This is a genomic window from Mucilaginibacter sp. 14171R-50 (assembly GCF_010093045.1).
Taxonomy (GTDB): Bacteria; Bacteroidota; Bacteroidia; order Sphingobacteriales; family Sphingobacteriaceae; genus Mucilaginibacter.
In genome coordinates this window covers 3,742,728-3,800,398 of record NZ_CP048115.1, presented here as the reverse complement: position 1 = coordinate 3,800,398, position 57,671 = coordinate 3,742,728, and the positions used below count along the sequence as shown (strand labels likewise).

Here is a 57,671-nt window from a genome sequence, read left to right as displayed (position 1 = left end):
CGCAGATATTAATTGATATTGTAAACACCCGCATGCCCTTCGGCAAGTATAAAAATACCCTGCTTTGTGATATGCCTATCAGTTACCTGGAGTGGCTGTACAAAAAGGGCTTCCCGACGGGTAAGCTGGGCATGATGCTGAGCACTGTTTTTGAGATAAAAACCAACGGTGTAGACCAGATACTGCGGCAGATAAAACAGCGGTACGGTGGCAGGACATAGAGATGGTTTACAGCATTTATTCAATTTAGGCCTGTTAAGGCGTCTGGTGAAGGCACGGCTTAAGAAGTGAGGGTTGGAGCATAATTATCTCCATTTAACCATTACTCAATTCCCAAGAGAAGCAACCAAACATTTACTGCTGGTAAACCTCTTTATTAGCCGAAGCTAGCGTGTTTTTTAGTAAACCAATAATGGTCATCAAGCCCACGCCGCCAGGCACAGGGGTTATCCATGAGGCTTTTGGGGCAACGCCTTCAAAATCCACATCTCCGTACAGTTTAAAGCCCGATTTGGTTAGGGTCGAGGTTTCCCGGTTCATGCCCACGTCAACCACTACAACGCCATCCTTAACCATATCAGCGGTAATAAAGTTCTTCTTGCCAATGGCTACAATAAGAATATCCGCGTCAAGCGTGAATTTTTTTATATCCGGTGTGCGGCTGTGGCAAATGGTAACTGTGCAGTTACCCGGGGTTGTGTTACGTGCCATCAGTATACTCATGGGCGAACCCACAATATTGCTGCGACCCACCACTACACAATGCTTTCCTACAGTATCAATACCGTATTCCTTAAACATCAGCGTAATTCCGTAAGGCGTTGCAGGTATAAACGACGGCAGGTTGCGCTGCATACGGCCCAGGTTTACCGGGTGAAAACCATCCACATCCTTTTTGGGATCGATGCGTTCGGTAACTTTCTCAGGATCGATATGTTTGGGCAGTGGTAATTGTACAATAATGCCGTCAATATCCTGGTCTGCATTTAATTCGGCTACTTTAGCAAGTAATTCTTCCTCGGTAACATCATCCTCATAACGCGCCAGCGTTGATTTAAAGCCCACCTTTTCGCAATTCTTCATCTTGCTGGCAACGTAAGTTTCGCTGCCGCCATCGTGGCCAACCAATACGGCGACAAGGTGCGGTTTACGGCCCGTGCGCTCCAGTATTTTAGCTGCTTCATCAGCTATTTCTACCTTTAATTTTTCTGATACGTATTTTCCGTCGAGTAACTGCATATAACCCCCTAACCCCCTGAAAGGGGAACAATAGTTTGTATGTTTATATAATACCCAATCCCGAATGCTTTTCAAAAGCTCCCCTTCAGGGGGCTGGGGGGCTTAATCTAACTTCAATACCGCCATAAACGCCGATTGTGGTATCTCTACATTACCCACCTGGCGCATGCGTTTTTTACCGGCCTTTTGTTTTTCTAACAATTTACGCTTACGCGATATATCGCCACCGTAACATTTTGCGGTAACATCCTTACGCATTGCCTTAACCGTTTCGCGGGCGATGATCTTGGCGCCGATAGATGCTTGTATGATGATCTCGAATTGCTGACGTGGTAAAAGCTCTTTCAATTTTTCGCAGATCTTTTTGCCAAAATCGTAAGAATTACTGCGGTGGATAAGGGATGAAAGTGCATCCACAGGTTCGGCATTTAAGCGTATATCCAGCTTTACCAGGTCGCTCTGGCGATAGCCTATCTGGTGATAATCGAACGAGGCATAACCTTTTGAAATGGTTTTTAGCTTATCATAAAAATCGAATACGATCTCGCCCATCGGCATTTCAAAAACCAGTTCCACGCGGTCGGAGGTAAGGTACGATTGATTGACGATCATACCCCGCTTTTGTATACAAAGTGACATTACCGGGCCTACGAAGTCGGACTTTGTAATAATAGTAGCTTTAATAAAGGGCTCCTCTACAAAATCGATCTTGCTTGGATCGGGCAGGTCCGACGGGTTGTTCACCAGCAGTTCCTTGCCTTTGGTATCGTGTGCTATGTATGATACGTTCGGCACGGTGGTGATCACCGTCATGTTAAACTCGCGCTCCAAACGCTCCTGAATGATCTCCATGTGCAGCATCCCCAGGAAACCGCAACGGAAACCAAAGCCTAACGCTGCAGACGATTCTGGTTCAAATACCAGCGATGCATCGTTCAATTGCAATTTGGCCATGGATTCGCGCAGCTCTTCGTAATCCTCGGTATCAACCGGGTAGATTCCTGCAAACACCATCGGCTTTACCTCTTCAAAACCTTGTATGCCCTGCTCGCAAGGGCGGTCGATAGTGGTAATAGTGTCGCCAACCTTTACTTCACGCGCTTCTTTTATACCAGAAATGATGTAACCCACATCGCCGGTCTTTATAACATCTTTTGGTAGTTGTTTAAGCTTTAGCGTGCCCACTTCATCGGCGATGTATTCCTTTTCGGTAGCTACAAATTTTACCTTGTCGCCTTTTTTGATCTCGCCGTTAACCACTTTAAAATAAGCGATGATGCCGCGGAAAGAATTAAATACCGAGTCGAATATTAATGCCTGCAGCGGTGCGGCGGGATCGCCGACAGGGGCGGGTACACGCTCTACAATGGCGCGCAAAATATCATGCACGCCCATGCCCGTTTTGCCCGATGCAGCTAAAATCTCTTCGCGTTTGCAGCCTATCAGGTCAACAATCTGGTCTTTAACTTCTTCGGGCATGGCCCCGGGCAGGTCCATTTTGTTGAGTACCGGGATAATTTCCAGGTCGTTCTCTAAGGCTAAGTACAGGTTAGATATAGTTTGCGCCTGTATGCCCTGTGCGGCATCCACAATCAGCAATGCGCCCTCGCAGGCTGCTATTGAGCGCGATACCTCGTATGAAAAGTCGACGTGACCGGGGGTGTCTATCAGGTTCAGGATATACTTTTGCCCATCCAACTCATAATCCATTTGTATAGCGTGGCTTTTAATGGTAATGCCGCGCTCGCGCTCCAGGTCCATATCGTCAAGCAATTGCGCCTGACTTTCGCGCTGGGTAATGGTATTGGTATATTCTAATAACCTATCGGCAAGGGTGCTTTTGCCGTGGTCAATGTGTGCTATGATACAAAAATTACGTATGTGCTTCATTCAAGCGCAAAAATAACTTTTTAAGCGGATAAATTGGTATCTACTTATCAATTAGGTATAAGGATACTAAACAAGTTTACTTACGGGGCCGCCTGCACAAAAATCGGCGTTTCGGTAGCTTTAACAGTTACCTTGCCGTTTACTGTGTTCACGTAATTACTGTGCATGGTATCGGCGCCGGGTTTAAGGGTATAAATTGTGGCGTGTTTAGCATTGCCCAGGTCTAAAATATAATCAGCGGTACGCCCTTTCTGGTCGGGCACGGTAAGCACATATATTATATTATTACCCTGTTGATATTTATCTACCAGCGGGTCGGCATTAATGGTGCCTTTATAAATATAATTCCCCATCAACGTTGTTGTTTGCACTATATAATCGGCAGCGGGGCGGCGTTTTGTACCTTCGGCCAGGCCGGATGTGGCATATTGCTCAGGATCATTGGGTGTGGCATCAAACAACTGGTAAAAGAACAATTGTTTGATACCATGGCGGGCATACATTAACGATGAACGCAGAACCCAGTCGGCCTGGGTTACCAATGGGCTTTTATTACCTATTGGTGGCGCGTGCTGATAACTTTGCTGGTTTATATCGTAGCCTGTTTCGGTTACCCAAACCTCTGGTTTGTTCTTTAGTCCGTTTGCCAATCTTACAAAATCATCTGCCACCTTTCCCGAAATGGTAAGCTCGGGCGCAACACCAGTGGATGCGCGCTGATGGGTAAAAATATTGCCGTCGTTTGCATAAAGGTGGTAATTGATAACATCAAAACATAGGTTTATGCTACCGTCTGTTTTAAGGCCGCGGTTAACTTTGCACCATTTTATCATCCGCTGCACGTAGCTAACATCAGCGGTAGCCAGCCCGCCCATTACTACGATCATATTCGGGTCAGCTGTTTTTACCCCGGCGTTATTGCCCAGCGTACCTTTATGCCCATCGTAAAAGGCCGACATATTGGCCGCATACTCCTCGGGCGTTTGGGTTGCTTTATCGCCTTTCCACCAGCGGTCAGGCTCGTTGCCGCACTCTATATATTTTATAAGTCCCAGGCCAATTTTAACATTGTTTACAGCGTCGTTGGTCCAACGGGGCCGATTGTCAACCTTTACCAGTGAAGGGTTTATATTGGCATTGGAACCGTACCGTGCAGCAAACTGAAAAGCGGTACGCGCTTGTACACCATACGATGCAGGCAGCAAACGGTTAGCCCTATAATTTATAGGTACATTCTCGTCGTCGCGTTCATCGGCAGGGTAGGTGTTCATCATCCAAACAGGCAGGTTTTTGATGTCAGCCAAAACCATTATGCCCTCCTGCTTGCAGCGACTGTAAATTACATCGTAGTACCAGCTGCCGTTATTGGTGGGGTTATAGGTATAATTACCCGGGGTGTTTTCCAGTTTGTTCCAGTTAAGATAGTGCCTTACAGCGCTGAAACTTTTAATGAGCGCCATGTTGGCCTCATAAATATGGCTTCGGTCGTTGGGAGCGGCCGGGTTTTCCAAAAAATTCCATTCATAGCCGTTCACCCCGAACATGTTTTTAAGGGGAGTTTTGTTGCTATCTATACCGTTGGGCTTTTGCGAATTGATAATTGCGACAGTATCTTTAACCGTTTGTTTATTACTTTGTACATCGCAACGCGAAAATACAAGCATTGCCGCCAATACGGTGCCGAACAATATACGTGTCTTCATTTCACTATCAGCAGTTAAGCTGTTGTTCAAATATATCTGCTTTGTAACTGTAATTATAATAATAGTTTTAAAGGGGATTATTTAAAGCAAACCACTACCTTTAGTACTCTTTTAAATAACCTTATTATGAAAAAATTATCATTTGTAATTGCCTTATTGATCATGGCCGGGAGTTCGGTTTTTGCACAGATCACCAAAGATCAAACCGTTGCCGAGTGGACGCGCGCTAAAGCTTATACCAAAGCCTATCTTGATGCTATGCCTGCCGACGGCTTCAGTTTTAAAGCAACACCCGAAGTGCGCACATTTGCCCAGCAATTTTTGCACTTAGCGGATGCCAACTACTTTTTTATTGCCACCGCGAGCGGAAAAGAGAGCCCAATGGGTAAAGGGGTATCGGTTGAAAAAACGGTAGCGCAAACCAAGGAGGCGACCACAAAAGCTGTAATGGACAGCTATGATTTTGCCATCAGCACCTTACAGGGTATGACTGATGCACAGTTTCAGGAAGAAATTGCCATGGGTACCAGAAAAGCAACCCGCGGGGTATTATTGGCTAAGGCGTTTGAGCACCAAACGCACCACCGCGGGCAGGCAACCATTTACCTGCGCTTAAAAGGCGTAACCCCACCGCCCGAGATGCTTTTCTAAAAAAGAACTTTAAATTGAAAATGCCATCCTGCTTACGTGGATGGCATTTTTTTTAACCGTATTGTTTACCATCCTTCAGCTATTTACTCAAACGATCCTAAGGGGCTTCCTATCTCGAAATATCTATCTTGATCTTGCGGCCTTTTATCTTTTCGTTCTTTACTAACGCGACAGTTCGTTCTATCAGATTTCGCTTTACAGCCGCGTACGATGAATGATCCAGCACTTCGATCAAGCCGAGGTCATCCTTAACCAGCTCACCTTTTTTTAGCAGCAGGCCTACAATATCTACTTTGTTGATCTTATCCTTTTTACCTGCGGCGATGTAAACCGTGGCCCAGGGCGAAAGCGGGGGAAGTGTTGTTTTAACCGGTAAAGCCTCCTCTTCGGGCATTTCATCCAAATAAGCGGGTTTTTCGCCGGGGGCAAGCAATAAATACGAAGTACCGGTAGCATGCATCCGCGCCGTGCGGCCATTACGATGCGTAAATGCCTCGTGGTTATGAGGCAATTGGTAATGTACCACATGCTCAATTTCGGGGATATCCAGCCCGCGTGATGCCAGGTCGGTGGTGATTAACACACGGTGACTGCCATTCCTGAATTTTAACAGCGCCCGCTCGCGGTCGTCCTGCTCCATGCCGCCGTGAAAAATATCGTGCGGCAGGCCCATATCGTAAAGCAAGTCGCTGATGCGGTCAACCGCCTCGCGGTGGTTGCAAAATATCAAAGTTGGTTTATCAGCTATTTTGCATATAAGAGCAAAGAGCGCGTCGAGCCTGTCGGCAGGTTCGCATATCACTACCTTTTGTTTAAGGGTTGAGGTAGTTACTGTATTGCCCAGGTAATTCAGCCTGGACGGGTTATTAACACCGGCGAACGATGGTATCTCGTCCATTGCTGTGGCCGATGTAAGTATGCGTTTTTTTACCATAGGTAACTCGCCGATGATGTATGCCATGTCTGCCTGAAAACCAAACTCTAACGCCTTGTCAAATTCGTCCAGTATCAACGTTGTAATGGCGCCGGTCTCAAAGGTTTGGCGACGGATGTGATGTGCGATCCGGCCCGGTGTACCAACAATCACAGAAGGTGGCTGCGTAAGACTGTTCAACTCTATCTTCAGCGGGTGCCCACCGTAAAAACAACTTATCTTAAAGCCGCTGCCCATTCCGCGAAAAACCTGTTCTATCTGCAAGGCAAGTTCACGCGAAGGAACCATTATCATTACCTGTACAGCTGGAATATCAGCAGTTAGCCGGTTTAGCAACGGCAGTAAAAAGCCCAGCGTTTTACCCGAACCGGTAGGCGCCAGCAACACCACATCGCCTTTTTCGGCAGCCTTAATGGCGGCCTCCTGCATTGGGTTAAGATTATTTATTTTAAGGTTGCGGAGGGCTTGCTGTATCATGCGGTATGGATGAAGAAGAGACAAAGATAGGCTAAAAGGTGGTACTTAATTATCAATAGGACGGGCGGTGTCCCGTTTATGGTATTTACGTGCAAAATACCACGCAGAAAACAAGGTGAGCAATAAGCCGGCTGCCGATAGTGCTACTACACTGTTGCTGAAAAAGGTAACCCAGTTAAGTTTTACGCTAAACACTTCTTTTGAGAACAATACGCCTACACTACCTATATAGCCAAATGAATCGGCAAGGTAAATCAGGAAACCTACATTGCCCGCGTACCTGAATGTAGCGATAAGCCTTTCAAAAAAAACGGCGTTAAAAGGGATATAAACCATGTAAAGGCCCAGGCCTACGGTGGTCATCCACCAGATGGGTGCAAGGCCGCCGTTTATAAATATAAGGGTGGAGGTGCCCGCTATTAAAAAACCCAAGGCTATAAATATATGCGCGGTAATCAACGCCCGGTAGCTGTTCCTGATCATTACCATACTGCCAATAAGCGCCAGTATCACCAGTGTAATAGGTGTTTCTGTTTTAGAAAATATGGCCGGCTGATTAAAAAATCCCATTTCTTTCCACATTTCCGCACCGAAATTATCGCGGATATCTCTAAAAATGGTGGCAAATGTATAGATGACTATGCAAGCCGTTAAACCGGGTAAAAAGGCACGGACGAAGTTTTTCCGTTGTGCCTTGCTCATGGGGGTTCGTTCCATTCGGTGGGCGATGTCGCTCGCGTCCGGATCAGGGATCTTTTCCATCAGGTAAATAAACAACAGGAGGGGCGTCGCAAACACAAGGCCCGTGAAAAAAGGCACCCAAAATTCAGTGATATTAAACGCCAGCATTAGCCAGCCACCAACCGACCGCACAAACCCCGAAGCGAAAATAAAACTTACAGCCAGGGCAGCCCCAATAAAATCAGTACCGCGCCTGCCCTCTATATAAGAAAAAACCACTCCCCAAAGCATTCCAAGCGGAAAGCCATTGATGAATAAAAACACAATATTATAAGGTACCGGCACCCATGCAAAAAATAACCAGCTAAACCAGGCAATGCCCGTAAGCAGCATAATAACTGCGCCACGCCCGCTGCGCTTTAGTTCGGCAATGTACTTTACACCAAAAAATTTGGCCAGCATATAACCCAGCAGCTGGCTGATCACCAACAGGGTTTTGTAACTATAACCGGCCACCGTTATACCATCAAATGTGGCCACTGTAAATGATTTACGAAACCCGAATATCATGGTATAGGCCAAGAATACCGTTATTGCTGCGTATATGCTTACCTGCAATGGCGTGCCGTTGATTTTGGCGGGTTTTAAAAGCATGATTAAGTTTATCGGTTAAAATAAATCATTTTTACTTACCTGAAAACCCTTGGGCATAATTATTTGCTTAATATTTGAATTGTGCGCAGTTTTGCTAAATAATTTTATAAAACAGCATTTTACCCAATTGATGAAAAATATTGTTTATTTAAGTACAGCCGTTAAATTACTGCACGAAAACCAACTGTTTGATATTTTACATAATTCCAGGCAGCATAATGCGGCAGTGGGTATTTCGGGTGTTTTACTGTACGCTGATGGAAATTTCATACAGGTTATTGAGGGGAAGGATAGCGTGATTGACGCGCTGTACGCCAGGATACAGGCCGACCAACGCCATACCAATATTATTAAGCTGATTGATGAGCCCATTGCCGAAAAGAACTTTTCTGAATGGCTTATGGGCTTTGCGGTAACGGATATTACTAAAGCTGAAAAGTTACTCGGATACTTAAAATCCGTTGCCGATCTTGATTTAAACAAGCGTAACAGCAGCGTGGTGGCCGCTATCAAAAACTTTATTGAAAATAACCGGCTTAATGTAGAATAAAGTTGCTTTAACGGTGTGGTTTTTACCTGAGCGCTTATCATATAAAAATGCCTCCCTGACATTCAGGAAGGCATCATACCTATCTTGGTAAAAAAAGACACGATCAACTGTATCTGCACAGTTATTTATTCGCCTCTTTTTAAACCGAACTTCTCTATCTTACTGTATAAGTGGCTTCGCTGGATGTCAATATCGTCGGCGGTTTTAGAAACGTTCCAGTTGTTTTTTTCCAGCTTGAATTTGATGTATTCGCGCTCGGCATAATCTTTATATTCCTGGAAATTGGTAAACTGGTCAAAATCTGTTTGCGGCGCCGCTGCGGTGGCAGTGGCAACTGCAGGTGCAGATGGGTTTGCAAAGGCTTTAACATCGTTATCGGTAATGATCTTATCGCTCAGTATTATTAACCGCTCAACCATATTACGCAGCTCGCGGATATTACCCGTCCACGGCAGTGCCTTAAGCGCCTCAACAGCGGCATCCGATATCTTTTTAGGCGGCATGCCGTATTCGCTGCATATCTCTTCTAAAAAACTTTGCGTCAGCAAGCCAATATCATCGCGGCGCTCTATAAGCGGCGGTACATGTATCAGGATAACGCTCAGACGATGGTATAAGTCCATACGGAAATTACCCGCCTCAATCTCTTTTAGCAAATCTTTATTGGTTGCAGCCACTACCCGTACATCCACGTCAATTTCCTTTTCGCCGCCTACACGGGTGATTTTGCTTTCCTGCAGGGCGCGCAAAACTTTAGCCTGTGCAGACTGGCTCATGTCGCCGATCTCGTCCAGGAAAAGTGTGCCGCCATTGGCACTTTCAAACTTACCGATACGTTGTTTTATGGCAGAGGTGAACGATCCCTTCTCGTGTCCAAAAAGTTCGCTCTCGATCAACTCTGATGGAATCGCCGCGCAGTTAACCTCGATGATTGGGCCGTTTGACCGGTTTGACTTTTCGTGCAGCCAGCGTGCAACAAGCTCTTTACCACTGCCATTGGCCCCGGTTATCAATACCCGGGCATCGGTTGGGCCCACGCGATCGATAGTTTCCTTTATCTTAACAATAGCCTGCGATTCCCCTAATATAGGGCGCACTTTTGAAACTTTGCGCTTCAGTACCTTGGCTTCAACAACCAGGCTTCCCCTGTCAAGGGCGTTACGAACGGTTATCAGCAGGCGGTTTAGATCAGGCGGTTTGGATATAAAATCGAACGCGCCTTTTTTGCTGGCTTCTACAGCGGTTTCAACCGTACCGTGTCCGGAGATCATGATGAACGGCAGGTCGGGTCTTAGGGCAAGGCCTTCGGTAAGCACCTCCATACCATCCATGCGGTTCATTTTAATATCGCATAGTACCAGGTCGTAGTCGTTTTTACCTATAAGTTCAAGGCCATCTACGCCGTTGTCAACATCTTCAACAATGTAATCTTCATACTCTAATATCTCACGCAGGGTATTGCGTATTGCCCGCTCGTCATCAATTATTAAAATTTTTGCCATGTGTTTCTTAAACTGAAAAAAGGGTAGAATGTTTGAGCGGCTAATATATAAAATTGTATAGTATTACGCACACTTTTTTCATTACCACGTCGTAGCGGCGGTAAGAATTAAATATCAAGACCAATAAATAACCGGGCATGCATTATTATCCCTCGCAGATCCCTTCGCACTTTTTCGCGTCTTTGTATTAACAAAAAACCCCCTTTACGGGGGTTTTTACAGCAGCAAATCTGTAAGCCGGGTTCTGTACTCTTGTAAGAGTTTCTATCATTAATCTGGTCCTGCCGTTGCCGGCAGGATCTATCAACCTACCCATTCTGACGATCCCTAAGGACACGGGTGCGAGCAGCACCGCTTTCAGAACCTATTTGGTTTTTCAACTCCTAAGGTTTACCGCAATTCCGGTCGCCCGGAAAAGCCGTGAGCTCTTACCTCACGTTTTCACCCTTACCCATATCCCGATAGCTATCGGGATATGGGCGGTATATTCTCTGTGGCACTGGCTGTCGCCCGCTGCGGGCGCCTTCCTGTTAGGAAGCAGGATGCTCTGCGTTGCCCGGACTTTCCTCTTCAGTTCAAGCCTGAAGCGATAGAACGTTTTGCAGGCATAAAGGTACGTATTTCCCAGCAGTTGACAGATAATAGTTGTAGTAGCTTTGACTATAAATTATCAACTATTTGCATGCTGACAAACCGGCATCGACATCCTCGCCGGTAATAGTACCCATTTTGTTGCCGAACGAGTTACCCATAAAAGTGAGCACTTTGGCGATGTCTATAGATGGCATATCAATATTGGCGGGCATAGCACCTTCATAAGCCCTGCCGTTTACGGTTACAATGGTTTCTTTTATGCCATATTTTACAAAACAACCCAGTTTAGATTTGTTCTTTTTCAGGTAAGCGGTATCAGTAAGGGGCGGTATCAGGTTTGACAGCCCTTCGCCGTTTGCACCATGGCAATTCTGGCATTTTTCTTTATAAATTAAAGCGCCGCCGGTATAGTACCGCTTAAAATCCAGTTCGGCCTCGCTTTGGCACGACGCGGTTATTACTCCAATTATAAGGGATATAAATACAATTACCTTTAATTTCATTATTGGGCTATCTCGGTGTTAACCTCTGCGCGCAACGTCTTGATGTCGGCTATCATCGCGCTTACTTCCTTTTCGCTGGTACCATCGTACATGCCGCGGATACGCTTTTGCTTATCTACAAGTACAAAGTAGCCATCGTGCACAAAAACTTGTTTAGCGTCGGGGCCGGGGCGTTTAACCAGGTAATCCTGCGATATATTGTAGGTTTTATCTTTATCGCCCTGAAGCAGCCACCAGTTGTTGCCGCTGATACCCAATTTATCGGCATATTTTTTCAGAACGGCCACGGTGTCGTGTTTAGGGTCGATGGTGTGCGATATGATCTTAAAGTCAGGCACGTTCTTAAACTCGCTATATACCTTTAGCATGTTGCGATGCATAATAGGGCATATAGAAGGGCAGGTAGTGAAAAAAAAGTCGGCCACGTAAATGTCCCCTTTAAGACTGTTTTGGGTTATGGTATCCCCGTACTGGTTCACAAACTTAAAGTCGGGAATGGTGTGGTATATGGTATCGGTAACCTGTTTGCCATTAACGGTTTTGCTTACTGCATCGCGGTTGCCCAATATTGGCAACTTAGGTTTACCCGCATCGTTAAATTTACAACCGGCTAAGGCAATGGCTACCAATAGCGTCGCAGCTATCTTTTTCATTTGGTTTTATTTTGTTTGATAAACTTACTTGCATTTGCCACAACAATGTTGAAATTACTGTCAATAGCATCAATTTTTTTCTTTTCGGCGGTAAGGTAGGTCATTATCTCGTCATGGCTTTTACCTTTATTTTCCGCGTCGAAACCGTGCATCCAGTTTTCCATACGTGAATCGGCACTATCCAGTTCGGTGATGTGGAGTTTTGCGCTATCGGTTACGTGTGCCGATATATTCGCCTTTATCAAAGTATCAAGCTGCATTTTGTTGATCATGATCAGGTTTTCCTTTTCCATCACCCGGTCGTGCACTTTTATGACTTCGTTAAGCATGTCTGTTTCCTGTTTCTTTTTATCTGTGCAGCTAAACAGCACAAAGCTTACACATAAAGCGACAATAATTTTTTTCATTTTATGATGATGGTGTTTGATTTAAATCACGCGCGTAAAAAATATAATCGGTTACCGGTAATTCGGTGCCGGCCAATTTAAGATATACACCGGCCTGCGCTCTGTGGTGGGTGCCATGGTTTATTAAATGTGCCAATATATCACTCAATTTATCATGGTAGGTTATACCTTTTAAATTTTGATAGGTAACAACGGCATCAAAATCCGGTGGTTGCAATGTTTCCAGATAGCTTATCCACTCCGTATGGTTTTCATCGATGATAACCCCGAGCTCGCTGGCAGTCCAAGCAGGCCACAAGGGCCCTCCGGGAGCAGGCAACCCTTTGCAACGCTTAAGCCAAATTTGCTGCGCCGCAAGCATGTGGGCCATCAGTTGTATGGGCTTGCCGGTTTGGCCGCTTTGCAATATCAGGTGGCTTATTTTGCTGCTGGCAATATGGTCGTAGTTAAGCAGGCGGATAAAATAGCTTTTCATCGACAGTAAAAATACGCATACTGCATTTATTTCATAATACATTTGGCGCTATATAGTACAAATGTGCAGGCGATTGGAAAAATTTACATTGTAAAGGCACAAACTTAAAAACCCGGGCAATGTTAACAATTACATAACCTCGCAATTATTATAACTAAACACACCCGCGCTATATTTGAATAAACATTAACCAAACTCCCATGAATATCATCAAAAAACTGGCCGCCATAATAAGCGACCTGCGCGAATGGATGTTTTTAAAAAGCATGCGTTCGTCTTTTATGCATTAAGTTTTTTATTGTAATGCTTTCTTTATACAATAATAATGCACATTTTGGGCGTTGTATCAGCTCAAAATAATGGACGTAGTTAATCCGGATATAGTACTCAGTAAACAACTTTTTGGCGATGATTTTGCCTGGGGGGTATCCACAGCTGCTTTGCAGATAGAAGGATCGTGCGATGCCGATGGAAAAGGCCCTTCGATATGGGACACTTTTACCCGCAAAAGGGGCCGCGTTTTAAATGGCCATAACCCAACTATCGCCTGCGATTTTTATAATCGATATACCGAGGATATCGACCTGGTTAAAACGCTTAACATCCCTAATTTTCGTTTTTCTATCAGTTGGAGCCGTATTTTGCCAAATGGTACCGGAGAGGTTAACCAGGCAGGGATAGATTATTACAACAACGTAATTAATTATTGCCTTAAGCAGGGTGTTGAACCCTGGATAACCATTTACCATTGGGACCTGCCGCAGGCCCTTGAAGACAAAGGCGGCTGGACAAACCGAGATATTGTAGGGTGGTTTAGCAACTTCGCCGAAATATGCGCAAAAAACTTTGGCGACCGTGTAAAAAACTGGATGGTTATGAACGAACCCGCCGTATTTACCGGCGCCGGTTATTTTTTAGGTATACACGCCCCCGGCAGGCGCGGGTTGCGTAATTTTTTGCCGGCAGTTCATCACGTGGTTTTAAGTATAGCTGCGGGGGCAAGGGTTTTGCGAAAGATATGCCCGGGCGCGCACATTGGTAACACGTTTTCCTGCTCGCATATCGAGCCTTATGCCGATAAACCCCGGCATATCGATGCGGCCAAACGTGCTGATGTTTTAATAAACCGCCTTTTTATAGAGCCAATTTTGGGCCTGGGTTATCCGACAGAAGAAATTTCCGCGTTGAAAGGCATTGATAAATATATACAACCTGGCGATGCCGCCGATATGAGCTTTGATTTTGATTTTATTGGTATACAGAATTACACCCGCGAAATTGTTAAGTATTCCTTTTTTACGCCCTACATAGGCGCCAGCCTGGTAAAGGCCGAAAAGCGCAACGTTGAGCTAACCGATATGAAATGGGAGGTGCACCCGCCCGCAATTTACCACATGCTTAAAAAGTTTGACGCTTATCCGCAGATAAAAAAAATCATTGTAACCGAAAATGGCGCTGCTTTCCCGGATGCTGTTGTGGATGGCAGGGTAGACGACCCTAAGCGGACAAAGTATTTGCAAACTCACTTACAGCAGGTTTTAAAAGCAAAGCAGGAAGGATGTAAGGTATATGGATACTTTGTGTGGACATTGACCGACAACTTTGAGTGGGCCGAAGGCTACCATCCCCGTTTCGGACTTGTACATGTTGATTTTGAAACGCAACGGCGTATTATCAAAGCATCAGGCCGTTGGTTCGCTCAATTGCTGGGGTAGGTTTGCGGGTGCGTTAATTGGCGTAACCCGCAGGCTGATAAAAAAGGTTGTGCCTACATTGGCATCACTCTCAAACCATATTTTCCCGTTGTGTTTTTCCATGATCTGCCGACATATCGAGAGGCCCAGGCCAAATGACTTTTCGCCCGAGGTGCCAGGCCTTTGCGCACTGGTGAACATGTTAAAAACCTGATCTTTAAGTTTATCGGGTATGCCAATACCATTATCTTTAACCGCTATTATAATTTTACCGCTATGCTCTGCAACCTTTACATGGATGGTGCCGCCGGTTGGGCTAAATTTAATGGCATTGCTGATAAGGTTGCTGATAACCCGCCATATTTTCTCCCTGCTTATGTAAAGGTCTTGCTGCTTTTCCATGGTTTCCAGCAAAATGGTTTGTCCTTTTTCTGCAGCTTTAAACCTCAGTAACTCTACACTGTTGCTAACCAGCGAGTTAATCTCTACGTTTTGCAGGTTTAACTCCACCGAGGCCATATTGGTAGCTTCCAGTATCTCGTTTATTAGTTCAAGCGAGTTGATCGATGTTTCTTTGACCAGGTTTATCAATTCTTTTTGTTCTTCGGTGTATTCATCATCGGCCATCATTGATGTTAATGACGCTATGCCTCCGATAGGGTTGCGCAGGTCATGCGCTACCGTGCGTAAAATACGGTCTTTTTCCTGGCTGCTTTTTTCCAGTTCGGCGAGCGCTTTTTCTAAAATAGCATTTTGCTGGTTTATCTGGCCATTAAGTATATGTACAGTTTGAACATCTTTTTTAGAGCGTTTCCAGTTGCGGTACACAAGTAAGATGATCACCAGCGCCATCGCCGCAAAAAATATGGTTACATACAAATAAATAACCTGTAGTTTATTATCGTTACTTAACGCTTCAATTTCGTGCTGTTTTTCATAATTGGCTAATTGCTGGTTCACATCGGTTTCCATCAACAAACTGGCCCTTTGGGCGATCGAGTCTTTTAGCACATTGTACCGCTGGATATGCTGAATAGCATCTTTAAGATTGTTCTTTTTAACGTAGTAATTGCCTAATAAACGATGATAATCGGCCCGGGCATCGGGGTTCTTAACCGAATCTAACTGGTTGTGCAAGTTTTGCAGCAAGTTATAAAGCAGATCGGTTTGGTTGGTGTTAAGGTATAATTGGCCCAGCTTTACCTCTGACAGTTGGGCATCGCGGTTATCATAGCCTTTTTGAAGGTTTATAGCTATGCTTTTTTTAAGCAGGTCAATAGCTTCGTTGTTCAGGCCCTTTTGTACATAAGTTTCGGCTTTGTTACCAAACACTACACCCCGTGCCATATCCAGGTGAAGCTTGCGGTCGGGGAAATATTTAGCGTTGTCGTTGATCAGTTTAAGGGCCTTGTTAAAATAAATAATAGCGCTGTCGTTTTCGTTATTATGTTTATAGCTTAATCCTATATTATCTAAAAGTTCCTGCCTGCGGTAAAAGCTTACAAAATCAGGCTTGCTGCCCGCTTCGGCCCCGGCGGTTTTATAGCTATCTTTAAAGTAATTGGCAGCAAGCTTATAATGGCCTTTTTTGTACATGATCATACCCATACGATAGGTGTAATCGGCAAGGGCGCGCAGGTTTACATAATTTTTACCCGTAAGGTACCCCTGATAATATGACTGATAGGCATCAGTGTATTGCTTTAACTCAAAAAACGCATCGCCGCGGGCAAAGTTGGCTTCAGCATAATTCATCGAGTACTGTTTGGGGTTAACACTCCTGTTAGCCATTGCCAGCATGCTATCGGCATATACCAGACCTTTATTGTAATCGTTTTTTAGTTTTTGGTAATGGATGTAATTAAATGCGTAATATCTAAATCTATCGTTAATGGTGGGGTTTGGTAAACGATGGAATGCCGAATCCATAAAATGCAGGCTGCGGTCCGCGTCATTTTGTGCCCATATTTTATCGGCTTGGGCTTGTATAGCTAAATATTCGTCGGAGTAGTTGCCGTTATCGGTATTCTTTTTTTCGCACGAAAAAAGAATGAACAGAAAAGCATAAAGCCAAAGGTGCCTTGTCAAAGTTTGGGCAAAATGGTCTTTAAAACAAATCAACGCGGTAAGTATTAACAGGTACAACAAATATAATAAGCACGAAGTACTTCTTTGCTACTTACCGTATATTTTTTTTCTGTAAGTGTTACTTAAAAGCATTTTCGCCGGTTACATCCATCCCGGTGATTAACAGGTGAATGTCATGTGTACCCTCATACGTAATTACCGACTCAAGGTTCATCATATGTCGCATTATAGGATATTCGCCGGTGATACCCATTCCGCCCAGCATCTGGCGGGCCTCGCGCGCTATGGTTATGGCTACTTCAACACTGTTGCGTTTTGCCATAGATATTTGCGCCGCTGTAGCCCGGCCTTCATTTTTAAGGGTAGCCAGGCGCCAAACCAACAGCTGTCCCTTTGTTATTTCGGTTATCATTTCAGCAAGTTTTTTTTGTTGAAGCTGAAACCCGCCTATAGGGCGGCCAAACTGCACACGCTCTTTTGAATAACGCAGAGCAGTATCATAGCAATCCATCGCAGCGCCTAACGCCCCCCAGGCTATGCCATAACGCGCCTGGTTAAGGCAACCCAGCGGGCCCTTTAATCCCGATACGTTCGGCAATATATTCTCTTTGGGCACCTTTACGTTATCAAAAACCAATTCGCCGGTTGCCGACGCTCGTAACGACCATTTGTTATGGGTTTCGGGGGTCGAAAAACCTTCCATGCCGCGCTCAACTATCAGCCCGCGTATCTTGCCGCTTGCGTCCTTAGCCCAAACAATGGCAATATCTGCAAAGGGCGAGTTAGAGATCCACATTTTAGCGCCGTTAAGCACGTAGTGGTCGCCGGCATCCTTTATATTGGTAACCATTCCGCCCGGGTTCGAGCCATGATCGGGCTCGGTCAACCCAAAGCAGCCCATTAACTCGCCGACAGCAAGTTTGGGCAGGTATTTATGTTTTTGTTCTTCGCTGCCATAAGCAAAAATAGGGTACATTACCAGCGATCCCTGAACCGAGGCGGTTGAGCGTATACCCGAGTCGCCACGCTCAATTTCCTGCATAATAATGCCATAGGCCATATAATCAAGCCCCGCGCCGCCATACTCCACCGGGATGGTTGGACCAAAAGCGCCTATTTCGGCCAGGCCTTTTAAAAGATGCCTGGGGAACTCGGCCCTTTGGGCATAATCCTCAATAACCGGACTTACTTCTTTCTTTACCCAATCGCGCACGCTGGCACGTATCAGTTTATGTTCTTCGCTTAAAAGTTCGTCTAAAAGGTAGTAATCGGGCGCTTCGTAAAGGTCGGTCTTAGCCATAGCGTTATAAATTGGTTGGCCAAATATAGAGCATTAAATGCCAGTTAAACAAAGCTCAAATCGTTGTTTTTGAATACCGCAAGGCACTTTATGTCAAAAAATAGGTTTAAACGGTTTAAAGCTGATTTTTGTGGTGAAACTTTTTTTAATAAACTTGATTGAGAAAGTAAATAATCCGCTGGTTGATAAAACTCACCCTCAGGAAACATAGTGCGCGACCATCTCTGCTGTAAAGAAGGTGAAAAAATAAAATGGCAGCTTTACCCTCTTTGCGCAGCAGAGAGAGTAGACCAGCGAAGCGTAGTCGGGGTGAGTAAAATAGCCCGTGGTCAATTTTAAACCTTCAAATATTCCCTTACTTTTGAAACATGATAAAAGTAGCGTTAGAGGGTGCCGAATTTTACGCTTACCATGGTTTTTACCGCGAAGAGCAACTGACAGGCACGCGTTTTTTGGTAGATGTGCAGGTTGGCTTTATGGCCGATATTGATGTAGAGCAAGACAACCTGAGCAATACGGTGAATTACGAGGTATTATATGCGATAATTGACCAGGAAATGAAGCAAACCCGCAAAGTTATAGAAACTGTTGCCCAGGCTATACTTAACCGGGTTAAAACGGAGTTTACTTTTATAACAATGGCCGAGGTGACCATAAAAAAGCAGAACCCGCCTTTTAGCGGCCCTATCAAACAATCAGTTATTACGCTCAGCTACCAAAAATAAAGTCATTATGACCTATAATAAAATTACCGGGGATATACTTATACAACTTAAAAACATAGTTGGCGTAGATGCTGTCCTGACATCGCCCGCCGAAATTGAAAATTATAGCCACGACGAAACAGAAGATCTGGTTTACTACCCCGAAGTGGTGGTGAAGCCGCAAACAACGGCGCAGGTTTCGGCACTGATGAAGCTTTGTAACACAAACCTGATCCCGGTTACACCGCGCGGCGCCGGAACGGGTTTGGCCGGGGGCGCTTTACCTATAAATGGAGGCGTGCTGATTTCTACTGAGCGCTTTAACCATATACTGGATATAGACGAGCAAAACCTGCAGGCCACTGTAGAACCGGGCGTGATTACCGAACTATTTATGAACGCCGTTGCTGAAAAAGGCTTGCTTTACCCGGTTGACCCGGCCAGCAAAGGCAGCTGTTATATTGGCGGCAATGTGGCTAATTGCAGCGGCGGGCCGCGCGTTGTAAAATATGGCACGATACGCGAGTATGTGCTGAACCTGGAAGTAGTATTGCCCACGGGCGAGGTGATATGGACAGGAGCCAATACCCTGAAATATGCGTCGGGGTATAATCTAACACAATTGCTGATAGGCAGCGAAGGTACTTTGGGTATCGTTACTAAAATTGTAACCAAGCTGATACCCCGGCCCACTATGGACGCGCTGATGCTGGCGTCATTTCCTACCAACGAGGACGCATGCGCGGCGGTATCGGCCATATTCAGGGCAGGGGTGGTACCATCGGGCCTGGAATTTATGGAGCGTAAGGGTATTGAATGGGTAATAGAGCATGATGGTATTGCTTTCGACCTGAAGGATGGGATAGGAGCGTTTCTACTAATTGAGGCGGATGGCAGCAACCAGGACGTGATATTTGCCGATTGTGAAAAGATAAACCAGGTTTTAGAGCAGCACAATTGCCAGGATGTGCTTTTTGCAGACACATCGGCACAAAAGGAAGAGCTTTGGCGCATCAGGCGCACTATGGCGGTATCGGTAAAGTCGAACTCGATTTACAAGGAGGAAGATACCGTGGTGCCACGCGCTGCATTGCCGCAGCTGATAAAGGGCATCAAAGAAATAGGCAGTAAATACGGTTTTGAATCGGTTTGTTACGGCCATGCTGGCGATGGCAACCTGCATGTAAATATTATTAAAGCCGGCATGAGCGATGATGATTGGAACAATAAGTTAAAAGATGGGATCACCGAAATATTTGAACTTACCGTGGGTTTAGGCGGCACTTTATCCGGCGAGCACGGCATCGGGCTGGTGCAAAAGAATTTTATGCACCTTAAATACACCCCACTGCATTTCGCCATCTGGAGGGGTATTAAACAGGTGTTTGATCCTAACGGGATATTAAACCCGGGAAAGATATTTAATTGAATACATGATCTGCCGGGGCGTGAAGCATCGCTGATAAGTATTTGGCCGACATGACTTTTGCTATTTGATAACAGCGGAGACTAATTCGTATTCAAAATCAATCCCGGCTCGTCATAATTGATCATGTTATTACGGCCTTCCCTGGGAATAGGGATAGATTTGTTATTAGCATAATCATAACTTATGCACACCGTTTTGCAGGTGGTGCAGATCTCGCTGCCTTTATCATTTGTTTTAACTAACAGGTGCATAATATCAAAACTGCTGTTGCCTATGCGGGTTACCCGCACGTAACAAACAAGCGTATCATCAATTGTAACCGGCTTTAAGTAATTTATTTCCGACCGGCCGATAACGATGCCGATATCCTTTAAGTCCCACCTGGCAACATCGCGCCAATAATTAAAGCGGCCTATTTCAAAATAAGTTAAATACACCGCGTTGTTGACATGGCCGCGCGCATCGATATCCGAAAAGCGGATAGCGATATCTGTTTTGTATTTATAATCGGATAGTTTTTCAGCCATTAGCGACAATTTGTCTGTAAGAAAATGATATTGCCGACATTTTGTCTTGCAAAATTAGGATTCGATCTGTTGGTACAACAGTTGACCATCTTTATGCAAATTAACAAAAACAAATTTAAAGGAGATATAAAACCATGACATTAGTAAAATTTAACAACGGCCTTAAAAACAACGCTCATCCTTTTTTTAACGATGTTTTCGATTCGTTACTGAATGATTCGTTCATCGGTGATAAATTGGTTGCCCGTATACCCGCAGTAAACATTGCCGAAAACGATAACGAGTTCTATATTGAGTTGGCTGTACCCAGCTTAAAGAAAGAAGACTTTAAAATAAACCTGGACAAAAATATTTTGACAGTTGCTGCCGAAAAGAAAACAGGCGAAACTGCCGATACAAAAAAATACAGCAAACGCGAGTATAGCTACAATTCGTTCGTAAGATCATTTACCTTACCAGATAGTGTAGACCACTCAAAAATTGAAGCGGATTACACCGATGGTATCTTAACGTTAACTGTAGCAAAACGTGAAGAGGCTAAATTTCAATCAAGAGAAATAGCTGTAAAATAAGTTTATAGCTGAAAGAAAAATAAAAGTGTTTTCATAAGTTGGTTTAGTTAAAAAGGCCGCTTCTGTAATGGAGGCGGCCTTTTGTGTTCTGTAACCTCAGAAAAACAACTAATTATCCAGCAGCCGGCGGTGATAATTCACCTGGCCCAAATGGTAACTTAAATGCATGGCAAGGTGAACAAAGAAGTATTCGTTCGTAACATCTGTTGAAAAATTCCCTGCTGTTGAGATTTCGGACAGTTGTTCTTCAGTTATGGCATTTAAAGTCTTTTCGATCATAACGATCGCCTGGTCTATTTTATTTACCAATTCTGCGCGTGGAATATTTTTAAGCGAAAATTCATCAGGACGGTTCCTTATATAGCCTGATTTGCCAAAATCAGCGCCAAAATAGGTATTAAGGTTGCCAACCAAATGCAAACAAAGGTTGCCCGCCGAATTAAGTATGCCTTTTTCGATATACCAAAGCTTTTCTTCGTTTTGGTAAGCTTGTATCTCAAGTTTTAAAGTTTCAAGATCGCGGATGATAAGTTTTCTAAGCGTATCTGTTATCATATGTGGTTTACACTAATTGCGCATATTAATATACTGTAGTGGCTGGCCAAAGTCCTGGGTACGGCAAAGGCTGATAACCGCCTGCAGGTCGTCTATTTTTTTTGCGGTAACACGCACCTGGTCGTTCATTATAGACGCTTCCACCTTCATGCCGCTATCCTTAATTTTTTTTACCACCTTTTTAGCAGCTTCTTTATCAAGGCCCTCTTTTATTTTAATTTCCTTACGTATCATATTGCCTGATGCATATTCCTCCTTGCCAAAATCAAGGGCCTTGGGGTCAAGGCCTTGCTTTACCATGCGGCTGATAATAGCATCGGTAATAGCTTTAAGCCGCATTTCGTTTTCCGTAACAATGGTAACCTCGTTCGTTTTTTTATCAAGATCGATGGAGCTTTTAGACCCGTTAAAATCGTAACGGTTCAAAATTTCTTTTTTTGCAGTGTTGATAGCATTGTCGAGCGTTTGACCGTCTATCTTGCTTACGATATCAAATGAAGGCATAATGTAGTTTTTGTGGTTAATGCAAAGCTAAGGTAACTTTTGTTACCACGTATACAGCGCAATATTAAATTTAATATTTAAAACATCTTAAAATGGCAATAAGTTAATATTAACTTAACAAATAAATAAGCAGTTTTGCCACTATAGCTATATGGATACTAAAAATATTCCTTTAATAAACAGGGAGATAAGCTGGTTGTACTTTAACGACAGGGTTTTACAGGAAGCCGCCGACCCAACCGTGCCCCTTATTGAAAGAATAAAGTTCATGGCCATATTTTCCTCAAATCTCGACGAATTTTACCGCGTACGTGTAGCTACGCTTAGCCGGCTGGCCAACCTGAACGAAAAAGCCAAAGAAATTTTAGGTTACAACCCTAAAAAGATACTTAGCCAGATAAAAACCATTGTTGTAAAACAGGAAAAGAAGTTTCATAACCTGTACGAGAACATCATTGTTAAGCAACTGGCCGAAGAAAAGATATTCATCCTGAATGATAAGCAGCTTAACGTAACACGGGGCGAGTTTGTTAAAAGTTTCTTCAGGGAGCGGCTGCTATCTACCCTGGTGCCCATTATGCTTGATGACGCACTGCCGCTGCCCGAACTGCGCGACCGGGCTATCTATTTTTTTGTAAAACTTACTAAAAATAAAAAATCACGTTACGCGCTTATCGAGTTTCCCGACAATCTTTCGCGATTTTTGGTTTTGCCCGAAACAAATGACCTGAAATTTATCATCCTGCTTGACGATATCATCAGGTACTGTCTGGAAGATATCTTCTTCATTTTCGATCACGATTCGATAGAGGCTTATTCGCTGCAGCTAACGCGCGACGCCGAACTTGATCTGGATAAAGAGGTGAGCGTAAAGTTTGTTGACGCGCTTGCAAAAAGCCTGCAGAAACGCCGCAAAGGCAAGCCAATGCGTTTATTATATGATAGCGAAATGCCGCTCGAAATGATAAGTTACCTGGTGAAAAAAATGAAGGTATCGCGAGGTAGCTTAATTCCCGGCAACAGGTACCATAACTTTAAAAACTTTATATCGTTCCCTAACGTGGGCCGGCCCGATCTGGAATATAAAAAGAACATGCCATTGCCTGTTGCAGGTCTTTCGTTTGGCAAAAGCTTAATGGGGACTATAGCTAAAAAGGATTTTCTGATCAGTACGCCTTACCAGTCGTTCGATTATATCATTCACTTTTTACGCGAGGCCGCGATAGACCCACGGGTTAAAGAAATAAATATCACGCTTTATCGCCTTGCCGAAAACTCCAAGATCATCCACGCTTTAATAAACGCGGCCAAGAACGGCAAAAAAGTAAACTGCCTGATAGAGCTTCGCGCCAGGTTTGATGAACAGAACAACATTTACTGGAGCAACCGGCTGGAAGAAGAAGGTGTGAAGGTGCTGTACGGTATCGACGGTTATAAAGTGCATTCAAAAATTTGCATGGTAACCCGGATGGAAAAGGGCAAGCCTGTTTATTATTCATGCCTGTCTACCGGTAACTTTAACGAAAAAACGGCAGCCATATACGCCGACCATACCATTCTTACTGCGAATAAAAAAATAGCGGTGGATCTGTTAGCCATATTTAAAGCCCTTAACCGAAATACCCTGCCCAAAGGGCTAAAAACGCTCATTGTATCGCCCATTGATTCGCGCCCCGCCATCTATGAACTGATAGATAACGAAATAAAAACGGCCAGGGCAGGCAAAAAAGCTTACATGATACTTAAGATGAACAGCCTTGCCGACGAACAACTGATAGGCAAACTGTATCAGGCCAGCAACGCGGGCGTAAAAATAAAGCTTATTGTAAGGGGTATGTGCTGCCTTATAGCCGGACAAAAAGGTTTCAGCGAAAATATTGAGGTAATAAGCATTGTAGATAAATACCTGGAGCATGCCCGTGTGCATGTTTTTTGCAACGGCGGCAAAGAGCTTATTTACCTAACCAGTGCCGATTTCATGACCCGTAACATTGATAACCGCGTGGAAGTTGGTTTCCCGGTATTTGATGACGACCTGCGCCGCGAGATAAGGGACATTATTGAGATACAACTGGATGATAACACTAAGGCAAGAGACATTACCGGCAACAGTGTTAACCGTTACCATAAAACCAAATCTGAACTGTTGACACGCGCCCAGATAGATATTTACAACTACTTAAAAAATAAAAACACAAATTGAGATACGCCGCCATTGATGTAGGATCGAACGCTGTAAGGCTGCTGATAGCTGGGATCATCGAAAATAACGATTCGGTATCCTTTAAAAAAATTACGCTGATACGTGTGCCCGTGAGGTTGGGCGACGATGCCTTCCTGCAAAAAAAAATATCAGACAATAAAGCAACCGACCTCATTAAATCCATGCAGGCGTTTCGTAACCTGATGGATGTTTATCGTGTTACCGATTATTTGGCCTGCGCAACATCGGCTATGCGCGAAGCCCTGAACGGGCAGGAGGTAGCCGACAGGATACTGGCCGAAGCAGGCATCGATCTGCAGATAGTGCATGGCGAAAGCGAAGCCAAGATCATTTACGCCAGCCATGCCGAGGTTAACATCGATAAAAGTAAAAACTACCTGTATATTGATGTAGGCGGCGGCAGTACCGAACTTTCCTTGTTCAGCAACGGCGAATTGCTGGCTTCGCAATCGTTCAACCTGGGAACCATCCGCATATTGGATAACCAGGACAAGGACGAAACCTGGAACGAGATGAAGGATTTTTTACGCGAGCATACGCGCGGGCTAAAAACCATTTATGGCATTGGCACCGGCGGCAACATCAATAAACTGTACAAGCTATCGCAGGAAAAAGATAATGTACCCATGAGCTATGTTAAGCTGCGGGCGTTGTATAACTACCTTAATTCTTTTTCGCTTAAAGACCGTATAAACGTGCTGGGATTGAATCAGGATAGGGCCGATGTTATTATACCCGCGTGCGAAATTTATTTAACCGTGCTGAAATGTGCCAATATCAAAAGCATTTATGTGCCAACGGTAGGTATGGTTGATGGAATTATCCAAACTTTGATCGAAAAAAACTACAATACAGCCCGTTAAATATATTTTAACAAATTGTTTAATAATTAATAAACTGTTGTTATATTTGTATTGCCCGCTCAAAGGGCATGTTTTTCATAGGTAGATGTAGGGTCGGGTACAAGTTATTCGACCCTTTTTTGTGCCCCTAACTTTTTATCCCTTACTTTGTTCAACTAAGCATAATGAAAAAGAAAATTGTAGTAGCCGTTACAGGGGCAAGCGGTTCTGTTTACGCCAAATTACTGCTGGATAAGCTGCAGGTTTTGCAAACGCAAATAGCAGAAGTTGCCGTGGTAATGAGCGACAACGCCAAACAGGTATGGGAGTTTGAACTTGAGGATACTACTCATGGCAATTACCCTTTTAAGGTATACGCCAAAAACGATTTTATGGCGCCGTTCGCTTCAGGCTCTGCCCGGTTCGATACCATGGTTGTGGTGCCGTGTTCAATGGGCACGCTGGGCCGCATAGCATCCGGCGTGTCTGACGATCTGATAACCCGCGCGGCCGATGTGATACTTAAAGAACGCCGCAAACTAATTTTGGTAGCCCGCGATACGCCGCTAAACCTGATCCATATTCGCAATATGCAAACCGTTACCGAGGCAGGCGGTATTATTTGCCCCGCCATACCGTCGTACTATAGTAAACCTAAAACCGTAGAAGAACTGGCCATGACGGTAATAAACCGCGTTATAGATCTGATAGGGCTGGAAAATGAGAGTTATCGGTGGGAAGGAATCTGACTTCATCCCGGTATTCGCGATTTAACTCACCAGGTCTTTGCTTCGCTTGACCATACTCTCTCCATAAGCGGAAGAAGGTTGGGAATATCCCTCTTTGCGCCGTAGAAAGGGTCGACCAGCGTAGCGTAGTTGGGCTGAGTAAACTATTCGCCAAGCTCCGACTGGTATTGAAATGCCCGATTTTACATTCCCGTTAACAACCAATCGCCAACCTCCAATCAACTAATCTCTAAAAATCTTATCTTTGCGGCTTGCAAATGAATAAGAAAGTCGCTTTTTATACACTTGGCTGCAAGCTGAATTATTCGGAGACCTCGTCTATCGGGCGGATGTTTAATAACGCCGGTTTTGAAACAGTTGATTTTACCGACACCCCTAACGTATATGTAATAAACACTTGTTCGGTAACCGATAATGCCGATAAAAAGTGCAAGAAGATAGTTAAAGAGGCGCTTAAAATATCACCCGACGCCTTTATTACCATTGTAGGCTGCTACGCGCAGTTAAAACCGAAAGAAATTGCCGAAATACCCGGCGTGGATATGGTTTTGGGCGCTGCCGAAAAATTTCAACTGGTGGATCATATTACCGATCTTACCAAAAAACCGAAGGCTGTTGTTTTGAACCAGCCGGTAACGCATGCCAATCAGTTTGTGCCATCCTATTCTTTTGGTGACCGTACCCGTACCTTCCTGAAAGTACAGGACGGCTGCGATTACTCATGCACCTTTTGTACTATACCGCTTGCCCGTGGCAGCAGCCGCAGCGATACCATCGAAAATGTTATTGCGCAGGCAAAAGAAATAGCTACATCAGGTGTAAAAGAAATTGTGTTGACTGGGGTGAACCTGGGCGACTTCGGTATCCGCGAAGGTAAGCGGGAGGATCGCTTTTTTGATCTTGTTAAAGCTTTGGACGAAGTGGAACGTATCGAACGTATTCGCATATCATCCATAGAGCCAAACCTGCTCAGCGACGATATAATTGCCTTTGTGGCCACCTCAAAACGCTTCGTGCCGCATTTTCACATTCCGTTGCAGTCCGGGTCAAACAAAATACTGGGTTTAATGCGCCGCCGCTACAAGCGCGAACTTTATACCGAGCGCGTTGCCAAAATAAAAGAACTGATGCCGAATTGCTGTATTGGCGTTGATGTAATTGTTGGTTTCCCGGGCGAAACACGCGAGGATTTTATAGATACCTATAACTTTTTGAACGACCTCGATATTTCGTACCTGCACGTGTTCACCTATTCCGAACGCGAAAACACCCCCGCGGCACACATGAGCGGCGTTGTGCCCGGCTCTGCCCGGGCCGACAGAAGTAAAATGCTGCATATACTATCTGACAAGAAACGCCGTGCTTTTTACGAAACGCAACTTGGTAAAACCGATGAGGTGCTTTTTGAGGGCGATATCAAAGACGGCTATATGCACGGCTTTACACGTAACTACGTTAAGGTAAAGGCTAAATTTGATCCCGTATTGGTTAACGAGCTTAAGGCCGTTAATTTAACGGCAATTTCACCGGATGGTGATGTTGAAATAACAGAAAGCGAAGAAATATTAGTGCATTAACTATTATATTCGCAGCACAAACCTGCGGTAAGTCAAAAGCCTTTAGTCGTAAGTCCTAAGAATAATTTACATACTTAGAACTTAATACTTTCGACTTCAGACTAAACGTTATTTAAATAGCATAACACCTATATATGTTCCCAACCCTATCGTCGCTTATAGAATACGTTACCGGCGTTAACATCCCGCTGCCTATACAAACATTTGGTTTTTTTGTGGCTATAGCATTTATGGCTGCCTATTGGGCATTTACGCAGGAATTTAAACGCCGCGAAAAATTAGGGTACATACACCCGTTCGAAAAAACGATAACCGTTGGGGCGCCTATCACCCCGGTAGAAATTGCAAGTAATGCAGTGTTTGGGTTTATAATAGGCTTTAAGCTGGTTGATGCGGCTTTGCATTACAGCGCGTTGATAGATAACCCTCAGGATTTCCTGTTATCTTTAAAAGGTAACTGGGCGGGCGGTATTATAGCGGCCGGGCTGATGGCTTATTGGGCTTATTACGAAAATAAAAAACAGGTGCTGCCAAAGCCCGAAAAACGCCGTGTAACCGTACACACGCATGAGTTGATGGGCAGCATTTTACTATGGGCGGCCATTTGCGGCTTTGCCGGGGCCAAATTGTTTAACGCGCTTGAAAACTGGGGCGAATTTATGCGCGACCCGGTAGGTATGCTGATAGGCTTTAGTGGCTTAACCTTTTACGGCGGATTGATATGCGGGGGCGCGGTAACCTTGTATATAGCCGGTAAGCATAACATTAAACCCTTAAGTATGCTTGATATTGGCGGCCCGGGTATGATGCTGGCCTATGGCGTTGGCCGTATAGGCTGCCAGATGGCTGGAGACGGCGACTGGGGAATACCTAACTTAAACCCTAAGCCAGGCATCATCAGCTGGCTGCCCGACTGGATGTGGAGCTTCAAGTTTCCGCATAACGTGGATATGTCTGATCACGATAATCATATTCCGGGTTGCATCGGCAAATTTTGTAACGAATTAAAGCTACCTGTATACCCTACATCTTTCTACGAATCTGTTGTTTGCATCTTGTTATTTCTGGTACTTTGGCAATTGCGCCATAAGTTTAAGGCGCCAGGCATATTGTTTGGCATTTACATGATCATGGCAGGTGTAGAGCGTTTTTGCATCGAACTGATACGAGTTAATACCAGGTATGTGGTTGGCGGTATATCCTTCACCCAGGCCGAGATGATCTCGGTAATTATGGTTTTAGGCGGCTCGGCACTTATCTACTACAGTGCAAACCGCTATAAACGTACCGGGGCCACCAATTAAGATCAGTTTCGCCTAATTCCAAATCAATACTATGCAGTTAAACACAGTTATTAGTCAGGTAATTGATGTGGCTAAAGAGGCCGGGCAATTTATCAGGCACGAACGTAAAACATTTGACGCGGATAAAATAGAATACAAAGGTCTTAATGACCTGGTATCGTACGTTGATAAAACCGCCGAACAAAAAATTGTAGCAGGATTGGAACTGATACTGCCCGAAGCGGGCTTTATTACCGAAGAAAAAACAAGCACCAAAATTGGCGACCGCTATAATTGGATAATTGACCCGCTGGACGGTACTACCAATTTTATACACGGGCTGCCCGCTTACTCCGTAAGTATCGCTTTGCAGGACAACGATAAACTGGTTTTAGGCGTAGTTTACGAAATAAACCAGGACGAATGCTTTTACGCTCATCGGGATTCGCCGGCGTACCTCAATGCTGCCGAGATAAAGGTAAGTAACAAACCCGCCGTTGCCGACAGCTTGATCGCTACGGGGTTTCCATATTACGATTTTACTTACCAGCAACAATATATCAGTTTATTTACAGAGCTAATGCGTAAATGCCATGGCCTGCGCCGCATAGGGTCGGCCGCGGTTGACCTGGCTTATACGGCCGCCGGTCGTTTCGAGGCTTTTTACGAATACAATTTAAACCCCTGGGATATTGCGGCGGGTATTGTGATAGTACAGCAGGCGGGAGGCGAAATCGTGAATTTTAACGGCGGCCCCGAAGTGTTAAAAACGCGCGAGCTGCTTGCCACCAACGGCAAAATAACAGGTGAGATGCTGGAATGTATCAGCAAGTATTTTAGCGACAACAAGTAGGCGCACGCCCGTTTGTTTTTTTTCCTCAATTATTCTTTCTCACCAATGGGAAAACCCTGAAGATCGCGCCCTGTTAAAACAAAAGAACCGGTATGAATTTATTCAAACCGGTTCTTTGCCGGATCGATGCGATGCTCATCGACCAATCCTTATAAATATAAATTACATTGCTTCAGAAACCACTTCGGTAACTTCGGGCACCATACGTTTAAGTAAATTTTCGATACCCGATTTCAAGGTAATGGTAGATGACGGACAGCCGCTGCACGAGCCGCGAAGCTCAACGGTAACCACCCCTGCATCAAACGAACGGTAGGCGATAGCACCGCCGTCCTGCTCAACGGCCGGGCGTACGTAATCATTTAGTATCTGCTGAATCTTGATCTCGGTGTCAGTTCCTTCAAACGTAACGTCTGTTTCCTGTTCAACTATCTGCACCTTCAGTTCGCTTTCAACGGCCCCTTTAACAAATTCTTTTAGTATAGGCAAAATATCTTCCCATTCGCTGCCTTCGGTTTTGGTAACGGTTACAAAGTTGCTGGCAAAAAATACACCATTAACAAACGAAAACTTGTATAACTCCTTTGCAAAGGGCGAATTTTCGGCGCTCTCCCTGGTAGGATAATCCACGCTGCCGTTTATAAGCAACTTGTTTACAATAAACTTGGTAGTTGCAGGGTTAGGTGTTGCTTCGGTATATACGCTGATATTCATGTGTGTTAATTTTTATAGTTAACAAATGTAAACAGGTTTTTGCTTGTTCAAGCCTGTTCTTCTTAGTTTTACCCCGCACTGACAGAGGTAAGCTAATGTGCAAATATTAGATGTGCAAATTATTTGTACGGTTTCATTTGCACATCTAAATCATATCCCCGTATAATTTTGCGGCGTTATGGCCTTTATCTCATTTTTAACCACGTCACTTACCTCTAAACCGTCAACAAACTCTGCGATTGTTTGGGCATTAACCTGCGTATTGGTTCGGGTAAGCTCTTTTAACGCTTCGTAGGGGTTTGGATATGCTTCTCGGCGAAGGATGGTTTGTATGGCCTCAGCAACAACCGCCCAGTTTGCTTCCAGGCTGGCGTTTATGGCAGCTTCATTCAGCAATAATTTATTTAAGCCCTTAACTGTTGATCTTATGGCGATAAGCGTATGGGCCACCGGTACGCCAATATTGCGTAACACGGTAGAGTCGGTCAAATCTCGCTGTAAACGGGAGATGGGAAGCTTAGCAGCCAAATGTTCAAACAAGGCATTGGCAATACCCAGGTTACCCTCGCTGTTCTCAAAGTCAATGGGGTTTACCTTGTGCGGCATAGCCGACGAGCCTATTTCACCGGCTTTTATCTTTTGTTTAAAAAAGTTCATGGATATGTAGGTCCACATATCGCGGTCAAGATCTATCAGGATATTGTTGATGCGTTTCAACGCATCGCACTGGGCGGCAAAGTTATCATAATGCTCTATCTGGGTAGTAAACTGCGAACGGTGCAGGCCCAAAATGTCGTTTATAAAATGATTGCCAAATGCCTTCCAGTCAATTTCAGGGTATGCAACGTGATGGGCATTAAAGTTACCTGTGGCACCGCCAAACTTAGCCGAGTAAGGCACGGCTTTCAGTAAAGTTAGCTGGTTTTCCAGGCGTTCTACAAACACGCTGATCTCTTTACCTAAACGTGTCGGCGAAGCTGGTTGTCCGTGGGTATGGGCCAGCATAGGCACCGCGTCCCATTCCCTGGCAAAATTCTTTAGCAGATCAACCAATCCGTTAATTTCCGGCAGGTAAACATCATTGATGGCCAGTTTAAATGAATAGGGTATAGCTGTATTATTAATATCCTGAGAGGTTAAGCCAAAGTGGATAAACTCTTTATAGTCCTGGAGGCCGAGGGCATCAAACTGTTTTTTCAGAAAATACTCCACCGCCTTAACATCATGATTAGTGGTTTTTTCGATGTTTTTGATATCGGCAGCATCCGCCTCCGAAAATTTTTTATAGATATCCCGTAACTTTTCTGTTGCATTTTTATCAAAATCACGTAACTGGGGTAGCGGATGATCGCAAAGGGCAATAAAATATTCCACCTCAATAAACACCCTGTATTTGATCAGGGCGTATTCTGAGAAGTAGGCAGCCAGTGCTGAAGTGGTATTACGGTACCTGCCGTCGATAGGGGATATTGCGGAAAGAGAATTTAACTCCATGTTTAAGTTTTTGCAAAGATAATCATTTGCAGGCAGGTAGCTAAGGTTTTGTCCAATTCCACAAGTTTCAAATGTTATGATCGAAAGAAAAAACTTATTTAAAATGGAAACTTTGAAATCTAAAAATGTTTCCTTAGTTTTGACCCATAATGTCAAACGGTCAAATAGAGAGAATTATCCAGGGCGGTGAAGACCTGTTTTTACAGGCAGGTATAAAAAGCGTAACTATGGACGATATAGCCAGGCACCTGGGTATGTCAAAGAAAACCATCTATCATTTTTTTAATGATAAGAACGACCTGGTTATGGCGCTGGTGAAGAAAAAGTTGATTGACGACGAATGTCAGATAAATAGTATCATAGAAAGCTCGGCCAACGTAATTGAAGAGATGATCAACATGATGAAATGCTCGGAAGACATCTTTTCGCGCATAAACCCGATCGTAATACACGATTTGCAGAAGTATCACCCGGAAGCATGGGCGCTGTTTCAAAACTTTAAAGCAGAGGTACTGGTGAAAACGTTGGAAGAGCTATTGACCAAAGGTATACAGCAAGGCTTTATAAGGCCTGATATCGACGTAAGGATATTGGCGAAAATGCGCGTTAACCAGGTAGAAATGGGTTTTAACGCATCAATATTCCCGGTGTCGCAATTTAGTACCTGGCGGGTGCAATATCAATTGCTGGAGCATTTTAACTATGGCATTTGTACCATTAAAGGGCACGAACTATTAGATAAATATAAAAATGTACATGCGCAGCAATTAAATTAATTCATCAGGGGCGCTGCTGACATACGGTTGTCAATCATCCCTGTTTTTTTGCAACACCAAACAAAGCATCTGTCATATATCACTTGTCATAAAAAATGAAACGAATACTCACCCTACTATTATTACTTACAGGAGCCCTTCGAGGGTTTTCGCAAGCGCAGCCACCGGCGACGCAAACCTATAATTTTTCTGTACAGGAAGCCGTAGATTACGCTATTACCCACAAAGATTCGGTTGTAAATGCCGGCCTGGATGTAAAGAGCGCAGACTATCGCGTTAAAGAAATTATCGGTCAGGGTTTTCCGCAGATAGACGGTACGGCGTCTTTTCAGGACTATTTAAAAATACCAACCACGCTGCTGCCCGGTGAATTTTTTGGCGCGCCGGCAGGTACGTTTATTCCCGTAAAGTTCGGCGTAAAGTACCAGTCTAACCTGGGCGTTAATGCCAGCCAGCTGTTGTTCGACCCAAGTTATATTATAGGCTTACAGGGCCGCAAAACGTATAAAGAGCTTTATACTCGTTCGTACATTCGTGCAAAGATCGAGGTAATTGCAAATGTTACTAAGGCTTATTACCAGGTTTTGGTAAGCAACGAACAAATTAAATTGTTAGATGCCAATATCGCCCAGTTAAAACAGCAGTTAGACCAAACCTCCGCACAGAACAAACAGGGTTTTGTAGAGAAAATTGATGTGGACCGGATATCCGTTCAATACAACAACTTAGTTACCACCCGCGAAAACACTATCCGTTTGCTTGCGCTGAACTATCAGTTGCTTAAATTTCAGATCGGCATGCCTATACAATATAACTTAACATTAAAAGATGGCCTTTCAGATATTAAGCTTGATGAAAATGCCGGTGAAGTTATAGCCGATACAGCTTTCTATAAAAAACGTATTGAATATGGTTTATTTGAAACCAACCTTAAGTTAAGCCAATTTGACCTTAAGCGGATGAAAGCGCAGTTTTTGCCAACGTTAAAAGCTAATGTAGCTTACACATTCTCTTATCAAAACAACAGCTTTAAGGACCTTTACAGTTCAAGTTTTCCATCAAGCTACATAGGGCTTACGCTAAACGTGCCAATTTTTAGCGGTGGGCAGCGTAGCAACAGGGTTAAACAATCAGAGATTACCGTTCAGAAAAACATCAACAGCTTAAACAGCCTTAAAAACGGGTTAGCCTTGCAGGCCGATCAGGCTAAGATCATTTACTTTAACAGTTTACAATCATTAAATAACCAAAAGCGTAACCAGGAGCTGGCGCAGGAAGTACTGAGGGTATCAAAAATAAAATACCAGCAGGGGGTAGGCTCCAGTATAGAAGTTACCCAGGCCCAAACGGCGCTTGAAAATGCCGACAACTCATATATCCAAAGCTTATACGACGCGTTGGTTAGCAGGGTTGATCTTGATAAGGCATACGGTCGAATTGAATAACATAACTAAACTCACACACATCCATATAAAATGAAAAAATTAATATACATACCGGCATTACTGTTACTGGCAGCATGCTCAAATAAACCTAAAGATAAAAAAGCCGAGCTTGCCGACCTGCAAAAACAGCAATCGGAGATCAATAACAAAATAGCCAAGCTGCAGGCCGAAATTGGTACACCCGAAGTAATTACCGAAGTGAACGTTGCCGAAGTAAAAACCGGCCCGTTTGTAAACTACGTGCAGATACAAGGCAAAATTGACGCGCAGGATAACGTAACAGCGTACCCGCAAACCGGCGGTACCATTACAGCCATTTATGCTAAGGTGGGCCAGCATGTTTCAAAAGGGCAGGTGCTTGCCCAACTGGATAACAGTGTGCTGCGCCAGAACATTGCGCAGGCCGAATCTCAGCTTGCACTTACCCAGCAAATATACAATCGCCAAAAGGCGCTTTGGGACCAGAAAATAGGAACCGAGGTGCAATTTTTACAGGCGCAAACAAATTTCCAGGCAGGTAAAAAGTCGATAGCAGCATTACGCGAGCAGGCCGCTATGTACCGTATAGTTGCGCCTATAAGCGGCTCGGTTGACCAAATGGACCTTAAGCTGGGCCAGGTTGCCAGCCCGGGTGTAACCGGCATTAGGATAGTTGACGCTGATAACCTGAAAGTAAAAGCGGATGTGCCCGAATCATATGCAGGCAGCGTACGCACCGGTAATAATGTGAAGATCGTTATTCCCGATGCGCAGGACTCACTTACTACAAAGGTTACTTTTGCGGCCAAGGCCATTGACCCTACATCGCGCAGTTTTGCGGTAGAAATTAAACTGCCGGCCCGCAAAAACCTGCGCCCTAACATGACAGCAGTTTTAAAGATAGCCGATTATGCCAAAACCAGTACCATTACCGTACCGGTTAAAGCACTTCAGCATTCAGAAGATGGCGACTATGTTTACATAAATGCAAACGGCGTGGCAAAACGTACCGTTGTTAAAGCCGGCTCTACATACGGAGGGCAAACAGAAATATTATCCGGCCTGAAAGCAGGCGACCAGCTGATAACCAATGGCGTTGAAGACATTGAAGACGGCGATAAAATAAAAGTGGCTGCTACAGCTAATTAATCACAAACACCCTGATCTGTTGCGATAATGAAAGATCTAAAAAAAGAATTTGCGCCCTCGAGCTGGGCCATCGATAATAAAACGGCCATATACGTGCTGATGTTTATGATTACCCTGCTGGGTATTTTAAGCTATCGCAATTTGCCAAAAGAGAATTTTCCGGATATTACCATCCCTAAGATTTTTGTTACTACAACCTTTATCGGCCAATCGCCGCAAAACGTTGAGAACCTGGTAACACGGCAGATAGAAAAGCAGTTAAAATCGCTTAAGGGCCTTAAAAAGGTAACCTCTAACTCGGTACAGAACGTATCGATCATAACCGCCGAGTTTAATGTTACCGTAGATATTAAGGATGCCAAGCAGGAGGTTAAGGATGCTGTAGATAAGGCAAAGAAAGACCTTCCGCAAAACGATAACAATTATAAAGAGCCAACCATTTCGGATATCAACGTATCCGACCTGCCTATACTGTACGTTAACCTTTCCGGCGATTACGACCTGAAAAAGTTAAAAGAATATGCCGACCTGCTGAAGGATGAGATAGAAGGATATAAAGAGATATCAAAAGTTGACGAAATAGGGGCGCTTACCCCCGAGATACAGATCAATGTGGATATCAATAAAATGAGCGCGGCACAGCTCACTTTTAACGACATTATACAAAACGTAGGAAGCGAGAACATACTTGCATCGGCCGGTACAATAAAGCTGGACGGTGTAAGGCGCAGCATTGATATAAAAAAGGATTTCAAAAACGCTGAAGAGGTGGCCGCCCTGGTTATCCGTAACCCCAAGGGGCAAGCCGTTTACCTGCGCGATATTGCAGAGATAAAAGATTCGTTTTTAGAGCAGGAAAGTTTTGCGCGCTTAAAAACGCCCGACAACCCTAATTTTAAGAATGTTATAACCCTTGCTATAAGCAAAAGGGCCGGCGAAAATCTTATCGAATCGTCAGATAAAATACGCGCCCTTATCCTTGACAAACAGAAAACCACTTTCCCCAAGGGCCTAACCATTACCGTAACCGGCGACCAGAGCGATAAAACCCGTACCACCTTAAACGACCTGATAAACACTATTGTAATAGGTTTTATACTGGTAACGGTTATCCTGATGTTTTTTATGGGTACCACTAATGCCATATTTGTGGCGCTGTCAGTTCCATTATCATGCTTTATAGCCTTTTTGGTGATGCCGGCCATAGGTTTTACGCTCAACATGATCGTATTGTTCTCGTTCCTGCTGGCGTTGGGTATTGTGGTGGATGATGCTATTGTGGTAATAGAAAACACGCACCGCATATTTGCCAACGGCAAGGTACCTATAAAAGAAGCGGCCAAGATGGCGGCAGGCGAGGTGTTTTTGCCCGTATTTTCGGGTACCATGACAACCCTTGCGCCGTTTATTCCGTTAGCTTTCTGGCACAGTATCATTGGTAAGTTCATGTTCTTTTTACCGATAACGCTCATCATCACACTGCTGGCATCATTGGTTGTAGCTTACATTATGAACCCGGTATTCGCGGTTGATTTTATGAAACCGCACCACGACGGTGAGCACGATAACCCGAAATTTGATAAAGCAACTAAGCGGGCCATGATATGGCTTGCCGGCGCTACCGTTATCGGATATCTGATCAATGTGGGCTTTGGTAATTTCATGGTGCTAATAATGGCCCTATACCTGTTAAACCATTTCTTTTTACTGAGGGTGATAGACAGGTTCCAAAAAAACGCGTGGCCAAGATTTCAGCGCTGGTACGCCAAATGGTTAGAGCGCGCCGTACGTCGCCCGCTTACTGTACTATCAGGTACCGTAGTATTATTTGTGGTTGCGCTTGTGGTAAATCATTTCCTGGGGAAAACCCCCGAGTTCTTTCCATCGGGCGACCCTAACTTTGCCTATGTGTATATAACGATGCCTGTTGGCACAGACCAGGCCACCACCAACGAGGTTACCAAACGAATAGAGCAGCGTGTTGCAAAGGTTGTAGAACCTGATAAGGATATCGTAACCTCTATTATTTCTAACGTAACAAAAAGCGTAACGGATCCGCAGGACGAAGATCAGGGCGATTATCAAAATAAAGGTAAGGTAACCGTGGCCTTTGAAGAATTTGGCAAACGCAAGGGTAAAGACACCAAAGTAATATTGGCCAATATCCGCAAAGCTGTGCAGGGCGTGCCGGGTGTAAAAATAGCCGTTGCGCAGGAAGCCGGCGGGCCGCCCGTGCAAAAGGACATAAGCCTCGAAATCATCGGTGATAACCTGGATTCGCTTGTTACAACAGCTAATCGTTTAAAAACATATTTGGCCAGGCAAAATATAGCGGGTATAGAAAACCTGGTGCCAGATGTGGAAAGTGATAAACCGGATATTGTTTTTGATATAGACCGCGAACGCGCTAACCGCGAAGGTATAACCACCCAGCAGGTAACAACAAACCTGGTTACGGCTATACTGGGTTGGAAAGCTGCCGATTTCAGGAACACGAAGGAGGATAATTACGAGATAAAGGTAAGGGCGCTTGAGCAGCAGCGGTCTAATATTGACGAGATACGCAACATGAAGATGACGTACCGGGACTTAGCTACCGGCGGCGCAATACGACAGGTACCTATATCGGCTTTCAGCGATGTAAGATACTCTACAACCTTTAGTAACATTAAGCATAAACAGCAGCGCAGGGTGCTTACGTTATCATCAAGCGTTATTAAACCGTACAACGCGAATGATGTAAACGCCAACATTTTAAAGGCCCTTGGTAACTTTAAGAAACCGGCGGACATCATCATACGCCAGGGGGGCGGTCAAGAGGACCAAATGGAGGCAGCTATATTCATATTAACTGCGCTTGGTATATCATTTGGCCTCATATTCCTCATCCTGATGATACAGTTCAACTCGATTGGTAAAACGTTTATCATCATCAGCGAGATATTCTTCAGTATCATTGGTGTTTTACTGGGCACCGCCATATTTGGTATGACGACCGCCATTGTAATGACCGGTATAGGTATCATAGCCCTTGCCGGGGTGGTGGTACGTAACGGTATTTTGCTGGTAGAATTTACTGATATGCTGATAGAGCAGGGCGTAAGCCTGCACGACGCGGTGGTTGAAGCCGGCCATACCCGTATGACCCCGGTGTTGTTAACCGCCACAGCAGCCATATTAGGCTTGATACCGCTGGCTGTTGGTTTTAATATCGACTTTGTAGGCCTGTTTACCCACTTTGAGCCGCACATTCACTTCGGCGGCGATAACGTTGCATTCTGGGGGCCGCTGGCATGGACGATGATCTTCGGTCTTGGTTTTGCAACAATCATCACCCTGATACTGGTGCCATGTATGTACATCATCCGTGTAAACATGAAAAACTATTTCTTTGGTAAAAAGGATAAAGCCAATACCGAGAAAGCCAAATTAGAAATAGCCGAAGTTTAACAGCTGATCAACGTTTAAAAAAGAAAGAGCCGCATACTATTTATGCGGCTCTTTTGCATAAAGCATTATTATTTAATACCCTTTTTGAAGCCTTTTAACGATGCTAAAATTTTCTTTACTTTCCGTTCGCGACGGCTGCCTGCGTCCAAAGCGTCGTATACCATGCCTGCTGTAACGGCATAAATGCCGTGGTGCAATATGTCGATGCCTATCTCCTGCGGTTTTTGTTTGTTAATGGGTTTGGCAGCATCGTGTTTAGGCAGCATAACCAAAGCGGCGCCCCAAACAGCACCAAAATGTGCAAGGGTAGCAGGCAAGCCCTTTAAACCGGTTAAGCCTATCAGTCCGCGGGCAATACCCCATGCAGTGCCATAACTCCAATGTATCTCTTGCGATAGCTGTTGCTTTTCTTGCGGCGAGGCGGGTTTTAATCCTGCCGTATCTTCGGCAACTTTCAATGTTGCATCGCTGGGCTCGCGCTTGTTGATCTTCATTTCAATCATTTGCGATAGCGTCATGGCAGCAGTTGCGGCCAGGCCCGCCAGCAGGCCTTTTCCTATTGCGCTACCCAGGGCGCCAAATGTATTGTCTTCGTGTAGTTTCATAATAACATAGTTGGTGTGGGTAACAACAAATTATTTTGACAATTGATTCACCGTAACAGTTCTTTACTACAACCATTAGATTTAGGAATGGTTATTGTTTCTGTTAAACCTTAATGCACACTATTATGGAACTTAAATTAACACCAGCCCTTAAGGCTGCAGGCTTGGGGGCAATTGCCGGTATGCGAACATTTTCTGCACCGGTTGTGGTTAGCCATGTTTATAGCAGGCATCCGTCTAAAAACCTTGACAATTCACCCCTGCACTTTCTTCAAACCATCCGCACGTCAAAAGTATTTAAGGTATTGGCCGCGGCCGAGCTTATAGGTGATAAGCTACCTTTTGCACCAAATCGTACAAACGCAGGCGGATTGATAGGGCGTTTCGTAGCGGGTGCCTTATGCGGTGCGGCCGTATATCAGGCCGGCCATAAAATGCCGGTTATAGGTGGATTGATAGGCGGAACGGCGGCTATTGCTACCGCCTTTGGTTGCATGTTCCTGCGTGTTGGCCTTGGCAAAAAAACACGTTTACCCGATGCCGTCATTGGCGCGTTTGAAGATGCGATCGCTATTACCGCCGGTACAGCTATTGCAAAACAGCTGTAAATTTTCCATTTTAAAATCATCTTTTTAGGCAGCCCGCCGGCAATTGGTTGGAAATTTGATAAGTTTGTTAAAAAAGTCAGGAACTAAAAATGAGTTTAGCAAACGATCAGCAGGATATTAAACGCGAAAAGATATTAGAGGCATCTCACCAGCGCTTTCTTCATTATGGCTATTCAAAAACCACTATGAACGAAATTGCCGGCGACCTGTCTATGTCAAAAGCCTTGCTTTATTATTACTTCCCGGATAAAAGCGAATTGTATATGGCGGTTATGCGTAAGCTGGCCAACGACTATTTAAAACAACTTGAGGACAAATTTGGTCACTTTACCAACCTGCGCGAAGCATTTCTGTTTCAGGTAAACACCCACCACGATTTTATCGTAAATAATTATAATTTTTTTGATTTTTTTCGACTCAATGAGCAAAACCTGCCCGATACGATATGGGAAACAGTGGGGCAGATACGCGATGCCGAGATTAAGCTATTGGCTAATGCTATTCAAGCAGAAATTGACAAGAACAACATACAACCCGTTGCCAGCCCTGTTGAAATTGTCGAGGTATTTTTGGATGCGCTGCATGGCATTAAAGTAGGTGGCTCGTTGCCGCATAAAAAGCTAAATTTCCCTTATAAAGAGCACCTCGACGAGATACATAACAAACGCCTGCTGCTTATTGATATATTTGTTAAGGGGCTAAAATAGCCTGCATCAGGCATTTGTAAGCTTGGTGTTGATCGTGATATTCCCTACAAGGATCTTATGAATAGGGCAAGCGTCGGCGATAGTTATTAAACGTTTAAGCTGCTCGTCCGTTAGTTCACCTTTAAAAGCAAGGTTGCTTTCAATTGATATTCCGTTCTCAGTTCTAAAAAGTTCAAGGTTAACGGCTATCTCGTTAACAATCCACATTTTACGCTCGATATACATGCGAAGCGTAATTACTGTACAGCTTGCCAGGCTTGCCAGCAGCAGGCTATAAGGCGACATACCGGTATCAGCTCCCCCTAGTTCCGCGGGTTCATCTGCAATAATAGTGTGGTTGTTACTGGTTACAATGGTTTGATATTTTGCATGAGCTATGTGCGCGGATGCACCTGCAATAAATTCAGTATCGGGTTCCATAAATGGGTTTGATAAGAAGATCTTAATTGTCCTGGTCTAAATTAAGCAGGGTCCAGTTGGATGTTTTTGCACCTGCACCGCCATTGTATTTTAAGGTAATGGTAAAATTTGTTTTTGATGTTTCACCACTATCAAATTTGGAAGTATAAAATGATTTTATAACATATACCGAATCCGATTTCTTAGCGAACTTGTATTCTGAGTCTGAGAAGTCGACGTTTTTTGAAAGCGTTGTAGGGATAATGAACTGCTTCGCTATTTTATAAGCGTCATCGCTGTCGGGCATCCCGCTGAACATATTAATTGAACCTGATAGGGCAAACCTGCCTATCATGATAGCAAATATCAGCACCAGCAGCGCAAGCAACCAGCCCACTACAGACGCAGATTTTTTTTTAACGACTTTTTCCTTTAAGTAATCTTTAGCCATAAAAAATTAGATTACGATAAAGTTAAAAAAATTAATAAAAATCATAGCATCTGCTCGCGCCAAAAAACTTATGCTCGCCCCGTGAACGCGATGGCAGGGTGGTTTCATAACCGATACTTCCCTCGGTAGTGCCGCTCGTATTGGAGTAATTTAAGCCACCTGCCGGAACATCGTGGCTTACACCGAGGCGTATTTTTTCGCCGCCTTCCTTGTTAATGAATAAATCGAAAATTAACGATACAACCAAAGCGCCCGGCCCGCCCTGGCCGCTGCTGCGATACCAAACACCGGCGTTTATACTACGCCGCTTATATTGCATTCCTGCGCTGATGGATTGCGCCCGCGCTTGCTTATAAAACACCACCGAGGGTATAATATATGATCTATCCTCGTCATCTACATTATCGTCGCGGGTAAGGTTATATTTAAAACTGGCATGCAGGGTTGTACGTATAGGCAATATTGCCGGCGAACCGGTGAACGATTCGTTAGGACGGTTAAGGTGCTGAGCAGCAGCGCCTACATTGAAATTTTTTAGCGTGAGATTAACGCCGGCACCGGAGTCAAAGTAGAATTTGTTGTTGAAATCGGGTTGGTCGGCACCGGAAACCGAACCGGGGATATAACCCAGTCGGGGATCTATCTGATCGCCAAAAACCAGCTTACTATAGTCAACCGACCGGTTAGTAGCGCCTGCCTGTAAACCAAATGACAACACATAATCCTCGGAACCTACACTGTACGAATATATAGCCGCTATGTTATTTTTATTTAGATAAGCTACACCTTCGCTGCTACGGGTAAAAATCAAGCCGACACCGCCGCCAAACTGCGGTACATTATAATCAATAGAAGCCGTAAGGTAGGATAAGCCGCCCGGTATTGCCGTATACTGGTTGCGGTAAATAAGGTTCATACGCAGATCGCCCTCAAACTGGCCGTTTAAAGCCGGGTTAAGGTATACCGGCGAATTGAAAAATTGCGAATATATATGATCCTGGGCTGATGAACGTAAACAACCCAAAATTATCGTAAATAACAGTAAAAAGCGATATTTCTTTAATTCCTTCATCTGCTATCTGATTAAATGCACATAGCCGTTTGGTTTAGGCAGAGAGCCCCCGTATGACATGCCTTTCCACTCGGACCCGTTGATAAAAGTAGCCGACGCTTTCCATATATAAGTGCCCTGTTGCAGCGCAACCCCATTGAATGTGCCGTCCCATCCTTCAATGGGCTCGCCTTTACTGCTCAGGGCGGTTGTTTGCCATATCAGCTGGCCCCAGTTATTGTACACCTGCAGCCGCCACTTGGCTATACCCGATCCTTTAGCCATAAAGGTGCGTATTTCTGTGGTATTGCTCTGAGGTTGAAAAGCATTGGGTATAAACAATTGGCCTGGTGTGCCCGTTATTTTCACCTTTTGCTTAAAGGTACTATCGCAGCCTCTTATATCTGTCACCTTTAAAGTAACTACATACTCTCCGGTATCGGCGTAAGTGTGGCTGGTATTTTGACTATTGGCCGTATTGCCATCGCCAAAGTTCCATTGCCAGCTATCAGGATTTCCGCTGGTTTGATCAATAAACTCGAAATGAAAGTTAGGCAGTTTAACTATGGTGTCGGGCCTTACCGTAAAATATGTTCCGGGTGGCGGTGTAACCGAAATCAAGTCTGTTTTAACAGTTGTATTGGTACAGCCGGTTGCCGGTATGGTTGCTGTTAAGGTAACCGTATAGGGAGTACTACGGCCGGCATATTTATGGGGTGGAGGGTTGTACAGCGCAGATGTAGAACCGTCGCCAAAATCCCACAAATAAGTCATACCAGATGCCTGGGTGGAGGCATCTGGCGGGGTGGTATTTGTAAAGGTAACTGTGCTTTCGCGGCAAGCCGAAGAGTTATTTGCCACGTTAAAATCTGGTAACGGTTTACCATGTACAATATACTGTAATGGTGCTGAAGTTATAAAGCCACAGCTATTACGTACTTCGAGCGAAATATAGTATATACCAGGCGCTGGAAAAACATAATTAAACGCGCCAAGCGCGCCTGCTTTGCTATCACTATACGTCCCATCAGAGTTCGAAATATAATAAGTGTAGATATTTCCGGGGGTTGAGTTATTAAATATTTCCGCCTGGAACGACCCGTCACAGCCCTCAACCGGCCCGGTGGGAAATATTTGGGCGCTAAAGAATTGTTCGTCTATCTTGATAGGGATATGCACGGTTTCGCCATCATTACAAAAACCTTTTACATGCATAAACAATGTGTAATTGCCAGCGTCGGATATCGGCTGAAAGTTTACCGGGTCTTTAGTGGTTGCGGTAATAGTTTCTACCAGGGTGCTATCGGTTTTTGCCGCATTAGTGTACTTATACAAATAATATGTATAGTCGATATTGCTACCGGGCGACTCATTTTTAACATTGAGGGTTACGGGCGTACAGCCGGTTATATTAGGCGGCACAATGCGGGCTACAGGTACTACCGGCCTAATAATGATAGTTTGGGGTACCGATGTTGCCACGCCGCAAGGTGTGGTTATGGTAAGTATTACGTTGTAAATAGCGTCGGTACCATCAGTGTTTGGTGCGAAGGAATGAGTAGGGTTTTCTTCAGCGGAATTTGTGGCGTCTCCAAAATCCCACGAGTAAGTGGTGCCGTCTTTGGGCGCGGATATATTGGTGAACTGTACGCTGGTTGTACCGCAGCCGCTCGCTGCTGTTTTGGTAAAGTTTGCAATAGGTTGCGTTGGTGAAACACTTACGGTAAGCACAAAAACATCGCTAACGCATGTGCCATTTGTAGCGGTAATATTGTAAGTGATTATCGCGCTGTTGTTAGGGTCGTTGTTTACAAGCTGGTCGCCAATGGTTGCGCCGCTACCGGTAGCGCCATACCCGGATATTGACGGCGATGTGTTGGCAGCGTCAACCGTCCAGTTAAAAGTGCTTCCCGGCTGTTGCGCTGTTATTACGTAACCCAATGCGGCGCCCGAGCACGTGAACACCTTATTTGCACTGGTTACCGAATTAGGCGGCTGAAAGGTAATGGTAATGTTATCAGGTATCTCGGTACAGGGCGCCCCAAGACTTGTGTAGCCCGTTAGTGTTAAGGTAACAGAGCCGGCAGCATACTCCGCTGCAGTGGGCGTATAACTTGTGGTTAGGCTGGCATCATTGGTAAAGGTGCCGGCTCCGCCGCTCCATTTTACACTGTCAACCGTACCATTTGTAACCGAACCCTGTAAAGAAACCGTGCTGCCCTGGCATATAGGGGGGCTGGTGCCTGCATCAACAACGGGCGCATCGGTAAAAGTTAATACTTGCTGAGCTGACGCGGGCGCTCCGCACGCGCTGGTAGCTGTTATACTAATGGTGTACGCTGCCGCTTCTTTAAAAAGTATTTGCGGGTATCTTGAGCTTGAAGTTGTGCCGCCGGTAAACTCAAAAGCCCCGCCGGTAACTGTCCATGTATAATTGCCGGGGCCGGGCTGCGAACTGCCGCTTATGGTAGACTGCGTAGGGCCGGGGTCGCCATTAAAGATAAAAGTTTGGTTTATACCGCATAGCTGTTTATCCGGTGACAGTACAGCTACCGGAGGGCCGTCAACAACAATGGTCTCAACATTCACAGCGGTATCAGTACCGCAGCCGGCCGTCTTTATCCCAAGTTTAATTTTATATACCCCCGGTTGATCGAACAAAAATTGAGGGGTATGGCTTGCCGAATTTGTACCACCCTGAAATTTAACGGGAGCGGGGCCGGTTACCGTCCATTTGTAGGAGGTGTCGGCATTACAATTAGCGTCTATCACCGATGTATTTTTAGGCGTAAGGCTCAAAGGTACGCAGCCTGAATTTACGGGCACGGTATAAGCCGGCTTGGGGCGTTCCTGCACGCAAACCGTATGCGATTTATCATTCGGCTGGCATAAATTGTTGGGGTTTTGCATATGTATAGTTACAGTATGTATACCCGGTGTGGTAAATGTGTACTTAAAGGGCTGCGAGGTGGTCTGATCCACTTCAACCGGCTGTCCGTCTACAAACCAGGTGTAACGGGCGTCAAGGTTCTTACAATCGGGGCCGGTGTTATCAGGGTCCTGCCCCGGGTCCGAAAGGTTTTTGAACGTTACTTCGCTGTTCAGGCATGCAGCATCAGGAGAGCTAAAATCGTTTTTAGGCGGCGAAAGTACGCGTGCATATGCCACCCCAGGCAGCACCGAGCCGGAGCAAAACTCATTAACGGGCGTAAGCTCCACCCTGAATACATTTCTGTTGGCGCCCACATTATTGCCGCAGGATGATTTTGTAAAGTTATGACTGATACTATTATTCTGGTTTACGATATCGCAGTACCGGTATACATCGCTGCTGCCATCACCCCATACAACTTTGTAAGTAAGCCCCGGATAATTGTATTTGAAACCAACTCCTTCCGCATCGATAGTAATGGGAAACGTAAGGGGTGTTGAACCATTTGCACAGGTTGTGTTATTGCCAGAGTTCCCGATCGATCTGTACACGTCGTTGTTTATCAGCGTATAAGATTTAGTTCCCACCACGCCGCCCTTAACAGCTTTTACGGTTACCGTATAATTGGCCAGCTTAGCATTAAAACTGCCTGGTATGGCCATTGGTGACCCCTGGTTTGCCTGGGTTATCTCGTTGAAAAAAGTTGCTGTTACACTGGCGCCGGTGGTGGACGCGTTAACAAAGGAATACGATGCATTGGATGTACCGAAACATGCTCCGAAAACCTCGGGGTTTGATGCACTTATAGACTGTGATTTTACGCCTGCTGTAACGCCGGCACCATTACTTATGGTAAATGCAGCCGAAATATTACTGCTTATTGCAGGCAGGGTAGATACGATTTTTACTTTATAGCCCGAACCTGCCGGTGTACCGGCCGGTATTACCCCATTTACAAATGTGCCGTAAAATCCGCTGTAAGTTGCTAAGGGCGTGTTGCTAAAGTTACCGGAAGCATCTGATAAATATAACCGAAAGGAGTTGGTTTTACCAATACATCCTGATGTTATATCTACATTAAAGGGCACACTAATGGTAGACCCTTGTCCGTATGGCCCGGGATCTATAGCGCCTAATGTAATAGTTTGCGCGGAGGTAGCTGCCGTCACAAAAATTGAAAAAAGCGCAAGAAATAAACTCTTAGTAAAAAATTTACCCATCAATCACTTTCAAACCGATTATTAGCTTAAGCGAAAATAATAAATGTTACAATAATAAACCGCTTTATAAACTAAAGGTTGATTATTGCCTTATACGGAATTTAACCGGGCTTGTTACGAATAGTTTAAACATTTATTACCCGAGGAAAGGGGGCAACTCCGGGCAAACTTTAACCAAAAAATAAATAGGAGATCAATATCGCAGCTATTACTCCCGCAAAATCAGCTATGAGCCCGGCGGGTATTGCATACCTGGATTTTTTTATTCCGACCGAGCCAAAGTAAAGCGCCACTATATAAAATGTGGTATCGGCAGAACCGTTGAAAACAGATCCAAGCCTGCCGGCAAAACTATCGGGGCCATAAGTTTGCATCGTGCTTATCATCATTGCCTTTGAACCCGAACCGCTTAAGGGTTTCATGTAAGCCACAGGCAAGGCATCAACAAAACGGGTATCCATATGTAATTGCGTGGCTGCCCACCTTACCCCACCGTTCAGATAATCTAACGCCCCGCTGTTTCTGAAAACGCTAATGGCCACCAGCATGGCCACCAGGTAAGGTATTATTTTAACCGATACCTCAAAACCTGATTTTGCGCCATCAATAAAACTTTCAAATACGTTTACTTTTTTGCGTAATGCGCCCAAAATAAATACAGTGGGTATTGCAAAAAGCAACATATTGCTGGCAACCTTCGACACGATGGTTATCTGTTCTTTATCAAGATATTGGGTAAAATACCAAACCAGCAGCGCTATAAAGGCGGTCATGCCGCCAAGCCAGCTTACAATAACACGGTCAAACAGGTTTATTTTTTGCTTGATAGCTACGGCAATCATCCCTACAACCGTTGCAACATAGGTAGCTATTATACAAGGTATTAAAACGTCTGCCGGGTCTTTTGCACCCAGTATAAAACGCTGCGCGATAATGGTAACGGGCAGTAGTTGCAAACCCGATGTATGCAGTACCAGGAACATGATCTGTGCGTTTGATGCCGTCTCTTTATCCGGGTTTAATTGTTGCAGGCTATCCATAGCCTTTAAACCCAGCGGCGTTGCGGCGTTATCAAGCCCTAACAAGTTGGCCGAAAAGTTCATCATCATTTGCCCGGTGGCGGGATGCTTCCTGGGCACCTCCGGGAATAACCGGCTTAAAAATGGGCCTACTATACGCGAAAGAAAGTTCATGGCGCCGGCCCGTTCACCTATATTTAAAATACCCAGCCATAGCACCATGTTACCTGCCAGTGGCAGCGCGATATCCATCACCGACGACTTTGAACTGTCAAACATACCGTCGACCAACAGCTTAAAAGCATCTACATCGCCAAAAAACACCAGTTTGCAAAATGCAATTACAAAGGCGATAAGGAAAAATGCTATCCAGATGTAGTTTAAGGCCATATCAATGATTCAGGCCATGAAGATAATTTTTTTTGAATAATTTACCGTGATTTAGCCATATTTAAAATAGATTATTTGATTTTTGATGAAGCAAACCGCTAAAAATTTACAGGCCGTTATTGATGATTTTTTGTGCACTAAGGCCCACCTTATTAACTGGGATAGCGAACCGCCTGCAGGGAAGTGGACAAACAAGGAGATTATTGGCCATTTGATTGACAGCGCGCATATCAACCTGCAGCGTTTTGTGCGCTGCACTTACGAGGAGGGTTTTAAGCTGATATATTTTCAGAACGAATGGGTGCAGGCGCAGCATTACCGCCATGCCGATATCGCCGAAATATTAAAACTTTGGGAACTGGTTAACCGCCAGATAGTGCGGGTGTTACAGAACTATCCACCCGGGCGCACGAAGGTAAAGTGCGATAATGGCCGGTACCAGCCTTCGTTTAATACCGTATCATTTTTAGCCGACGATTATATCGCGCATATGCAACATCATTTAAAGCAGCTTGTTTAGTCATAAGCTGTAATGTTTTTGTCGGCTACTATACGTATCGTATACTCGCGGCGCGTTGGATTATAAGGTACTGCATCATCTGCCATAATGTAGATTACGCCCAGATCTTTTACGTTGAATGTTTGTACATCGGGGGTGGCGCTTTCTTTATCAACATACTGTGATATAGAGTTGTATATCATGTTATATTGCGCCAGTTCGTTAGTATCAAATTCAACAAACATACGCTTACCGTCGCTACGGAGGTTGATATTGATGTACGTCCCGCCCGGAATATCCAGGTTATATTTTCTGACATTTTTCTTTACATCTTTTTTCAGCAACTTATAGCCCTTGGCCGTAAAAAATGTATCGGCTTTATATATATTGTTGTGGAGCAGGTAACTAAGGTCATCGTACGATACCAGGTTGCTTTGCGCAAAACCGGTTGTTGCAAAACAGAAAAAAAGCGCGGACAAAAATAATTGCTTCATAGTAAAGGGACTAAAGCCCGTTTATGTTTATTTAAGGTCAATATATGGCTTTGGCATTTTATTATTACCACAAAAACATAACTTAGCATAATTATTACATTTACCATGGCTACTATAAATTTATCACGCGTTAGCGGCGACTACGGCTTTGAAGCGACCGACGAGTATGGACACACTGTACGTATGGACAGCAGCCCCGAAAGCGGCGGACAAAATTTTGGTGTGCGCCCTATGCAAATGCTTTTAATGGGTTTGGGCGGCTGCTCGGCAATTGACATTATAGCTATACTGAAAAAGCAGCGTCAAAACGTGGTGGACTACAAAATGGTTATAGCCGGTGACCGTGAGCCGGGTAAAGAACCCTCGCTTTGGAAAGATATCACACTCGAATTTCATTTGTACGGCACCGTAGACGAGGAAAAAGCAAAAAAAGCTGTCGAGCTATCATTAGGCAAATACTGTTCGGTGGCTGCCACGCTGTATAAGGCCGATGCTGACATTAAATGGAAGGTGATTATACATCCTGCGGGGTAATTCATCACCCGCAATTATCATAAAACGGCTTATTTTAATCCCAATTGTCTTTTTTTGGGGTCACTTTAGCAATGGCTGGCGTTACGATGCTCAGTGCTATTGACTAATTTATTTATTTGGTCAGCCGTTCAATATAACCTGCTAATGGTGAACGTGTTATTTTGCATATAGCTGTTTTTATCGGCGTTTTTACCACCCGGTTACCGTGTTTATCAGCATGTACTGGCATTAATGTTGCCTTGTGGGGTATAGTCTGCTTATCCAGTTTAGCAGACGGTCAAAAATAACACAACATGAAAACAAATTTAAAACGATCTACAATGCTGCTTGCCGGTTTAATGGCTGGCGGTACATTATTTGCTCAAACCCCCGATTCTGTAAGTACTAACAATTATGTAAAACCTTTCTCGGGTGGCCCTGTACGTACATGGTCAATAGGTGTTCATGGCGGTTTATTAACCCCCTTCACCATTTTTGGCGCCAATGGGCGTCAGGATTTCAGACAGCCACAATCAGAAATTGGCTATGGCGGTTATATCAAGAAGCAATTTACACCAACCTTTGGCTTACAGGCCGATTTCCTTCGCGGAGAAGTGAGCGGTATGCGCGGACAGGATGGTGTTGGTACCCCAAGCAGTTTTAACACCAAATTAAATTGGTCTGGTGCTTTAAGCGCAAACATCACTTTAGGTAACATTAGCTGGTTCAACAGCAAAAGCGCCATACAGCCATATTTAACAGCAGGTGCCGGTTACATGGGTTATAAAACCACAACTACCGATGCCGGTGGGACAACAACAGCTTACACCAACGGCGCGGGAGAAAATTCCATAAACGAATGGTTTGTACCGGTAGGTTTAGGCTTTAAAGTTAATTTAGGATCGAGCGTTAATTTAGACCTTGGCTACCAGGTTAACTTTGTACAATCAGATAATTTTGATGGTTACAATACCGGCAGTTCTAACGACAGGTTCTCTTACGCGCACATCGGCTTAGAGTTTTTACTGGGTAGTTCTAAAACCCCGGCCATGTCTACCTATAACCCGGTTAACTCTATGCGTACAGAATACGTATGGCAAAATCAGCAAACAAAAGCTATGCTGCAGGCGCAAATTGATGCCGAACGCGCAAAGAACGATCAGTTAAGGAACGATCTTAACACCACTAACTCTAAGTTAGATAGATTAACTGTTGATAGCGACGGCGACGGTGTACCGGACATTAACGATAAATGCCCTAATACGCCTGCAGGTACTAAAGTAGATGGCTCAGGCTGCCCGCTGGCTAAACCGGTTGTGTATGTAACCGAGGAAGACAAGCGTGTTGTTAGAGACGCGATAAACAACCTGGAATTTGATTTGGGTAAAGCAACTATCCGTTCTAAATCATACCCAACTTTAGATAGGGTGGCAAATTTATTAGTTGAGAAAAACTTCAGCTTAAAATTAGCAGGACATACTGATAATACCGGTTCGGATGCTTTAAACTTAAGGTTATCAAAAGACCGTGCTGAGTCTGTCAAATCGTACCTGGTTAGCAAAGGCGCAAACGCTTCGCGTATAGAAGCAACCGGTTATGGTGAAAGCCAGCCGATAGCTACAAATAAAACAGCCGAAGGCCGTCAGCAGAACCGCCGTGTAGAGTTTACTTTATACTAAGGTTAGCTACAAGGGTCGAGATATATAATAATCAAGGCGCTAACAAAAGAGCCGCTCCAGATTGGGGCGGCTCTTTGTATTTATAAACTTTTGTGTTGATTCCTGGCTCTTGCAGTCTTGCTTCTTTCAACTATCCTACCTCGAAGAAATCGGCCAGGTTGCCGAAGTAGCTGTCGTTCCAGCCTTCAACAATGTCATTATAGTCATCATCAGGTATATTAACATGTCTTAGTTCCACAGAGGAACCATGAGAATCGGGATGAATTTTTATAGTAACTATAGATTCGTCGGTTTGCCCGTCGAAATACCATTGCTGCACGATCTTTTTTCCGGGTACAAACTCGATATTCTTACCTACAATACTGCCTTCCCATAACGAAAACTCCGAACCGGGCTCGGTAGACATTTCAGCCGGATCGCCGGTCCATAACTCTAACGTAACAGGGTTAGTTAGCGCAGTGTACACTTCATCGGGCGTAGCTGGCAGCAGGTAATATTTTTTATAATCTTTCACAGGGGCAAGTTAGCTGAAATATTTGAGAGATTTAACTCACCCCGCGGCACTTCGTGCGCGACCCTCTCTGCTGCGCAAAGAGGGTAAATAATGCGCTTTACAGCATACGTATGAAAGTCACATATGATCAGCTTCATTCCATCACCGTCTTTGCGCAGCAGAGAGGGTCGACAAACGCAGTGATGTCGGGGTGGGTAAATAGCGCAGCGATTAACTTACCGCCCCAACCGGCAATACGGTACGCCCGTAAACTTCATTCATCACGCCCGCTATACCTGTGTATATGGCAGACAGTCCGCAAATGATGCCTTCGTAGCCGGCAAGATGTTTAATGTTTTCGTTCCCGGTAGCATCGCCCCAAACCAATAACGCGAACAGGATGGTTAATGAACCAAAAACAAACTGCAGCGCGCGATTTAGTTTTAAAGTACCAAAGAACAGGCAGAAGGTAAACAGGCCCCATATGCCCAAATATGCGCACATAGCACCTTCACTTGCCTTTGGCGCCCAGCCCAGCTTCGGCATCACAATAAGCGCAACAAGCGATAGCCAGAAAAAGCCGTATGATGTAAATGCGGTTAGGCCAAAAGTGTTGTTCTTTTTGGCTTCGATGATGCCGGCAATAACCTGCGCCAGCCCGCCATAGAAAATACCCATGGCCAATATCATAGCATTAAGCTCAAAAAAGCCCGCGTTATGTATGTTTAATAAAACGGTTGTCATGCCAAAGGCGCAAAGACCAAGCGGTGCCGGGTTGGCAATGCCATCCTTAACAATTACCGGAGCAGGAGTGGTTGGTATCATAATAAAGGTTTAAATTTGGTTTATATATGCAATCTAATTATTTTGAATTAATTAACAATACTTTTCTAAACCGCAGTATTACCCGGCTGTTATGTTAAAGATATGCAGAAATTAGTATTGATACGCCACGGCGAAAGTATATGGAACCTGGAGAACCGTTTTACCGGGTGGACGGATGTAGACCTCTCTGAAGACGGGTTGCAACAGGCTATAAACGCCGGTAAGCTACTTGCAAAACATGGCTACACCTTTGATGTTGGTTTTACATCCGTTTTAAAGCGCAGTATAAAAACCATGCACTTTGTGCTGGAGGAGTTAGATCACCTGTGGATACCTGTTCATAAGTCGTGGCGGTTGAACGAACGCTTTTACGGCGCGCTGCAAGGGCTTAACAAGGACGAAACCACAGCGAAATACGGCGCAGAACAAGTGCACAAATGGCGACGCGACCCGCACGAACACCCTCCGGCCATTACCGAGCAGGACGACCGTTTTCCGGGCCATTACCTGCGCTACAATGACCTTACTTATCGGGAACTGCCCCTGACAGAGAACCTGAGCGAAACCATGGACCGGGCTTTACCTTTTTGGCACGAGCACATTGTCCCGGCCATACGCGAAAATAAAAAAGTAGTTATTTGCGCCCATGGCAACAGCCTGCGTGCGCTAATACAATACATCGAAAACCTGAGCGATGAAGATGTGGCCAAACTGGATATTCCCACTGCCAAGCCATGGGTTTACGAATTGGATGACAGGTTGAATTGTATAAGGCATTATTATCTTGAGTAGCAAAAAAACGCGTCATTGCGAGGTATGAAGCAATCTCCTGATAGGTATTGCCGCATGCAAATCGTTTATGCATAGTTCTGAGATTGCTTCGTACCTCGCAATGACGCAGGGGAGATTGCCCACTGCCAACTGCAATTACTGCGAACTGATCTCCAGCCCCCAATCTTTGCCTTTATTAACCGCGGGCACGCCCTTATCAAGCCATACGGGCATAGGGGCGCCTTTCAAAAAGTGGTCAAAAAATTGTGCTTCGCGGATGCTGATATCCTTGCGGTTCTGGCGTTTTACCAGGTTGTGCGCCTCGTTGTTGTATTGCAGCAACCATACCGGCTTGCCAAGCCTGCGCAGTGCGGTAAACATCTCTATGCCCTGATACCAAGGCACAGCGCCATCGGCATCATTGCTCATAATAACTACGGGTGTTTTTACTTTAGGCAATTGAAACAGCGGCGAGTTTTCGATATACAAATTTGGCTTTTCCCATAAACTGGCGCCGATACGGCTCTGCGTACGTTCGTACTGCGATTGGCGGTTAATTCCGCTTTCCCAACGGATACCACCGTAAGCCGAGGTCATGTTGGCAACGGGCGCGCCTGCCCAGGCGGCGGCGTACATATTGGTCTGCGTAATTAGATAAGCCACCTGGTAACCGCCCCAGCTTTGCCCTTGTATGCCAATGTGTTCGGCATCAACCCAGGGGTTTTTCTTCAACGCCTCGACACCTGAGTTAACAAACTCGACTGCCGACGCACCGGGATGACCAGCCTGATAGCTTATGTCCGGTGCGAACACCAGGTAACCGTTACTCACAAACCAAGAAATTGGCAAGCGCGACGGCGTAGGAGCAGGAGGGATGTAGCTGTATAAACCGTTTGAAAGCTTTTCATAAAAGTAAGCTATCATCGGGTATTTTTTGCCCGGGTCAAAGTCCTCGGGTTTGTATAAGATCCCTTTTGAGTGATTTCCCTTTGGGGTTGTCCATTCAACCAATTCGGCGGTGCCCCAATTGTATTGGGCCTGCTGCGGATTTATGGCGCTCAGTTTTGTTTCATTAAGCAGATCAGCAGAAGCATAAAGATCAGGCGATTGCGTGTAGCTGCTTTTTGTATAAATAAACACACCGGCATTTTTTGCTTTTTGCAAATCGCTGTAAGCCATAGGCAGCATGCTTACTTTTCTTGGGGCTGCGTTGCCATTCAGCGCTTTTTTATAATACCCCCATTGTTTATTTTCATCATTTTGGGCTATCAGCCATAGCGTTTTTTTCGACGGAATGAATTTTTCTTCCCCGTCGTCGGCGTTGTATCTGAATTTCAATTTATAATGGCGCCCCATCCCATTGGTTAAATTTGTGCCCTTACCGGTAGCAGGGTCAATGGCCCAAATGTCGTACCGGTCATATATCAGTACACCTTTGTCGCCTTCTTCCCATGAAGATATGCCGTATGGCGACGGATCGTCGGGTACATCATTTTCTTCGTTACCCATTTTTACGCCCGTGTTTACTGATATATTTATTTTTTTCCCGGTAGCCATACTGTAGCTGTGCCAGTTTTGGTCCTTATAATCAAACCAGACCACGTAATTGCCCCCGGGCGAAATGCTGTAACGCGCTTTCAGGCGGTTATTTACCCGCAAATGGTTGCCTGTGCGGGTATCTATCAGGTATGCAGCTTCCTGTGTGCCGCCTTCCCACTGCGACTGTACACGCGCACCGGTATCGGTTAAGCCTAAAACAAAACGGGCATCGGTATTATACACCGGAATAATTATATCCCTGATGCCTTTGTTACCTAACTGTATCAATTTTCTGGGGCCGTAAGCAAGCCGTATAACCGCCTGGTAGCTGCGTTTTAATTCGCGCTGCAGGTTTTTTAGCTGCTGAGGCTGCAGGTAATCATCCTTGTAATTCCATATATCAAGCCGGGCATGCTCAAACTCAACCAGGGTAGTATCTGCTGGCTTTGGTACAGGTGCGGTCCCAAAGAAAAGGCTGCTGCCGCTTTTGCTGAAAAAAACCTTTCCATCGCCGCTTACAGCCCAATTTAGCGGCATGCCCGCCGTTTCGGGTCCGGCAATAACTGCGGCACTATCTTTTGCAGCCGTGTAATAATAAAGTTTAAAGGGTTTCACCAATGCCTTTTCAGGGTTCTTTTCGGCTGTAAAGGCCAGTTGTTTGCCGGCGTCGTCAAAGGTTATATTTTTATACGTTCCACGGCCGGTACTTATGGTTTTAAGTACGTTATTTGTTACATCGTAAACAAATAAACCCGATACCACTGTTTTGTTCTTTTTAGGCGCCGTTACTGTAAATGCAAGCCACTTGCCATTTCTGCTAAGTTCATAATCTGTTACATAATTAAAGGTGTGCGTTTTGCCGTTAAGCAATTGGTTTATGGTGAGTTCGGCACCATCTTTAGCTGGCGGGGCTATCGTGCCGGCAATCGCTTTTTTTGACGTATCAGCCGACACGGCTTGTTTTAGGGTATCAGCAGCAGAAAGATAGGCAACCACCGGCGCATTTTCAGCAATTTTAAACGAGCGTATAGCAGGTGTTTTTTGAAAGGTATTTTTACCTAAGGTGATAATGCCAAGTGTATCTTTAGGATAATCGGCTGGTTTCTTCTTTTTGATCTTTGCCTGGCGTATATCCTTATAAAATGGCCTGATCAGGAATACTGCAAATTTGGAGTCGGCCGTGAAGCGTACAGTATCAGCACGTGGAATGCTAAGCCGGCTTTTACCTTTGGGATTGGTTATAACAAGTTCAGCATCACCCTCCTGTGGCTTTACAACGTAAACAACCCATCTGCCATCATTGCTTATGCGTTCGCCGGTAATGCTTTGCCACCCGTCATAAACGGTTTGATCGAGCGGTTTTTTTGATACCGTTTGCGCAGACGCGTAACAGCAAAATAGCAAAAGGGCAGGAAGTAGAAATTTTTTCATGTCAAACGTTGTGAACAGGCCTAATATCATAAAATTAAAGGCGCGGGCTTACAATTGAAATGAAAAAGTTACAAGTAAATAGCTACGATCTGTTACGTGTATCGTCCGGTTTATTCGGGTCTTTACCTGCGCTATAACGATCTGACCTATCGCGAACTGCCGCTAATCTAAACCCTGAGGGAAACGATGGACCGGGCTTACCTTCTGGCAAGAACACATTGTACCCGCCATCCGGGAAAATAAAAAGGTTGTTATTTGCGTCCATGGTAATAGTTTGCGTGCACTTATACAATACATCGAAAACCTTAGCACGAGGAAGTGGTCATGCTCGACATCCCCAATGGAACGTCTTCTGTATGAGTTAGATGACAGGTTGAATTGTATAAGGTATTATTATCTTCAGTAGGCAATTATAATTTTGCAGTGGGCAATAGGCTATCGTAACACTAGTTTTTTTAACCTAAAGTTTTTTAAATCGGTTAGTATTATTTCGCCCTCTGAATTTACCGACAACCTTCCAGGAATCATGCTCGAGTCGGTTGCATTCCCATCCTTATCAAAACCATAATCACGTCCTGCAATGGTTGTAATTATACCATTTACATCTATTTTTCTTACTCTGAAATTATGAGAGTCGGCCACAAAGACATTACCTATTTTATCTATAGCTATCCCGGTAGGCATGTTAAACGTAGCTAAAGAAGCAAGTTCTCCATCGCCACTAAAATCTGACTTGCCCGTGCCTGCAAATAATTTAATAGAGTGGAGCAGTGTATCGTATTTCCAAATACAATTATCTGATGGATCAGTTATCAATAAATTGCCATCTTTATCTAATGTCATTTGCTGAGGGATAAAATACACATCAAAAGGGGACGAAGGGGATGGATTAAATTTAATGAAATTATCAGCACCTATTATTTTTGTAACATCCCCGGTCACACCATCAATTTTTCTAACAAATCGATCTTCAGCTGTAGATATATAGATATTTTTATTTTTATCTACGACGATGTCTGTGATATCACCCCAATCTAAACTCTTGTTTATCTTGATCACCGATTTTAAGTCAAAATTGTATTTATAAAGATTAAAGCGGTCAGAAAAGTACAGTTCTCCGTCGTCGGCAATAAAAACGCTTTGAAAAAAACCCTTGATATTCAGTTTGTTATCTAGGCTGTTTATATAATAAGTATTGCAATCAATAACCATTATTGAAGTACT

General features: G+C 44.6%; 51 protein-coding genes and 1 other RNA gene (2 of these 52 cut by a window edge). 23 read left to right on the top strand and 29 right to left on the bottom strand.

Annotated features, from left to right (window positions below):
* Positions 1 to 221: the 3' portion of a DUF3820 family protein gene (locus tag GWR56_RS17325; protein WP_238395258.1), read on the top strand. Its footprint begins 22 nt before the window's first position; only the last 221 of its 243 coding nucleotides appear in the window; the start codon falls outside the window, past its left edge; the stop codon is at positions 219 to 221.
* A gap of 133 nt (positions 222 to 354) precedes the next feature.
* Here GWR56_RS17325 and GWR56_RS17320 read toward each other — a convergent pair whose 3' ends face one another.
* The 3 genes from GWR56_RS17320 to GWR56_RS17310 all read right to left on the bottom strand — a co-directional run bounded on the left by GWR56_RS17320 (position 355) and on the right by GWR56_RS17310 (position 4,832).
* Positions 355 to 1,239 carry a bifunctional 5,10-methylenetetrahydrofolate dehydrogenase/5,10-methenyltetrahydrofolate cyclohydrolase gene (locus tag GWR56_RS17320; RefSeq protein WP_162432460.1) on the bottom strand — a complete coding sequence of 295 codons (885 nt, stop codon included), beginning with the start codon at positions 1,237 to 1,239 and terminating at the stop codon, positions 355 to 357.
* Positions 1,240 to 1,341: 102 nt separating this feature from the next.
* Entirely contained in the window at positions 1,342 to 3,129 is a 1,788-nt protein-coding gene (gene lepA / locus GWR56_RS17315; RefSeq protein WP_162432459.1) for a translation elongation factor 4, read from the bottom strand.
* A gap of 80 nt (positions 3,130 to 3,209) precedes the next feature.
* Entirely contained in the window at positions 3,210 to 4,832 is a 1,623-nt protein-coding gene (locus GWR56_RS17310; RefSeq protein ID WP_162432458.1) for a hypothetical protein, read from the bottom strand.
* 126 nt (positions 4,833 to 4,958) lie between these two features.
* Here GWR56_RS17310 and GWR56_RS17305 point away from each other — a divergent pair, with 126 nt between their 5' ends.
* A complete protein-coding gene (locus GWR56_RS17305) occupies positions 4,959 to 5,483 on the top strand; it encodes a DinB family protein (protein ID WP_162432457.1) in 525 nt (174 codons plus the stop codon).
* 109 nt (positions 5,484 to 5,592) lie between these two features.
* Here the strand turns inward: GWR56_RS17305 and GWR56_RS17300 are convergent, their stop codons facing one another.
* Positions 5,593 to 6,894: a DEAD/DEAH box helicase gene (locus tag GWR56_RS17300; RefSeq protein ID WP_162432456.1), complete on the bottom strand. Its 1,302-nt coding sequence runs from the start codon at positions 6,892 to 6,894 to the stop codon at positions 5,593 to 5,595.
* 45 nt (positions 6,895 to 6,939) lie between these two features.
* On the bottom strand, positions 6,940 to 8,229 hold the full coding sequence (locus tag GWR56_RS17295; RefSeq protein ID WP_162432455.1) for a DUF5690 family protein: 1,290 nt from the start codon (positions 8,227 to 8,229) through the stop codon (positions 6,940 to 6,942).
* Between the two features lie 130 nt (positions 8,230 to 8,359).
* Here GWR56_RS17295 and GWR56_RS17290 point away from each other — a divergent pair, with 130 nt between their 5' ends.
* On the top strand, positions 8,360 to 8,779 hold the full coding sequence (locus tag GWR56_RS17290; protein WP_162432454.1) for a BLUF domain-containing protein: 420 nt from the start codon (positions 8,360 to 8,362) through the stop codon (positions 8,777 to 8,779).
* Positions 8,780 to 8,904: 125 nt separating this feature from the next.
* Here the strand turns inward: GWR56_RS17290 and GWR56_RS17285 are convergent, their stop codons facing one another.
* The 6 genes from GWR56_RS17285 to GWR56_RS17260 all read right to left on the bottom strand — a co-directional run bounded on the left by GWR56_RS17285 (position 8,905) and on the right by GWR56_RS17260 (position 12,913).
* Positions 8,905 to 10,281, bottom strand: a complete 1,377-nt coding sequence (locus tag GWR56_RS17285) for a sigma-54 dependent transcriptional regulator (RefSeq protein WP_162432453.1) — start codon at positions 10,279 to 10,281, stop codon at positions 8,905 to 8,907.
* A gap of 217 nt (positions 10,282 to 10,498) precedes the next feature.
* An RNA gene (gene rnpB, locus GWR56_RS17280) (RNase P RNA component class A) lies at positions 10,499 to 10,887 on the bottom strand.
* A 68-nt stretch (positions 10,888 to 10,955) separates the two neighbouring features.
* On the bottom strand, positions 10,956 to 11,378 hold the full coding sequence (locus GWR56_RS17275) for a cytochrome c (protein ID WP_162432452.1): 423 nt from the start codon (positions 11,376 to 11,378) through the stop codon (positions 10,956 to 10,958).
* Positions 11,378 to 12,031 (bottom strand): SCO family protein, encoded by a 654-nt coding sequence (locus GWR56_RS17270; RefSeq protein ID WP_162432451.1) that lies wholly within the window; start codon positions 12,029 to 12,031, stop codon positions 11,378 to 11,380. Before GWR56_RS17270 ends, GWR56_RS17275 begins: the two co-directional genes overlap by 1 nt.
* Positions 12,028 to 12,438, bottom strand: coding sequence for a hypothetical protein (locus GWR56_RS17265; protein ID WP_162432450.1), 411 nt, complete (start codon positions 12,436 to 12,438; stop codon positions 12,028 to 12,030). The genes GWR56_RS17270 and GWR56_RS17265 overlap by 4 nt, the downstream gene beginning before the upstream one ends.
* A 1-nt stretch (position 12,439) precedes the next feature.
* Complete coding sequence (locus tag GWR56_RS17260; protein WP_162432449.1) at positions 12,440 to 12,913, bottom strand: DinB family protein; 474 nt, start codon at positions 12,911 to 12,913, stop codon at positions 12,440 to 12,442.
* A gap of 359 nt (positions 12,914 to 13,272) precedes the next feature.
* Between GWR56_RS17260 and GWR56_RS17255 the strand changes: the two genes are divergently transcribed.
* Positions 13,273 to 14,628, top strand: coding sequence for a GH1 family beta-glucosidase (locus tag GWR56_RS17255; RefSeq protein ID WP_162432448.1), 1,356 nt, complete (start codon positions 13,273 to 13,275; stop codon positions 14,626 to 14,628).
* On the opposite strand, the gene GWR56_RS17250 is transcribed toward GWR56_RS17255, so the two are convergent.
* Together GWR56_RS17250 and GWR56_RS17245 are read right to left on the bottom strand one after the other, a co-directional pair.
* Complete coding sequence (locus GWR56_RS17250; protein ID WP_162432447.1) at positions 14,596 to 16,695, bottom strand: HAMP domain-containing sensor histidine kinase; 2,100 nt, start codon at positions 16,693 to 16,695, stop codon at positions 14,596 to 14,598. The genes GWR56_RS17255 and GWR56_RS17250 overlap by 33 nt on opposite strands.
* A 118-nt stretch (positions 16,696 to 16,813) precedes the next feature.
* Positions 16,814 to 17,995: an acyl-CoA dehydrogenase family protein gene (locus GWR56_RS17245; RefSeq protein WP_162432446.1), complete on the bottom strand. Its 1,182-nt coding sequence runs from the start codon at positions 17,993 to 17,995 to the stop codon at positions 16,814 to 16,816.
* A gap of 368 nt (positions 17,996 to 18,363) precedes the next feature.
* Between GWR56_RS17245 and folB the strand changes: the two genes are divergently transcribed.
* Positions 18,364 to 18,720 (top strand): dihydroneopterin aldolase, encoded by a 357-nt coding sequence (gene folB, locus GWR56_RS17240; RefSeq protein ID WP_162432445.1) that lies wholly within the window; start codon positions 18,364 to 18,366, stop codon positions 18,718 to 18,720.
* Positions 18,721 to 18,727: 7 nt separating this feature from the next.
* Positions 18,728 to 20,128 (top strand): FAD-binding oxidoreductase, encoded by a 1,401-nt coding sequence (locus GWR56_RS17235; protein WP_162432444.1) that lies wholly within the window; start codon positions 18,728 to 18,730, stop codon positions 20,126 to 20,128.
* Between the two features lie 80 nt (positions 20,129 to 20,208).
* On the opposite strand, the gene GWR56_RS17230 is transcribed toward GWR56_RS17235, so the two are convergent.
* Entirely contained in the window at positions 20,209 to 20,655 is a 447-nt protein-coding gene (locus GWR56_RS17230; protein WP_162432443.1) for a thioesterase family protein, read from the bottom strand.
* A 134-nt stretch (positions 20,656 to 20,789) separates the two neighbouring features.
* Between GWR56_RS17230 and GWR56_RS17225 the strand changes: the two genes are divergently transcribed.
* Entirely contained in the window at positions 20,790 to 21,227 is a 438-nt protein-coding gene (locus GWR56_RS17225; protein WP_162432442.1) for an Hsp20/alpha crystallin family protein, read from the top strand.
* 108 nt (positions 21,228 to 21,335) lie between these two features.
* Here the strand turns inward: GWR56_RS17225 and GWR56_RS17220 are convergent, their stop codons facing one another.
* Together GWR56_RS17220 and GWR56_RS17215 are read right to left on the bottom strand one after the other, a co-directional pair.
* Positions 21,336 to 21,782 carry a DinB family protein gene (locus tag GWR56_RS17220; RefSeq protein WP_162432441.1) on the bottom strand — a complete coding sequence of 149 codons (447 nt, stop codon included), beginning with the start codon at positions 21,780 to 21,782 and terminating at the stop codon, positions 21,336 to 21,338.
* 12 nt (positions 21,783 to 21,794) lie between these two features.
* On the bottom strand, positions 21,795 to 22,286 hold the full coding sequence (locus GWR56_RS17215; protein ID WP_162432440.1) for a YajQ family cyclic di-GMP-binding protein: 492 nt from the start codon (positions 22,284 to 22,286) through the stop codon (positions 21,795 to 21,797).
* 151 nt (positions 22,287 to 22,437) lie between these two features.
* Here GWR56_RS17215 and ppk1 point away from each other — a divergent pair, with 151 nt between their 5' ends.
* The 6 genes from ppk1 to GWR56_RS17185 all read left to right on the top strand — a co-directional run bounded on the left by ppk1 (position 22,438) and on the right by GWR56_RS17185 (position 29,814).
* Positions 22,438 to 24,489, top strand: coding sequence for a polyphosphate kinase 1 (gene ppk1, locus GWR56_RS17210; RefSeq protein WP_162432439.1), 2,052 nt, complete (start codon positions 22,438 to 22,440; stop codon positions 24,487 to 24,489).
* The gene (locus tag GWR56_RS17205; RefSeq protein WP_162432438.1) at positions 24,486 to 25,373 is read left to right on the top strand and encodes an ethanolamine ammonia-lyase reactivating factor EutA; all 888 of its coding nucleotides are present in this window, start codon (positions 24,486 to 24,488) and stop codon (positions 25,371 to 25,373) included. Before ppk1 ends, GWR56_RS17205 begins: the two co-directional genes overlap by 4 nt.
* A gap of 164 nt (positions 25,374 to 25,537) precedes the next feature.
* Positions 25,538 to 26,101 carry a UbiX family flavin prenyltransferase gene (locus GWR56_RS17200; RefSeq protein ID WP_202925343.1) on the top strand — a complete coding sequence of 188 codons (564 nt, stop codon included), beginning with the start codon at positions 25,538 to 25,540 and terminating at the stop codon, positions 26,099 to 26,101.
* A gap of 257 nt (positions 26,102 to 26,358) precedes the next feature.
* Entirely contained in the window at positions 26,359 to 27,678 is a 1,320-nt protein-coding gene (mtaB, locus tag GWR56_RS17195) for a tRNA (N(6)-L-threonylcarbamoyladenosine(37)-C(2))-methylthiotransferase MtaB (protein ID WP_162432437.1), read from the top strand.
* Between the two features lie 134 nt (positions 27,679 to 27,812).
* On the top strand, positions 27,813 to 28,982 hold the full coding sequence (locus GWR56_RS17190) for a prolipoprotein diacylglyceryl transferase (RefSeq protein ID WP_162432436.1): 1,170 nt from the start codon (positions 27,813 to 27,815) through the stop codon (positions 28,980 to 28,982).
* 31 nt (positions 28,983 to 29,013) lie between these two features.
* Positions 29,014 to 29,814 (top strand): inositol monophosphatase family protein, encoded by an 801-nt coding sequence (locus tag GWR56_RS17185; protein ID WP_162432435.1) that lies wholly within the window; start codon positions 29,014 to 29,016, stop codon positions 29,812 to 29,814.
* A 162-nt stretch (positions 29,815 to 29,976) separates the two neighbouring features.
* On the opposite strand, the gene GWR56_RS17180 is transcribed toward GWR56_RS17185, so the two are convergent.
* Positions 29,977 to 30,528, bottom strand: a complete 552-nt coding sequence (locus GWR56_RS17180) for a NifU family protein (protein WP_162432434.1) — start codon at positions 30,526 to 30,528, stop codon at positions 29,977 to 29,979.
* Positions 30,529 to 30,678: 150 nt separating this feature from the next.
* Positions 30,679 to 32,022, bottom strand: coding sequence for an adenylosuccinate lyase (gene purB, locus GWR56_RS17175; RefSeq protein WP_162432433.1), 1,344 nt, complete (start codon positions 32,020 to 32,022; stop codon positions 30,679 to 30,681).
* 149 nt (positions 32,023 to 32,171) lie between these two features.
* Here purB and GWR56_RS17170 point away from each other — a divergent pair, with 149 nt between their 5' ends.
* The 4 genes from GWR56_RS17170 (at position 32,172) to GWR56_RS17155 (ending at position 38,821) form a co-directional block, all read left to right on the top strand.
* Positions 32,172 to 32,798, top strand: a complete 627-nt coding sequence (locus GWR56_RS17170) for a TetR/AcrR family transcriptional regulator (protein ID WP_162432432.1) — start codon at positions 32,172 to 32,174, stop codon at positions 32,796 to 32,798.
* A gap of 95 nt (positions 32,799 to 32,893) precedes the next feature.
* Positions 32,894 to 34,243 (top strand): TolC family protein, encoded by a 1,350-nt coding sequence (locus GWR56_RS17165; RefSeq protein WP_162432431.1) that lies wholly within the window; start codon positions 32,894 to 32,896, stop codon positions 34,241 to 34,243.
* Positions 34,244 to 34,273: 30 nt separating this feature from the next.
* Positions 34,274 to 35,371, top strand: coding sequence for an efflux RND transporter periplasmic adaptor subunit (locus GWR56_RS17160; RefSeq protein ID WP_162432430.1), 1,098 nt, complete (start codon positions 34,274 to 34,276; stop codon positions 35,369 to 35,371).
* Between the two features lie 27 nt (positions 35,372 to 35,398).
* Positions 35,399 to 38,821 (top strand): efflux RND transporter permease subunit, encoded by a 3,423-nt coding sequence (locus GWR56_RS17155; protein WP_162432429.1) that lies wholly within the window; start codon positions 35,399 to 35,401, stop codon positions 38,819 to 38,821.
* A 68-nt stretch (positions 38,822 to 38,889) separates the two neighbouring features.
* Here GWR56_RS17155 and GWR56_RS17150 read toward each other — a convergent pair whose 3' ends face one another.
* Positions 38,890 to 39,426, bottom strand: coding sequence for a hypothetical protein (locus GWR56_RS17150; RefSeq protein ID WP_202925342.1), 537 nt, complete (start codon positions 39,424 to 39,426; stop codon positions 38,890 to 38,892).
* A gap of 125 nt (positions 39,427 to 39,551) precedes the next feature.
* Between GWR56_RS17150 and GWR56_RS17145 the strand changes: the two genes are divergently transcribed.
* A complete protein-coding gene (locus tag GWR56_RS17145) occupies positions 39,552 to 40,034 on the top strand; it encodes a DUF4126 family protein (RefSeq protein WP_162432428.1) in 483 nt (160 codons plus the stop codon).
* 89 nt (positions 40,035 to 40,123) lie between these two features.
* Positions 40,124 to 40,741 carry a TetR/AcrR family transcriptional regulator gene (locus GWR56_RS17140; RefSeq protein WP_162432427.1) on the top strand — a complete coding sequence of 206 codons (618 nt, stop codon included), beginning with the start codon at positions 40,124 to 40,126 and terminating at the stop codon, positions 40,739 to 40,741.
* A 6-nt stretch (positions 40,742 to 40,747) separates the two neighbouring features.
* Here GWR56_RS17140 and GWR56_RS17135 read toward each other — a convergent pair whose 3' ends face one another.
* The 5 genes from GWR56_RS17135 to GWR56_RS17115 all read right to left on the bottom strand — a co-directional run bounded on the left by GWR56_RS17135 (position 40,748) and on the right by GWR56_RS17115 (position 48,203).
* Positions 40,748 to 41,161: an OsmC family protein gene (locus GWR56_RS17135; protein ID WP_162432426.1), complete on the bottom strand. Its 414-nt coding sequence runs from the start codon at positions 41,159 to 41,161 to the stop codon at positions 40,748 to 40,750.
* Between the two features lie 22 nt (positions 41,162 to 41,183).
* Positions 41,184 to 41,591, bottom strand: a complete 408-nt coding sequence (locus tag GWR56_RS17130) for a hypothetical protein (RefSeq protein ID WP_162432425.1) — start codon at positions 41,589 to 41,591, stop codon at positions 41,184 to 41,186.
* 31 nt (positions 41,592 to 41,622) lie between these two features.
* The gene (locus GWR56_RS17125; RefSeq protein WP_162432424.1) at positions 41,623 to 42,663 is read right to left on the bottom strand and encodes a PorP/SprF family type IX secretion system membrane protein; all 1,041 of its coding nucleotides are present in this window, start codon (positions 42,661 to 42,663) and stop codon (positions 41,623 to 41,625) included.
* A gap of 3 nt (positions 42,664 to 42,666) precedes the next feature.
* A complete protein-coding gene (locus GWR56_RS17120; protein WP_162432423.1) occupies positions 42,667 to 46,743 on the bottom strand; it encodes a PKD domain-containing protein in 4,077 nt (1,358 codons plus the stop codon).
* A gap of 221 nt (positions 46,744 to 46,964) precedes the next feature.
* The gene (locus tag GWR56_RS17115; RefSeq protein WP_162432422.1) at positions 46,965 to 48,203 is read right to left on the bottom strand and encodes a nucleoside recognition domain-containing protein; all 1,239 of its coding nucleotides are present in this window, start codon (positions 48,201 to 48,203) and stop codon (positions 46,965 to 46,967) included.
* A gap of 85 nt (positions 48,204 to 48,288) precedes the next feature.
* On the opposite strand from GWR56_RS17115, the gene GWR56_RS17110 reads away from it, so the two are divergent.
* Positions 48,289 to 48,723, top strand: coding sequence for a DinB family protein (locus GWR56_RS17110; RefSeq protein WP_162432421.1), 435 nt, complete (start codon positions 48,289 to 48,291; stop codon positions 48,721 to 48,723).
* Here the strand turns inward: GWR56_RS17110 and GWR56_RS17105 are convergent.
* Complete coding sequence (locus GWR56_RS17105; RefSeq protein WP_162432420.1) at positions 48,720 to 49,196, bottom strand: hypothetical protein; 477 nt, start codon at positions 49,194 to 49,196, stop codon at positions 48,720 to 48,722. The genes GWR56_RS17110 and GWR56_RS17105 overlap by 4 nt on opposite strands.
* A 105-nt stretch (positions 49,197 to 49,301) precedes the next feature.
* Between GWR56_RS17105 and GWR56_RS17100 the strand changes: the two genes are divergently transcribed.
* Together GWR56_RS17100 and GWR56_RS17095 are read left to right on the top strand one after the other, a co-directional pair.
* The gene (locus tag GWR56_RS17100; protein ID WP_162432419.1) at positions 49,302 to 49,730 is read left to right on the top strand and encodes an OsmC family protein; all 429 of its coding nucleotides are present in this window, start codon (positions 49,302 to 49,304) and stop codon (positions 49,728 to 49,730) included.
* Positions 49,731 to 50,023: 293 nt separating this feature from the next.
* Positions 50,024 to 51,388 carry an OmpA family protein gene (locus tag GWR56_RS17095; protein WP_162432418.1) on the top strand — a complete coding sequence of 455 codons (1,365 nt, stop codon included), beginning with the start codon at positions 50,024 to 50,026 and terminating at the stop codon, positions 51,386 to 51,388.
* Positions 51,389 to 51,518: 130 nt separating this feature from the next.
* Here GWR56_RS17095 and GWR56_RS17090 read toward each other — a convergent pair whose 3' ends face one another.
* Together GWR56_RS17090 and GWR56_RS17085 are read right to left on the bottom strand one after the other, a co-directional pair.
* Complete coding sequence (locus tag GWR56_RS17090) at positions 51,519 to 51,902, bottom strand: SRPBCC domain-containing protein (RefSeq protein WP_162432417.1); 384 nt, start codon at positions 51,900 to 51,902, stop codon at positions 51,519 to 51,521.
* Positions 51,903 to 52,112: 210 nt separating this feature from the next.
* Entirely contained in the window at positions 52,113 to 52,706 is a 594-nt protein-coding gene (locus tag GWR56_RS17085; RefSeq protein ID WP_162432416.1) for a GPR1/FUN34/YaaH family transporter, read from the bottom strand.
* Positions 52,707 to 52,808: 102 nt separating this feature from the next.
* On the opposite strand from GWR56_RS17085, the gene gpmA reads away from it, so the two are divergent.
* Positions 52,809 to 53,498 (top strand): 2,3-diphosphoglycerate-dependent phosphoglycerate mutase, encoded by a 690-nt coding sequence (gene gpmA, locus GWR56_RS17080; protein WP_162432415.1) that lies wholly within the window; start codon positions 52,809 to 52,811, stop codon positions 53,496 to 53,498.
* Between the two features lie 135 nt (positions 53,499 to 53,633).
* Here the strand turns inward: gpmA and GWR56_RS17075 are convergent, their stop codons facing one another.
* Both GWR56_RS17075 and GWR56_RS17070 read right to left on the bottom strand, forming a co-directional pair.
* Positions 53,634 to 56,447 (bottom strand): prolyl oligopeptidase family serine peptidase, encoded by a 2,814-nt coding sequence (locus tag GWR56_RS17075; RefSeq protein WP_162432414.1) that lies wholly within the window; start codon positions 56,445 to 56,447, stop codon positions 53,634 to 53,636.
* A 435-nt stretch (positions 56,448 to 56,882) separates the two neighbouring features.
* Positions 56,883 to 57,671, bottom strand: the 3' portion of a protein-coding gene (locus GWR56_RS17070) for an SMP-30/gluconolactonase/LRE family protein (RefSeq protein ID WP_162432413.1). It continues 540 nt past the right edge of the window; 789 of the gene's 1,329 nt are visible here — the last part of the coding sequence; the start codon falls outside the window, past its right edge; it ends in the stop codon at positions 56,883 to 56,885.

Coding starts and splice junctions, on each gene's coding strand:
- GWR56_RS17305 (WP_162432457.1), top strand. CDS start 4,959: ATGAAAAAATTATCATTTGTAATTGCCTTATTGATCATGGCCGGGAGT.
- GWR56_RS17270 (WP_162432451.1), bottom strand. CDS start 12,031: ATGAAAAAGATAGCTGCGACGCTATTGGTAGCCATTGCCTTAGCCGGT.
- GWR56_RS17095 (WP_162432418.1), top strand. CDS start 50,024: ATGAAAACAAATTTAAAACGATCTACAATGCTGCTTGCCGGTTTAATG.
- lepA (WP_162432459.1), bottom strand. CDS start 3,129: ATGAAGCACATACGTAATTTTTGTATCATAGCACACATTGACCACGGC.
- GWR56_RS17220 (WP_162432441.1), bottom strand. CDS start 21,782: ATGATAACAGATACGCTTAGAAAACTTATCATCCGCGATCTTGAAACT.
- GWR56_RS17150 (WP_202925342.1), bottom strand. CDS start 39,426: ATGAAACTACACGAAGACAATACATTTGGCGCCCTGGGTAGCGCAATA.
- GWR56_RS17115 (WP_162432422.1), bottom strand. CDS start 48,203: ATGGCCTTAAACTACATCTGGATAGCATTTTTCCTTATCGCCTTTGTA.
- GWR56_RS17230 (WP_162432443.1), bottom strand. CDS start 20,655: ATGGCTGAAAAACTATCCGATTATAAATACAAAACAGATATCGCTATC.
- GWR56_RS17140 (WP_162432427.1), top strand. CDS start 40,124: ATGAGTTTAGCAAACGATCAGCAGGATATTAAACGCGAAAAGATATTA.
- GWR56_RS17245 (WP_162432446.1), bottom strand. CDS start 17,995: ATGGCTAAGACCGACCTTTACGAAGCGCCCGATTACTACCTTTTAGAC.
- GWR56_RS17290 (WP_162432454.1), top strand. CDS start 8,360: ATGAAAAATATTGTTTATTTAAGTACAGCCGTTAAATTACTGCACGAA.
- GWR56_RS17185 (WP_162432435.1), top strand. CDS start 29,014: ATGCAGTTAAACACAGTTATTAGTCAGGTAATTGATGTGGCTAAAGAG.
- GWR56_RS17130 (WP_162432425.1), bottom strand. CDS start 41,591: ATGGCTAAAGATTACTTAAAGGAAAAAGTCGTTAAAAAAAAATCTGCG.
- GWR56_RS17260 (WP_162432449.1), bottom strand. CDS start 12,913: ATGAAAAGCTATTTTATCCGCCTGCTTAACTACGACCATATTGCCAGC.
- GWR56_RS17265 (WP_162432450.1), bottom strand. CDS start 12,438: ATGAAAAAAATTATTGTCGCTTTATGTGTAAGCTTTGTGCTGTTTAGC.
- GWR56_RS17285 (WP_162432453.1), bottom strand. CDS start 10,281: ATGGCAAAAATTTTAATAATTGATGACGAGCGGGCAATACGCAATACC.
- GWR56_RS17145 (WP_162432428.1), top strand. CDS start 39,552: ATGGAACTTAAATTAACACCAGCCCTTAAGGCTGCAGGCTTGGGGGCA.
- gpmA (WP_162432415.1), top strand. CDS start 52,809: ATGCAGAAATTAGTATTGATACGCCACGGCGAAAGTATATGGAACCTG.
- GWR56_RS17200 (WP_202925343.1), top strand. CDS start 25,538: ATGAAAAAGAAAATTGTAGTAGCCGTTACAGGGGCAAGCGGTTCTGTT.
- GWR56_RS17235 (WP_162432444.1), top strand. CDS start 18,728: ATGACCTATAATAAAATTACCGGGGATATACTTATACAACTTAAAAAC.
- GWR56_RS17075 (WP_162432414.1), bottom strand. CDS start 56,447: ATGAAAAAATTTCTACTTCCTGCCCTTTTGCTATTTTGCTGTTACGCG.
- purB (WP_162432433.1), bottom strand. CDS start 32,022: ATGGAGTTAAATTCTCTTTCCGCAATATCCCCTATCGACGGCAGGTAC.
- GWR56_RS17190 (WP_162432436.1), top strand. CDS start 27,813: ATGTTCCCAACCCTATCGTCGCTTATAGAATACGTTACCGGCGTTAAC.
- GWR56_RS17085 (WP_162432416.1), bottom strand. CDS start 52,706: ATGATACCAACCACTCCTGCTCCGGTAATTGTTAAGGATGGCATTGCC.
- GWR56_RS17320 (WP_162432460.1), bottom strand. CDS start 1,239: ATGCAGTTACTCGACGGAAAATACGTATCAGAAAAATTAAAGGTAGAA.
- GWR56_RS17215 (WP_162432440.1), bottom strand. CDS start 22,286: ATGCCTTCATTTGATATCGTAAGCAAGATAGACGGTCAAACGCTCGAC.
- ppk1 (WP_162432439.1), top strand. CDS start 22,438: ATGGATACTAAAAATATTCCTTTAATAAACAGGGAGATAAGCTGGTTG.
- GWR56_RS17295 (WP_162432455.1), bottom strand. CDS start 8,229: ATGCTTTTAAAACCCGCCAAAATCAACGGCACGCCATTGCAGGTAAGC.
- GWR56_RS17135 (WP_162432426.1), bottom strand. CDS start 41,161: ATGGAACCCGATACTGAATTTATTGCAGGTGCATCCGCGCACATAGCT.
- GWR56_RS17160 (WP_162432430.1), top strand. CDS start 34,274: ATGAAAAAATTAATATACATACCGGCATTACTGTTACTGGCAGCATGC.
- GWR56_RS17310 (WP_162432458.1), bottom strand. CDS start 4,832: ATGAAGACACGTATATTGTTCGGCACCGTATTGGCGGCAATGCTTGTA.
- GWR56_RS17300 (WP_162432456.1), bottom strand. CDS start 6,894: ATGATACAGCAAGCCCTCCGCAACCTTAAAATAAATAATCTTAACCCA.
- GWR56_RS17105 (WP_162432420.1), bottom strand. CDS start 49,196: ATGAAGCAATTATTTTTGTCCGCGCTTTTTTTCTGTTTTGCAACAACC.
- GWR56_RS17125 (WP_162432424.1), bottom strand. CDS start 42,663: ATGAAGGAATTAAAGAAATATCGCTTTTTACTGTTATTTACGATAATT.
- GWR56_RS17180 (WP_162432434.1), bottom strand. CDS start 30,528: ATGAATATCAGCGTATATACCGAAGCAACACCTAACCCTGCAACTACC.
- GWR56_RS17110 (WP_162432421.1), top strand. CDS start 48,289: ATGAAGCAAACCGCTAAAAATTTACAGGCCGTTATTGATGATTTTTTG.
- GWR56_RS17155 (WP_162432429.1), top strand. CDS start 35,399: ATGAAAGATCTAAAAAAAGAATTTGCGCCCTCGAGCTGGGCCATCGAT.
- GWR56_RS17100 (WP_162432419.1), top strand. CDS start 49,302: ATGGCTACTATAAATTTATCACGCGTTAGCGGCGACTACGGCTTTGAA.
- GWR56_RS17165 (WP_162432431.1), top strand. CDS start 32,894: ATGAAACGAATACTCACCCTACTATTATTACTTACAGGAGCCCTTCGA.
- folB (WP_162432445.1), top strand. CDS start 18,364: ATGATAAAAGTAGCGTTAGAGGGTGCCGAATTTTACGCTTACCATGGT.
- GWR56_RS17225 (WP_162432442.1), top strand. CDS start 20,790: ATGACATTAGTAAAATTTAACAACGGCCTTAAAAACAACGCTCATCCT.
- GWR56_RS17255 (WP_162432448.1), top strand. CDS start 13,273: ATGGACGTAGTTAATCCGGATATAGTACTCAGTAAACAACTTTTTGGC.
- mtaB (WP_162432437.1), top strand. CDS start 26,359: ATGAATAAGAAAGTCGCTTTTTATACACTTGGCTGCAAGCTGAATTAT.
- GWR56_RS17170 (WP_162432432.1), top strand. CDS start 32,172: ATGTCAAACGGTCAAATAGAGAGAATTATCCAGGGCGGTGAAGACCTG.
- GWR56_RS17275 (WP_162432452.1), bottom strand. CDS start 11,378: ATGAAATTAAAGGTAATTGTATTTATATCCCTTATAATTGGAGTAATA.